At 46.0% G+C, this 57,671-nt stretch carries 53 protein-coding genes, 1 tRNA gene and 1 pseudogene (1 of these 55 running past the window's edge); 16 read left to right on the top strand and 39 right to left on the bottom strand.

All coding sequences use genetic code 11. The features are described from left to right. The first annotated feature begins 75 nt into the window (after positions 1-75). Both QT987_RS08385 and QT987_RS08390 read left to right on the top strand, forming a co-directional pair. Positions 76-369, top strand: coding sequence for a hypothetical protein (locus QT987_RS08385; protein WP_333238939.1), 294 nt, complete (start codon positions 76-78; stop codon positions 367-369). Positions 370-401: 32 nt separating this feature from the next. After that, complete coding sequence (locus QT987_RS08390) at positions 402-680, top strand: flagellar alpha dynein (protein ID WP_333238941.1); 279 nt, start codon at positions 402-404, stop codon at positions 678-680. A 160-nt stretch (positions 681-840) separates the two neighbouring features. Here QT987_RS08390 and QT987_RS08395 read toward each other — a convergent pair. The 16 genes from QT987_RS08395 to QT987_RS08470 form a co-directional block, all read right to left on the bottom strand. Then, a tRNA-Gly gene (locus tag QT987_RS08395) sits at positions 841-911 on the bottom strand. Between the two features lie 151 nt (positions 912-1,062). Beyond that, positions 1,063-3,129: an excinuclease ABC subunit UvrC gene (gene uvrC, locus QT987_RS08400; RefSeq protein ID WP_333238943.1), complete on the bottom strand. Its 2,067-nt coding sequence runs from the start codon at positions 3,127-3,129 to the stop codon at positions 1,063-1,065. Between the two features lie 116 nt (positions 3,130-3,245). Continuing rightward, on the bottom strand, positions 3,246-3,998 hold the full coding sequence (locus tag QT987_RS08405; RefSeq protein WP_333238945.1) for an amino acid ABC transporter ATP-binding protein: 753 nt from the start codon (positions 3,996-3,998) through the stop codon (positions 3,246-3,248). A 162-nt stretch (positions 3,999-4,160) separates the two neighbouring features. Beyond that, positions 4,161-5,393 carry an amino acid ABC transporter permease gene (locus QT987_RS08410; RefSeq protein WP_333238947.1) on the bottom strand — a complete coding sequence of 411 codons (1,233 nt, stop codon included), beginning with the start codon at positions 5,391-5,393 and terminating at the stop codon, positions 4,161-4,163. 52 nt (positions 5,394-5,445) lie between these two features. Then, complete coding sequence (locus tag QT987_RS08415; RefSeq protein WP_333238949.1) at positions 5,446-6,015, bottom strand: hypothetical protein; 570 nt, start codon at positions 6,013-6,015, stop codon at positions 5,446-5,448. Positions 6,016-6,065: 50 nt separating this feature from the next. Then, positions 6,066-7,280: an ABC transporter permease subunit gene (locus tag QT987_RS08420; protein WP_333238951.1), complete on the bottom strand. Its 1,215-nt coding sequence runs from the start codon at positions 7,278-7,280 to the stop codon at positions 6,066-6,068. Positions 7,281-7,579: 299 nt separating this feature from the next. Then, on the bottom strand, positions 7,580-8,665 hold the full coding sequence (locus tag QT987_RS08425; RefSeq protein ID WP_333238953.1) for an amino acid ABC transporter substrate-binding protein: 1,086 nt from the start codon (positions 8,663-8,665) through the stop codon (positions 7,580-7,582). Positions 8,666-8,982: 317 nt separating this feature from the next. Further along, positions 8,983-9,210 (bottom strand): hypothetical protein, encoded by a 228-nt coding sequence (locus tag QT987_RS08430; protein WP_015178453.1) that lies wholly within the window; start codon positions 9,208-9,210, stop codon positions 8,983-8,985. A 558-nt stretch (positions 9,211-9,768) separates the two neighbouring features. Further along, on the bottom strand, positions 9,769-14,871 hold the full coding sequence (locus tag QT987_RS08435) for a PAS domain S-box protein (RefSeq protein ID WP_333239058.1): 5,103 nt from the start codon (positions 14,869-14,871) through the stop codon (positions 9,769-9,771). Between the two features lie 333 nt (positions 14,872-15,204). After that, positions 15,205-15,606: a fasciclin domain-containing protein gene (locus QT987_RS08440; protein ID WP_015178455.1), complete on the bottom strand. Its 402-nt coding sequence runs from the start codon at positions 15,604-15,606 to the stop codon at positions 15,205-15,207. Positions 15,607-15,953: 347 nt separating this feature from the next. After that, positions 15,954-16,349 (bottom strand): hypothetical protein, encoded by a 396-nt coding sequence (locus QT987_RS08445; protein WP_333238955.1) that lies wholly within the window; start codon positions 16,347-16,349, stop codon positions 15,954-15,956. Then, positions 16,342-16,704 carry a hypothetical protein gene (locus tag QT987_RS08450; RefSeq protein ID WP_333205343.1) on the bottom strand — a complete coding sequence of 121 codons (363 nt, stop codon included), beginning with the start codon at positions 16,702-16,704 and terminating at the stop codon, positions 16,342-16,344. The genes QT987_RS08445 and QT987_RS08450 overlap by 8 nt, the downstream gene beginning before the upstream one ends. 128 nt (positions 16,705-16,832) lie before the next feature. Continuing rightward, positions 16,833-17,216: a hypothetical protein gene (locus QT987_RS08455; protein WP_333238957.1), complete on the bottom strand. Its 384-nt coding sequence runs from the start codon at positions 17,214-17,216 to the stop codon at positions 16,833-16,835. Between the two features lies 1 nt (position 17,217). After that, the gene (locus tag QT987_RS08460) at positions 17,218-17,580 is read right to left on the bottom strand and encodes a hypothetical protein (RefSeq protein WP_333238959.1); all 363 of its coding nucleotides are present in this window, start codon (positions 17,578-17,580) and stop codon (positions 17,218-17,220) included. Positions 17,581-17,834: 254 nt separating this feature from the next. Next, on the bottom strand, positions 17,835-18,275 hold the full coding sequence (locus QT987_RS08465) for an Hsp20/alpha crystallin family protein (RefSeq protein ID WP_333058031.1): 441 nt from the start codon (positions 18,273-18,275) through the stop codon (positions 17,835-17,837). A 254-nt stretch (positions 18,276-18,529) separates the two neighbouring features. Then, a complete protein-coding gene (locus QT987_RS08470; RefSeq protein WP_333238961.1) occupies positions 18,530-18,817 on the bottom strand; it encodes a hypothetical protein in 288 nt (95 codons plus the stop codon). A gap of 186 nt (positions 18,818-19,003) precedes the next feature. On the opposite strand from QT987_RS08470, the gene QT987_RS08475 reads away from it, so the two are divergent. From QT987_RS08475 to plsY, 4 genes are all read left to right on the top strand, one after another. Next, positions 19,004-19,798, top strand: a complete 795-nt coding sequence (locus tag QT987_RS08475; protein WP_333238963.1) for an MlaE family lipid ABC transporter permease subunit — start codon at positions 19,004-19,006, stop codon at positions 19,796-19,798. Between the two features lie 63 nt (positions 19,799-19,861). Beyond that, the gene (locus QT987_RS08480) at positions 19,862-20,254 is read left to right on the top strand and encodes a DUF3119 family protein (protein WP_333058028.1); all 393 of its coding nucleotides are present in this window, start codon (positions 19,862-19,864) and stop codon (positions 20,252-20,254) included. 59 nt (positions 20,255-20,313) lie between these two features. After that, positions 20,314-21,645, top strand: coding sequence for a DUF3086 domain-containing protein (locus QT987_RS08485; protein ID WP_333238965.1), 1,332 nt, complete (start codon positions 20,314-20,316; stop codon positions 21,643-21,645). Positions 21,646-21,758: 113 nt separating this feature from the next. Beyond that, on the top strand, positions 21,759-22,439 hold the full coding sequence (plsY, locus tag QT987_RS08490) for a glycerol-3-phosphate 1-O-acyltransferase PlsY (protein ID WP_333238967.1): 681 nt from the start codon (positions 21,759-21,761) through the stop codon (positions 22,437-22,439). A 22-nt stretch (positions 22,440-22,461) separates the two neighbouring features. On the opposite strand, the gene QT987_RS08495 is transcribed toward plsY, so the two are convergent. The 9 genes and pseudogenes from QT987_RS08495 to der form a co-directional block, all read right to left on the bottom strand. Next, complete coding sequence (locus QT987_RS08495; RefSeq protein WP_333238969.1) at positions 22,462-23,049, bottom strand: Uma2 family endonuclease; 588 nt, start codon at positions 23,047-23,049, stop codon at positions 22,462-22,464. An 11-nt stretch (positions 23,050-23,060) separates the two neighbouring features. Continuing rightward, the gene (gene proC, locus QT987_RS08500) at positions 23,061-23,906 is read right to left on the bottom strand and encodes a pyrroline-5-carboxylate reductase (RefSeq protein ID WP_333141028.1); all 846 of its coding nucleotides are present in this window, start codon (positions 23,904-23,906) and stop codon (positions 23,061-23,063) included. Between the two features lie 297 nt (positions 23,907-24,203). Continuing rightward, positions 24,204-24,818, bottom strand: a complete 615-nt coding sequence (locus QT987_RS08505; RefSeq protein ID WP_333058022.1) for a cell division protein SepF — start codon at positions 24,816-24,818, stop codon at positions 24,204-24,206. Positions 24,819-24,935: 117 nt separating this feature from the next. Further along, on the bottom strand, positions 24,936-25,601 hold the full coding sequence (locus QT987_RS08510; protein ID WP_333238971.1) for a YggS family pyridoxal phosphate-dependent enzyme: 666 nt from the start codon (positions 25,599-25,601) through the stop codon (positions 24,936-24,938). A gap of 72 nt (positions 25,602-25,673) precedes the next feature. Then, positions 25,674-25,943, bottom strand: a complete 270-nt coding sequence (gene pipX / locus QT987_RS08515) for a transcriptional coactivator PipX (RefSeq protein WP_006634205.1) — start codon at positions 25,941-25,943, stop codon at positions 25,674-25,676. 42 nt (positions 25,944-25,985) lie between these two features. Then, entirely contained in the window at positions 25,986-26,444 is a 459-nt protein-coding gene (gene acpS / locus QT987_RS08520) for a holo-ACP synthase (RefSeq protein ID WP_333207152.1), read from the bottom strand. A gap of 529 nt (positions 26,445-26,973) precedes the next feature. Further along, on the bottom strand, positions 26,974-27,969 hold the full coding sequence (locus QT987_RS08525) for an energy-coupling factor transporter transmembrane protein EcfT (RefSeq protein ID WP_333238973.1): 996 nt from the start codon (positions 27,967-27,969) through the stop codon (positions 26,974-26,976). Between the two features lie 250 nt (positions 27,970-28,219). Then, positions 28,220-28,591, bottom strand: a pseudogene (locus QT987_RS08530) (four helix bundle protein). 164 nt (positions 28,592-28,755) lie between these two features. Beyond that, positions 28,756-30,117: a ribosome biogenesis GTPase Der gene (der, locus tag QT987_RS08535; RefSeq protein WP_333210999.1), complete on the bottom strand. Its 1,362-nt coding sequence runs from the start codon at positions 30,115-30,117 to the stop codon at positions 28,756-28,758. A 247-nt stretch (positions 30,118-30,364) separates the two neighbouring features. On the opposite strand from der, the gene QT987_RS08540 reads away from it, so the two are divergent. Further along, positions 30,365-31,573, top strand: a complete 1,209-nt coding sequence (locus QT987_RS08540) for a NupC/NupG family nucleoside CNT transporter (RefSeq protein ID WP_333238975.1) — start codon at positions 30,365-30,367, stop codon at positions 31,571-31,573. A gap of 221 nt (positions 31,574-31,794) precedes the next feature. After that, positions 31,795-32,382, top strand: coding sequence for an acireductone dioxygenase (locus QT987_RS08545; RefSeq protein ID WP_333238977.1), 588 nt, complete (start codon positions 31,795-31,797; stop codon positions 32,380-32,382). Positions 32,383-32,474: 92 nt separating this feature from the next. On the opposite strand, the gene QT987_RS08550 is transcribed toward QT987_RS08545, so the two are convergent. From QT987_RS08550 to QT987_RS08570, 5 genes are all read right to left on the bottom strand, one after another. Then, a complete protein-coding gene (locus QT987_RS08550; RefSeq protein WP_333238979.1) occupies positions 32,475-33,293 on the bottom strand; it encodes a hypothetical protein in 819 nt (272 codons plus the stop codon). A gap of 366 nt (positions 33,294-33,659) precedes the next feature. Continuing rightward, the gene (locus tag QT987_RS08555; protein WP_333238981.1) at positions 33,660-34,136 is read right to left on the bottom strand and encodes a DUF732 domain-containing protein; all 477 of its coding nucleotides are present in this window, start codon (positions 34,134-34,136) and stop codon (positions 33,660-33,662) included. A 191-nt stretch (positions 34,137-34,327) separates the two neighbouring features. After that, entirely contained in the window at positions 34,328-34,942 is a 615-nt protein-coding gene (locus tag QT987_RS08560; RefSeq protein WP_333238983.1) for a cupin domain-containing protein, read from the bottom strand. A 150-nt stretch (positions 34,943-35,092) separates the two neighbouring features. Further along, a complete protein-coding gene (locus QT987_RS08565) occupies positions 35,093-35,659 on the bottom strand; it encodes a sigma-70 family RNA polymerase sigma factor (RefSeq protein ID WP_333238985.1) in 567 nt (188 codons plus the stop codon). A gap of 184 nt (positions 35,660-35,843) precedes the next feature. Further along, positions 35,844-36,089, bottom strand: a complete 246-nt coding sequence (locus tag QT987_RS08570) for a hypothetical protein (RefSeq protein WP_333238988.1) — start codon at positions 36,087-36,089, stop codon at positions 35,844-35,846. A gap of 191 nt (positions 36,090-36,280) precedes the next feature. Here QT987_RS08570 and QT987_RS08575 point away from each other — a divergent pair, with 191 nt between their 5' ends. From QT987_RS08575 to QT987_RS08585, 3 genes are all read left to right on the top strand, one after another. Further along, a complete protein-coding gene (locus tag QT987_RS08575; RefSeq protein WP_333238990.1) occupies positions 36,281-37,495 on the top strand; it encodes a DUF4331 domain-containing protein in 1,215 nt (404 codons plus the stop codon). A gap of 88 nt (positions 37,496-37,583) precedes the next feature. Then, on the top strand, positions 37,584-38,990 hold the full coding sequence (locus tag QT987_RS08580) for a hypothetical protein (RefSeq protein ID WP_333238992.1): 1,407 nt from the start codon (positions 37,584-37,586) through the stop codon (positions 38,988-38,990). 273 nt (positions 38,991-39,263) lie between these two features. After that, positions 39,264-40,868, top strand: coding sequence for a HoxN/HupN/NixA family nickel/cobalt transporter (locus QT987_RS08585; protein ID WP_333238994.1), 1,605 nt, complete (start codon positions 39,264-39,266; stop codon positions 40,866-40,868). Between the two features lie 116 nt (positions 40,869-40,984). On the opposite strand, the gene QT987_RS08590 is transcribed toward QT987_RS08585, so the two are convergent. After that, a complete protein-coding gene (locus QT987_RS08590; RefSeq protein ID WP_333238996.1) occupies positions 40,985-41,425 on the bottom strand; it encodes a DUF6918 family protein in 441 nt (146 codons plus the stop codon). A gap of 373 nt (positions 41,426-41,798) precedes the next feature. Then, positions 41,799-41,981 carry a hypothetical protein gene (locus QT987_RS08595; RefSeq protein WP_333238998.1) on the bottom strand — a complete coding sequence of 61 codons (183 nt, stop codon included), beginning with the start codon at positions 41,979-41,981 and terminating at the stop codon, positions 41,799-41,801. Positions 41,982-42,353: 372 nt separating this feature from the next. Here QT987_RS08595 and QT987_RS08600 point away from each other — a divergent pair, with 372 nt between their 5' ends. The 3 genes from QT987_RS08600 (at position 42,354) to QT987_RS08610 (ending at position 45,980) form a co-directional block, all read left to right on the top strand. Beyond that, a complete protein-coding gene (locus QT987_RS08600) occupies positions 42,354-43,973 on the top strand; it encodes a Ycf66 family protein (RefSeq protein WP_333239000.1) in 1,620 nt (539 codons plus the stop codon). Positions 43,974-44,201: 228 nt separating this feature from the next. Beyond that, positions 44,202-45,668 (top strand): cobyric acid synthase CobQ, encoded by a 1,467-nt coding sequence (cobQ, locus tag QT987_RS08605; protein WP_333239002.1) that lies wholly within the window; start codon positions 44,202-44,204, stop codon positions 45,666-45,668. A 75-nt stretch (positions 45,669-45,743) separates the two neighbouring features. Then, a complete protein-coding gene (locus QT987_RS08610; RefSeq protein ID WP_333239004.1) occupies positions 45,744-45,980 on the top strand; it encodes a 2Fe-2S iron-sulfur cluster binding domain-containing protein in 237 nt (78 codons plus the stop codon). 79 nt (positions 45,981-46,059) lie between these two features. Here the strand turns inward: QT987_RS08610 and QT987_RS08615 are convergent, their stop codons facing one another. Genes QT987_RS08615 through QT987_RS08625 form a run of 3 tightly spaced genes read right to left on the bottom strand, consistent with a single transcriptional unit; the run spans position 46,060 to position 47,817 of the window. Further along, positions 46,060-47,400: a hypothetical protein gene (locus QT987_RS08615; protein ID WP_333239006.1), complete on the bottom strand. Its 1,341-nt coding sequence runs from the start codon at positions 47,398-47,400 to the stop codon at positions 46,060-46,062. A gap of 28 nt (positions 47,401-47,428) precedes the next feature. Continuing rightward, positions 47,429-47,644 carry a hypothetical protein gene (locus tag QT987_RS08620; protein WP_333239008.1) on the bottom strand — a complete coding sequence of 72 codons (216 nt, stop codon included), beginning with the start codon at positions 47,642-47,644 and terminating at the stop codon, positions 47,429-47,431. Positions 47,645-47,688: 44 nt separating this feature from the next. Then, positions 47,689-47,817 (bottom strand): hypothetical protein, encoded by a 129-nt coding sequence (locus QT987_RS08625; protein ID WP_333239009.1) that lies wholly within the window; start codon positions 47,815-47,817, stop codon positions 47,689-47,691. A gap of 335 nt (positions 47,818-48,152) precedes the next feature. Here QT987_RS08625 and QT987_RS08630 point away from each other — a divergent pair, with 335 nt between their 5' ends. After that, positions 48,153-51,218 carry a tetratricopeptide repeat protein gene (locus QT987_RS08630; protein WP_333239011.1) on the top strand — a complete coding sequence of 1,022 codons (3,066 nt, stop codon included), beginning with the start codon at positions 48,153-48,155 and terminating at the stop codon, positions 51,216-51,218. 258 nt (positions 51,219-51,476) lie between these two features. Here QT987_RS08630 and tnpA read toward each other — a convergent pair whose 3' ends face one another. Continuing rightward, on the bottom strand, positions 51,477-51,920 hold the full coding sequence (gene tnpA, locus QT987_RS08635; RefSeq protein WP_333239013.1) for an IS200/IS605 family transposase: 444 nt from the start codon (positions 51,918-51,920) through the stop codon (positions 51,477-51,479). A gap of 479 nt (positions 51,921-52,399) precedes the next feature. On the opposite strand from tnpA, the gene QT987_RS08640 reads away from it, so the two are divergent. Next, positions 52,400-53,854 carry a hypothetical protein gene (locus QT987_RS08640; protein WP_333239015.1) on the top strand — a complete coding sequence of 485 codons (1,455 nt, stop codon included), beginning with the start codon at positions 52,400-52,402 and terminating at the stop codon, positions 53,852-53,854. 103 nt (positions 53,855-53,957) lie between these two features. Here the strand turns inward: QT987_RS08640 and QT987_RS08645 are convergent, their stop codons facing one another. The 3 genes from QT987_RS08645 to QT987_RS08655 form a co-directional block, all read right to left on the bottom strand. Further along, complete coding sequence (locus QT987_RS08645; protein ID WP_333239017.1) at positions 53,958-54,737, bottom strand: photosystem II S4 domain protein; 780 nt, start codon at positions 54,735-54,737, stop codon at positions 53,958-53,960. A 238-nt stretch (positions 54,738-54,975) separates the two neighbouring features. Continuing rightward, a complete protein-coding gene (locus QT987_RS08650; RefSeq protein WP_333239019.1) occupies positions 54,976-55,800 on the bottom strand; it encodes an SWIM zinc finger family protein in 825 nt (274 codons plus the stop codon). 15 nt (positions 55,801-55,815) lie between these two features. Beyond that, positions 55,816-57,671, bottom strand: the 3' portion of a protein-coding gene (locus tag QT987_RS08655; RefSeq protein WP_333239021.1) for a DEAD/DEAH box helicase. Its footprint extends 1,423 nt past the window's final position; 1,856 of the gene's 3,279 nt are visible here — the last part of the coding sequence; its start codon lies off the right edge, out of view; it ends in the stop codon at positions 55,816-55,818.

Consider the following 57,671-nt stretch of genomic DNA (forward strand, 5'->3'; position numbering starts at 1 on the left):
AACTAGACAACCACTAGACAAATACTAGACACAGTGCTAGCATCTAACTAGACAACCACTAGACAAATACTAGACATGACAGACAGATGCCAGCTTAACTTGAGACTAGACGGTCGCCGTGACTTACTCGAAACCATTAAAGATGTCGCAGCAGCAGAGGGTTTGAGCGTCAACGCTTGGGTAGTCCGCACTCTGGAAATAGCGGCCAACCAGGCAATATCAGCGCCAAAAATCCAACCTCAAACACAAGTGTCCGAAATTTCGGACATTGAACCAGTGCTAGACAACTTACTAGACAGTAAGCTAGACACACTGCTAGCGGCCAAATTAGCAGGGATTGAGGAACGGCTGGGAAAATTGAGAGCCTGAGTGATGGCAACGATGAATCACTCAGGCAGGAATTGAAAGCGGCCAATAAGCAGCTTACAGAGTGGGATGCAGAACTGAATCAGTTACACGAGCGCAACGGCGATTTGGGACTGAAGGTGCAGATGTTGGAGCAAGAGCTCAAGGAAGCACGGCGCGATCGGGAAGCAAATAAAAACTCAGCTCCGACCGTCGCAGAATTTCCAGAGCCGGCTGACTTGCTCAATCAGGTGAAAGGGCGACGTAAAAAGTCGAGGGCGGAACCGGCTGATATGGAGGCAGTGTTGGACATATTGGCAGAGCTATGGACTTAATTGTCTCCAAAATTGTCTCCAATTTGTCTCCAAACAGCCCGTCTTTGTCTCCAAATTGTCTCCAAATTGTCTCCAAAACGCCTTGTACAACCATAGAGGCTAAGCCCTAGAAACGCCAAAACCCTTGATTTCTCAAGGGTTCTAGGTTCTTATAGACGCAAGCGGGCAGCGGGAATCGAACCCGCATAGTTAGCTTGGAAGGCTAAAGTTTTACCACTAAACTATGCCCGCACACAGAACCTAAACATACCACAAGTCTCTGGGAATTGCAATAGGCCTGTGCAAAATTTTTGAATACCTCCCTCACAGTGGCTGAATCGGGACTTGGGGCCCGATCGCCCCCTCGCCCCAAAAATCCCCGTCTCCCATGCTGCGTAAGACTTTACGGGTGGAAATAATCGTAAATTTGCTGCGCCAGACGCGGGCCAATCCCAGAAACTTCTGCCAACTGTTCGGGAGTCGCTAAACGAAGGTAGTCGATCGACCGAAAATGTGCCAACAATTGTTTTTGTCGGTGGTGTCCCAATCCGGGAATTTCATCAAGGCGCGATCGCTTCATTCTCTCGCTTCTGCGATCCCGGTGAAAACTCACAGCAAACCTGTGCGCCTCATCCCGCACCCGGCGCAATAATTGTACCCCAGGCTGCTCAGAATTAGTTGGCAGCGGCAAAGATTCCCCCGGTAAAAATATCTCCTCTCGCTGCTTTGCCAAACTGACAACGCGCAACTCTTCTAGCAAATTCATCTCCCGCAAAACAGCCACAACTGCTGAAAGTTGACCTTTGCCGCCATCTATCATAATTAAGTCGGGTTTGTCCGAGATAGTACGAGAAACGGAGGATAAATTGCTGATTTTTTTCGATTTTCCTAAATCGCTAAATTCTTCTTCCTTATTCGTTCTATCCGTTAAATCCGTTATAAAATCCGTTGCCGAACTTTCTTCTTCCTTCAATCCTCGGAATCGGCGACCGATAACTTCTGCTAAACTAGCAAAATCATCAGAATGACCCGATTTAATTTCAGGATTTTTAATTTTGTAATGGCGGTAGTGTTGATTAGCCGGCAAACCGTCAATAAATACGACGCGGGAAGCTACGGCGTCAGAACCTTGAATGTGAGAAATATCGTAACCTTCAATGCGGCGAGGAACTTCTGGCAAATCGAGGATTTCTGCTAAATCTTGCATTGCTTGAGAATTGCGATCGCTCAATCTTTGCATTCTCGCTAATTCATACTCAGCGTTGCGTTCAACCATCTCAATCAACTCAGCCTTAGTTTGCCGTTGCGGCGTCAAAATGGTAACTTTTCGCCCCTTACGATTGCTCAACCAATCTGCTAATATTTCCGCTTCTGGCAATTCGTACTGCACTGAAATTTCGCTGGGAATTTCTACAGATTCGACATTTTGATAATGTTCTTCCAACACCCGCTGCAAAATCGCTCCGGCCTCTACCCCCCCTCGTTCCCCCCCTTGCCAAGGGGGGGAGGCAAGAGAAAGTTCAGATAACTCTTCCCCCCCCGATTGTAGGGGCGGTGCCCCCGTGCCCGCCCTGGGTATTTCCGCCATAAATCCCAATCTTCCGACCAATTGACCGGCGCGAATTTGGAACAATTGGACGCAAGCGTGCTGGGTGTCTGCCGCAAGTGCGATCGCATCTCTGGAAACCGTATCATCGGGCAAAGACACTTTTTGACCCGCACTCAAAGACTGCAAACCCTTAATTTGGTCGCGAATACGCGCCGCCGTTTCAAAGTTTAAATCTTCGGCTGCCTCTTCCATTTGGGGTTCTAAAATATCCAGCAATTCCTGAGTCCTTCCCTGGAAAATCATCGCTACTTTTTGAATGATTTTATGATATTCCTCCGGCGAAGTTAACCCTTGACAAACGCCAACGCAGCGCCCGATGTCATAGTTCAAACAAGGACGGTCTTTAAATAGCGGTTGAGGGCGCTGCCGCAGCGGGAAAATCCGCTTAATTAAATGCAGCGTACTCCGCAGGGCCCCTGTATCAACGTAGGGGCCATAGTAGCGGTCTTTTGCACTACCTGCGCGGCGTTTGCGGGTGATAAAAATGCGCGGGTATTCTTCCGACCAAGTTATGCACAAATAAGGATATTTTTTATCATCTTTGAGGAGGACGTTAAAGTAAGGTTGGTGCTGTTTTACGAGGTTTGCTTCTAACGCTAAAGCTTCCGCTTCTGTGTCGGTGGCGATGAATTCAATTTCGCGCACTTGCTGCACCATCATCGCGATGCGGGGACTGAGATTTTGGCTTTCCCGAAAGTAGGAACGGACGCGGTTTCGGAGTTTTTTGGATTTGCCGATGTAAAGGATGCGATCGCTCTCGTCTCGCATTAAATATACACCAGGAACCGCCGGGATTTCTTTGAGGCGACTTTCTAGGCGTTCCGAGTCTTTAACTAACGGCAGAGTTTTTGTGGATGGCATTGCAAGCTATCTCAGCAAAATAGAGACTGATTGTACACTCTTTTATTTTACCTTGATTATGTCTATTTTGACGGCTGCTACCGTCGCCAAACCCACCGACTAAACTTGAAAATCAGTTACAATATCTGAGATAAAAACTTGCGCGTGCGTTCTTCCTTCGGATTCTGAAAAAACTCTTCCGGCTTCGCTTCTTCAACTAAAACGCCGCCATCCATCAATACAATGCGATCGGCAACTTCGCGCGCAAACCCAACTTCGTGAGTCACCACCACCATTGTAATTCCTGTTTGAGCCAAATTTCGCATTACATCTAAAACTTCGCGCACCATCTCCGGGTCTAATGCTGATGTCGGTTCATCAAACAGCATAATTTTAGGCTGCATGGCTAGAGAACGTGCAATAGCTACCCGCTGCTGTTGTCCCCCAGACAACTGTCCGGGATATTTTTTTGCTTGTTCCAAAATTCCCACTCTTTCTAACAGTTGCATCGCCACTTCTTCGGCTTTTTTCTTCGGCCACCGACGCACCCACACCGGCGCTAGCATGACGTTTTGCAAGACTGATAAGTGGGGAAATAGGTTGAATTGCTGAAACACCATTCCTACTTCGCTGCGAATTGTCTCAATGTTGCGTAAGTCGTGGGAAAGTTCGATTCCGTCGATCGTAATTTTACCTTGTTGGTATTCTTCTAATGCGTTGAATGTGCGAATAAACGTCGATTTTCCCGAACCAGATGGCCCCATCACGACCACGACTTCGCCCCGGTTTACGGTCATGCTGACGCCGCGCAGTACGTGAAATTGTCCGTACCATTTGTGGACGTTTTCGGCTACGATTACTTGTTCGGGGATTGTGGGTTTAGTTTGCATAGTTTTGTCCTTTAAATAATGACGGATAATTATTGCCTGATGACTGTTGACTACTTCAGCGGAGGGGGGTTTATATATATTTGGGTTGGGAGGGGGCGGGTTTATATATATTTTGGTTGGGAGTTATATTTTGTTGGTGAACCCGCCCCTACAGACTGCGGACTAATGACTTTTTTCTAAAGTTCGTTCTATTTTGCGGCTGGCTAGGGACATTGAGTAGCAAAATATCCAATAAATGATGCCGACGAATATGTAAACTTCGGCGTATCTACCGATATAGGATGGATTTGCTAAAACGGCGCGGGATATTCCGATTAATTCTAACATTCCGAATAGAGACAGCAGGGATGTATCCATGAATAATCCGATGAATTGACCGCCGATCGCCGGAATGACTATTCGCAGTGCTTGAGGCAGTACAATGAGAATTGTAAGCAGGGGTGTATTGAGTCCGATCGACCTAGCTGCTTCTATTTGTCCTCTGGGTACGGCCTGCAAGCCACCGCGCACGTTTTCCGCCAAGTATGCCGCACTAAATAACGTTAATCCAGCAATCGCTCTAATTACTCTATCCAATTTCGGATATTCGGGTGGCAAGAAGAGTTGCAGCATCACTTGACCTAAAAACAAAATGCCAATTAAGGGTAAACCGCGAATAATTTCAATGTATAATGTTGATAACAGTCTCACAACTGGCAAAGAACTTTGTCGGCCGAGTGCTAGCAATACTCCCAAAGGAAAGGAAAGCACAATACTAATAACTGCTAAAAACAGGGTCAATACTAAACCGCCCCAATCATTTGTTGACACTTCTGTCAAACCCAAGCCGCCTTTAATTAGCCACAAAACTATTGGGAAGGAAAGAACCCAGATTGCAGGCATCCAGCTAACCCCCCCCAACCCCCCCTTAGCAAGGGGGGGCGAGGGGGGGTTGCGGTTAATTTGCCTTCCGATGGCATAGCTGGCGGCGGCTGCGATAATAATTCCTAAGAGGTAGAGGCGAGAGGTTAGGTCGATCGGCGAAATGACCGCACCCACAACCGCAGCACCAAGTATAATTAGTAAAGGCGGATTCCAAAGACGTTCTTGCCGCTGAATGTTTCCCCAAGTTAATCCTCCCAACAAGGCAATTATGGCGGTTACTATCCACAGCCGCCAGTAGGATTCGCGGGGAAATCTTCCTGCTAAAAATAGCGGCAAGTTTGCTTCTAACACGCGCCATTGAGCTTTGGTAGTTGCCCAAACGATAATTCCTTTAATAGTTTGGAAGGCGATAATTAGGCAAACTACTGTCAGAATGCTGTTGTACCAGGTACTAAATAAATTTTTGCGCGCCCAATTCCCAGGGGTAGGCGATTCGGTGGCTGGGGGCGGTAATACAGGTATTGTTTCCATTTTATTTGTTGGTTATTAATTATTAATTATTAATTGCACTGGCTAAAATACCTTAAATTTTATTAACCTCTGTGAGGTAATACTCGGTCAAATCTATTTCAATTACTTGGGTTTTTAATCTGAGAAATTTCCAGATAGTTCCGCTAGTGACAGCGCCATAAATCGCAGGAAGTTCGTTTCCTTCACGTTCATTAAATATTCTGGCTGCCAACATTGCCGCTACGCACTGTCCCAATTCACTATTGAGATTTTCCGGTTTGGCTTCTACAATTATAATGACTGGTGCAACAACTAACAAAAGTCCTGATGAATTGCCAATCAGAAAATCGCAACTACCGTCTAAGCCTCTTTCGGAGTCAACATTAAAGTCAATACCGGAAAATAAGCTAATTCGATTTTGAAATTGTTCTCTAAGTTCAATTAAAATTGGTGCTGTAATCATTTCAGCGCGGGATTTCTGGGTGTTACTTGCCAGACCTAACGGTACACTGCGCTTGAGAGTTTCTGCTAGTAGTTGGCTGCATTCTAAGTTGGGTTCTTTGCCAAACAAATCGGCGACTTCCGAATACTTTAATTCAAATGTTTGGACTGCGCCCTCTAAACTAAAATCACTGTACGCCATTTAACGCGCTCTCCTTTGATTCCAATTAAAATAGATTAAATTTCAACTATTTACCTTTCCTTGATTTGTACAGTTTTATTGTACCAATTCATGAACAGAGAAACTATCAAACTAATTGTTAGATATGTTACCATGATAATTAACATTGCTTCGATCGCCCGACCGGTCTGATTCAACGTCGGAGAGCCCACCACAAAATAAACGTCGGGATAAGCAACCGCAACCGCTAAACTCGAATTCTTAGCTAAATTCAGATACTGACTGGTTAAAGGCGGCACAATCACCCGCAAAGCTTGTGGCAAAATTACCATCCGCATCATTGTTCCCGACTTCAGCCCCAAAGACTTTCCCGCTTCCCACTGGCCTCTCGATACTGACTGAATTCCGGCCCGGACAATTTCTGCAATGTAACTGCCAGTATACAAGCTGAGCCCTGTCACCAAGGCTGCAAATTCTGGAGTGAATTTTAATCCTCCTTCGAGTTGCAATGCTGGTGTCAAGCGCGGAACATCTAGACGAAAAGGCAGATTTTTGGTAATAATCAAAGCTAAGATTGCACTCAGCCCGATCGCACCTAGAGCCCAAAACAACTGTCTTCCCGGCTTAGCTTCTTCCAACATCACCCGCGCCCGCCACATCCACAGCGCCACGGCCGCCAAAACTCCGACAGTTAGCAAAATCAACCAAATCTCAAAACCCGGCAAAGCCACCGCTGTTGGTACAGCAATGCCGCGATTTGTCAAGTAAATCGGCCCCCTCATCTGCTGATTGTCTTCCAGTTTTGGCAGGGAAATGAAAACGGCAAAATACCAGAAAAATAATTGCAGCAATAACGGCGTATTTCGCAAAATTTCTACGTACAAACCAGCCAAACTCCGCAGCAGCCAATTGTCGGAAAGGCGCGCAATTCCTACAGTCAAACCCGCAACTGTTGCGAAAATAATGCCGAGACCCATCACCCGCAGCGAGTTGATTAAACCGACAAAATAAGCTTGTCTGTAAGTGTTTTCGGGACTGTAGGGAATCACGCTTTCGCCGATGTCAAAGGATGCTTGGGAATTGAGAAAGTCAAATCCAAATGCAATCCCCAGTTGCGAGTAATTGGCGCCCAGATTGTCCGCGAGAATCGCGATCACAACTATTACTAAAATTAGGGCGATCGCCTGTACGGCAATTTTCCAGAAGCGATCGTCCCGCAGCAGTTTTGATATATCTTTAAAATTGGGAAATCTCTGGGCTTTGCCCGGTGGAGGTTCTGGGTTCATAACTTAAATTATATTTGATAAATCTGCTGGCAAATCCAGGCGAGATTGAGCTTTGGTGCGTGATATCGTTTCCGGTTGCATCGGAATGATTTAACCACAGAGGGCGCTCCAGAACGCAGAGGGAGAGAATACAGAGATGAATACAGGACGATGCTACCGGATTTGATATGACTTGATAGTTACTCGATTGGCGATCGGGATTTTTCAAGTCACGCACTCTACATAGCTTTGGTGCGTGACTTGATAGTTACTTGATTGGCGATGGGGATTTTTACCGTCACGCACCCTACATAGCTTTACTAGCGGAATGGCGGCGAGTAAAGCAAACCGCCATCTTTCCAGAGTCTGTTTTGACCCCGTTCTAACTTGAGTGTACTTTTGGGGCCGAGGTTGCGATCGTACATTTCCCCGTAATTCCCCACTTTCTTCACAACGCGGACGGCGTAGTCGTTCGGGAGTCCGAAACCTTTACCTAAATCTCCTTCTGTTCCTAGCAAACGTTTGACGTTTGGGTCTGTAGTGCTTGCCACAATTTGGTCTACATTTCCTGAATTAATTCCCAAATCTTCAGCTTCAATCGCCGCGAAAACGATCCATCTCACCGCATCAGCCCATTTAGGATCGCCGCTTTTCACCGCTGGGGCTAATGGTTCTTTTGACATCACGATCGGCAAAACAACATTATTCTCGGAATTCGGCAGAGTTGTCCGCTTCGAGACTAGCTGCGATCGATCGGCAGTAACACCTTGACAGCGACCTTCTTGATAGGTAGCAAAGGTAGCATTCACATCTTCAAACACCACAGGAGTGTATTTAATTCCTAATTTTCGCATTTGGTCGGACAAATTTTGTTCGGTGCTCGTACCTGTCTGCACGCAGATAGATTTGCCCGCAAAATCTTTTAAACTTTTGATGCCGCTGTCTTTTTTGACCATGATGCTTTGAGAGTCATAAAAGATTACCGGGGCAAATTCCAGTCCGGTAGTGCTGTCGCGACTCGCGGTGTAGGTGGTATTTCGGCTGAGAATGTCGATTTCTCCTGCCTGCAAAACTGTAAATCTATCTTTAGCGTTGAGTTTTCGGTACTCGACTTTTTCGGGATCGTCAAATATTGCTGCCGCCACAGCCCTGCACACATCCACATCCAGTCCCGAATATTTGCCTGTTTCGTCTACAAAGCTAAAACCCGGCAGTTCGCCGCTGATGCCACAAATCAGTTTGCCCCGGCTGACAATTGTATCTATCCGGCTGGAACCTTGTTGCGAGTTGCCGCCTGCTGCAGTTGTTGCTGTTGTTTGTCCGGTTTGTGCCGATCGATCCCTACAAGATGCCAACGGTGCCACAAACAACACACTTGCTAGTAGCAGAAATCCCCATTTACGCATAGATTTTAATAGAACGCTTTCCTGACAATCCTACCTTGTAGCTGTCAGAACTGTGGCGATCGGCTATCTACACAGCTTCCGGTTTCAAATTAGCCGTTCTGCATCCATTGCTGCAGTGCGGCAACTGCCCTGACTACCCGCCTGTTTTTTTTGAGCAAGCTGGGAGCCCAAAGTTAGAAACCCGGTTTCTGGCTGGAGGTATGGTCGTCAAACCTCAGATTTATCCCTGAAACCCGGTTTCTTTTCTGCTATTTCTGCCCAGCGCGAGCGATCGTCGCCCTTCCCTGGAATATTTATCCGATTTTGATTGAATCCGCTCACAGTAGCTCTGGTGCCAGCCGCTGCTCAGCTAAATCGCGGATTAGGGAAAGCCGAGACTGGATGTATTCGTCCAACAAATCTGCTTCTTTGCCATTGAGCGCAGAGTTTGTCTTTAACTGCTTCAGCAGCCACTGTACCAGGGTGGCATCGTCTAAATTGACTAACAGAGTAGCTTGGGTGGTCTCAATTAATGACCAGAGTTGGCGTAACATGACTGGAGTCATAAAACCTCGTTGAGCGTAAATACGCACTTAATGGGCGGGCATAGCGAAAAGCTGGTCTTGGTGTCTCAAGCCGATAGACGAAAAGCACCCTCATAACCATCGGCTTAATGATTATTTTATATTTGACCACAATAACTTAATAAAGTAGTGTCACAAGTTACAACACACAAGATGTTATAAGAGTTCCCAATTCCTTCACATTGAGATAAATATCTTGATAAAAGATTAAAAATCTTTACACGCGATTTGAGGACTGATATCAATTCGGGTTGTATCGGAAGGATTAAACCGCTCTTGATGCAGAGGAAGAGATGAAGGATTCCGATGTCACCGGATCAGATATCACCAACCCCGGCGTTTGAAACCCGGCGGTTGAAACCGCGTCTACACAAACAAAACCCGCCTCCGCGGGTTGAAGAGTCGTAGCGTAGCGGGGCGTAAGCCATCGCACATTTCTCTAAAATTCCATATTTCTTAGTCCGCAGAGGCGGACATCGTTTGTGTAGACGCGGTTTCCAACCGCCGAGGATTTCTTTAGCCCTTAAGAAAATTGATTGATTACTCGGTAGCCACCAACTTTTGAACCCTCGCCAGAATTATTTCTAATTCAGCAATGATTTTTGTAGCCCCCTCCAAATCATTGGATTCGGCCAAACTTTGAAGCCGATCTGCCAGATCGGGCATTAACCGCACCGCCGCCGTAGCGCTGACACCTTTAATTTGATGAGCGTGGCGGGCGAGTGTCTCCATATCTCCCAAGGCGATCGCCTCCTTAGCAGCTTCTAAATAACTAGCAGTATCCACCACAAAAGCTTGCAGTATTTCCCGCTCAAACTCTAAATCAGCGCCCGAAATTTCGTGCAAACGTGCCATATCGACTACCGATTCGATATCGGGATCAGAATTTTGAAGTTCCTCACCATTAAACTTGGGAGTTCCAATTTTTAGCTTGGCCGACCAATTTGCTAGTACCGATTTTAACTTTTCGATCGCAATAGGTTTGCTAATATAATCGTCCATGCCCGCCGCCAGACACTTTTCCCGATCGCCCTTCAAAGCATTCGCCGTCATCGCAATCACCACCGTCTTTTGATGTGGCTCCATCTTGCCAGCAGCATCTGCCGCTTCCCGGCGGCGCAATTCCAGCGTTGCTTCATAACCGTCCAAAACCGGCATCTGACAGTCCATCAACACAATGTCATACTTTTTCTGAGCAACCATAGATAGCGCCTCTGCGCCGTTATTGGCGACATCCGCAGTGCATCCCAAAACTCTGAGTTGATTGAGACCAACTTTTTGATTGATGGGAGTATCTTCAACTAACAAAATCTTTAAACTTGCTAACTCCCGGTTGTCAATAGCTGAGGCTCGATTGGACGTTGAATTTGCCTGCGGCTCATCAATCAGCGTCATCGGGGCGATCGCATTCGCCAAGCAATCAAATAGTCGGTGAGCCTTAACAGGTTTAGTTAAATACCCGCTAAAGCCGCTATCTACCAAGCGTTTCGCCTCTGCAAGCTGAGTCATTGAAGTCAGCACCACCCAATGCGTCTGCTGCATTGCCGGCTCAGAAATCCTCAAGCGTTCGAGACTTCCGGCCACCATTTCCGGCAACTGAATATCAACCAAAACGATATCGTAAGGGGAATTAAGGCTAACAGCTTTGTACAGAGATGCGATCGTCATCCAACCGTTTTCCACCTCCTCAACTTCCATTCCCCACAAAACAGCCATTCTCACTAGCACTTTCCGCACAGTCGGCTTGTCGCTGGCAACTAACATTTTTCGCCCCGCCAGCACCGTTTCAAAATTCACTTCGCACGCTGTCCCGACAGCAGTTAAATTTTCCGTAACTGTCGGCACAGTAAACCAAAAAGTCGAGCCTTTGCCAGGGGTACTTTCCACACCGATTTGCCCACCCATTAACTCCACCAACTGCTTAGAAATAGCCAGCCCCAAACCTGTGCCACCGTATTTTCTTGTCGTAGAGGCATCAACTTGAGTAAAAGATTGAAACAGCTTTTTTTTGTCTTCGGGAGCAATCCCAATTCCTGTATCTGTCACTTTAAACAGCAGGAGCATCGAGTCATTGTTTTCTATTTTTAACTGTTCGATATTCTCTAAAATTTTCTGATTATCGGTGGCTGCCAATAACTCAGGATTACTAGCATTAGCAACCTCCATTACCACTTCTCCTGCTTCTGTAAACTTAATAGCATTGTTGATCAAATTAGTGAGTATTTGCCGCAACCGCGCTGCATCACCTTTAATTTGCAGCGGCACGTCGTTGTCAATCAGTGCCACCACTTCTATACCTTTTTCTTGTGCGGGAGTTGCCAACAAATCCAGCACTTCATTCACACAGATACTGAGGTTAAATTCGATTGTTTCTAAGCGCATTTCTCCTGCTTCCAGTTTGGAGAGATCCAGAATATCGTTAATGATGGAGAGTAAATTTTGGCCGCTGAGTTTCAGCGTCTGTACAAAGTCAAGTTGTTCGGGAGTAAGATTCGTTTTCAGCAGCAAATCTGTCATCCCCATCACTCCATTCATCGGAGTACGGATTTCGTGACTCATATTTGCTAAAAATAGCGACTTCATTCGAGACGCTTCTAGGGCTGCTTCTCGGGCCTGCTGCGCTTGTTCAAAAAGAGTAGATTGCTGAATGGCGATCGCCAACTGCACGCTCAACCTTCCCAGCAAATCCATCTCAGAATCAGTCCAAACACGCGGAGCGCTACACTGATGGGCAATCAGCAATCCCCACAACCGATTTTGACTCGTTTCCAAACTCCTTCCCGGCGGGTTCATTTGAGTTTCTGGCGAATATTCTGCTGCCAACCCCTGACTTTCATCGCCTATAAAAATTGGTACAACTAAATTAGCCCTTACCTGCAAACTAGCAAGTAAATCTCGGTGTTCCTCGCTCAAATTGGCCGTATAAATATCTGCCATTGCTTGAATTGTTCCTGGACTGTACAGCCATACAAAATTTTCCCCAAAGGATGTTCTTTGAACTTTTCTGCCCAGCAGGGGCATCCAATCATCCCCTACAGATTCCACAACCACAATCGCTGTTTCCTCGGAATCAAAATGATAAATTATCGTGCGGTCAGTTGCCAGCAACTGCCGCACTTCTTGTACAGCAGTGCTCAGAGTTTGAGTGAGGTTGAGAGACTGGCGGACTCGCTGGGCGATCGCCGAAACCAGCCGTTCTTGTTCTGCTTGTTCCCGCAGCATTCTCTCAGCTTGCTTGCGTTCGGTGACATCGCGAATTACCGCAGCAAAGCACAGCGGTTCGGTGGTTTGAGGGTGCTTGACCAGAAAAGCATTCATCGCAACATCAATGGGTTGTCCGGTTCCCAAGTGCTGCATTTGACCTTCGCCTTGCCACTGGCCATGACTGATAATTGTTGGTAAAATCTCTTGACTGAATTTCTGTTGAAAATAGGGCCCAATATAATCCCAAATCTCCGTATAAAGCACTGGCGAAAGATTCTCTACACCGACCAGTTTTCGTCCGGCTTCGTTGACAAACAGCGTTTGGCCTTTCAGGGTAGCCATACCGATAAAATCGCTGCTGTTTTCAATCAGCGACACAAATTTTTGCCGTTCTTCTTCTCCTTTTTTGCGTTCGGTAATGTCGCGCTTGACGCAGACATGACAAATTACATCGTCGGCGTTGTTAATCACAGAGTATGCCGCAACGTCGATCGCCAGCGTCTGGCCTTTTTTAGTGGAGTTAATAATTTCGCCCCGAAAACTTCCTGTTTTTGCTAAACTTTGGGCAATTGCCAAAAAGCGATCCCCCGCAACCAGCGGCGAAGCTTCTGCTTCTAATTCCGCGTCTGTGTATCCTAGAAGCGTTTGGTGAGCAAGATTTTGTTCGACGAAAAACCCGTCAGCATCGATAATGACGATCGCATCGTTGGAATTTAAAAATATTTCTCGGTAAAGTTTTAGTTTTTCCTCAGCTCGCTTGCGTTCGGTGATGTCTCTTTTGACATTTACGTAACAAACTACATCCCCAGCATCATTGAGAACCGCAAAAGCCGAAAGCTCCACCTCAACTGTTCCTTCTGGCAAAGCCTTAATAAAGGTCATTTCGCCTCGGTAACTCCCAGTTTCTGCCAAGGTTTGCATTACCGAGGCAAATGCCTGTTCTCCCATGTGAGTTACCGGCGTTTTCCCCCACAATTTAGACGAACTGTAGCCCAGCAAAGCCGTGTGAGCTTGATTTGTTTCTAAGTAATAGCCTTGGGGGTCTAAGATCGCGATCGCATCGTTGGATTTCAAAAATATTTGTTGATAAAGTTGCAGCTTCCGTTCAGCTTGTTTCCGGGCGCTAATATCTGTGAACAAGCCGTAGTAAACTATCTCCCCCGATGCTTGAAATTCGGGCTGGGAAGCTCCTTGCACCCATTTAAGTTTTCCCGACGGAGTGACAATTCTTCCTTCCCAGCGCCAAGGCTGCAAGTTTTCAGCAGAAAGCGTCACCGAGTTGAGAAAATCATTTCGATCTTCGGAATGAATCATGTCAACAATTACATTAAAATTCTGCTGAGCAGCCTCTGGTTCTATTTCATACAATTCTCGGCAGCCCGCGCTCACAAACGAGAAGGCCATCGAGCCGTCTGGATGCAAGTCAATTTGATATACCGTACCGGGTACGCTAGCAGTAATTTTTTGCAGTTGGGCTTGGCTTTGATTCCTGGCTTCATCTGTGGCCTGCAATTGACCAATCTCTCTAGAAAAACCTAAAACCCCAAATATATTACCCTCTGCATCGCACAGTGGCACTTTTTGCGTATCAAAGACGTGCTGTTTGCCACTTTCAAAGACGATCGCCTGGTAGGGATTGCGAACCCTCTCCCCAGCCAGCACAGCTCGATCTTCCTCGCGGATGCCCCTAATTTGGCCGTTGCGATCGCCAAATACTAATTCGGCTGACAACCCTAATTCAATATCATCTTTGCCGATAATTTCCTCAACATTTTTCCCCAAATATTCAGCAAAACTTTGATTGACAAAAATGTATCTAAAATTTCTATCTTTCGCAAAAACTCTGTCCGGGGCATCGTCCATTACAGCCCGCACCAATAGTTCTTGAATTACCGAATCCAGAACCCAATTATTTTTAACTTTATCCTTGACACAGGTCGTTTTAGCTGCTAAGATAGTTAACTTTTTTGTACAAATTTGAGCGACTGTGTGGAGCAAACAAAGGTGTTCCAAATTAAAAGCAGTTGCCTGCTCTGCACCAATGAAAAATACTCCCAACAATTCTTCACTTTCATCGAGGTTGGCTGGTGCCATCAATACCGACTGAAACTCAGCAATTGGTGGCAGAGCGATGTTGTGCGCCCAGTCCCGATTGCCGGCGAGCCATTCAGCGCGAGCAGCTTGCAAGCGCCCTTCAATTTCGGCTTTGGTGCTAGCACTTAACGGCTGTAAGTGTTCCAGGTATATTCGATCGTCCGGTGGCGTCAAAATGGCGATCGCCGCGCCAGGAATGAGGCGATCGAGATGTGTCAGACACGCAGACCAAATTTCATCAGCGCCAGCCGCGAGTTGTATTTTCTCCGTAAGTTCGTTGAGAACTTGCAGTTCCAAGGTACGCTGGCGGACTTTTGCTTTGAGGCTGGCGGCTAGGATTTGCATAGTGCTCACCACGCTGGTTTGCTTATATTATAATAATTATTGATTTTCAAATTTTTGTAAACAATCATCTTAAAATATATCCGCCGAAAAGACAACTTTTTGATATTGAAATTACCTTCAACCGATAAAAAAAAAGCGTGCGATCGGGAGCAAAGAGACACTGCTCAATGCAAGCTCTCGCTCCCGCTGCGACTTAACATCACACCTAAAGATAGATGCAATATCCAGACTTCCGTGGATTAAACCAAAAAAATTTAGACCAAAGTTCAAACCCTCAAATTCATCTGTAGAGTCAATCAAAAATCGAAAATCGAAAATCAATGGACGGTGAAACTAGCCCATTAAAATCACATTATCGATCACATGGATGACGCCGTTGTCTGCTTCGATATCCGCAGCAACAACTGTAGCATTTTTAACCTCAAAACCGTCAGAACAATCAATTTTAATCGGCGAACCTTCCAAGGAAGTAACAAAACCGAGTTTTGCCAAATCAGCTTTCATAAACTTACCGGAGACGACATGAAACATCAAAATCCTAGTCAGTTGGGGAACGTTCTGCACTAGGGTTGTGATAGTTCCCGGCGGCAATTTCGCAAAAGCATCGTCATTGGGTGCAAAGACAGTGAAAGGGCCCGGACTTTTGAGCGCATCTACTAAATTAGCTACTTGCACGGCTGTTACGAGGGTTTGGAACGAACCCGCACCTACGGCAATATCAACAATATCAGGCATTGTGTTTTACCTCATCTGGGAAAAAAGTTCTATTAAGTATCGTAAACTGAGGCGGGCAACAATACCTACTGTCTTTTTTGAAAAATTGGTAATTCTTTTGTAGTGAGGACTTCCATCCTTAGATTTTTGATGAGGACTTCAGTCCTCACTACAAACCTAATAATATAGGACTTACGCATGGGGGCCCAGAAACCGGGTTTTTTACGAAAATACTTCGTTAAAACCCGCAAATTCGGTAAAAAAAACAGTTTTGAGGAGTCGGAGTGCGTAAGTCCTGTAATAGTTATTTTACCCGATATAATATTACTAACGCCTTGGCAATTTAACGGCGCGGTGCTTTTCAAGTGCTACAAGACTGCTGGCGCTTGTGATACCAAAACCTCTGTTTCTAAATCTGCTACTTCAGAATTTAGGTTTTCTCCCTTGTGAATGCTAAAACTGCCGTACAAAATTGAAATTTCAAAAATGTCTGTAGTAATCACCGCAGGCTTGCGGTGTTCGGACTCACCCAAAGAAATTCCGAAGAATTCAGCTTCCAATTCGCCCACAGCCTCTTCATCGTGTACAGTCCAACTGATATCGCGACAGTCTTTGAATTCCAGCATATAAGGCAATCTTTCTTCTGGATTGTAGACGCATTCAATTAATACTTCGTTTCCCCATAAAGATACGTTGACTTTTGTGATTAAAGATGTAAAACCACCCAATCCAAGCAAGTTATAGTCATCCTTCCAATCACTCATTTAATTTCTCTCCCGTATTGTGAGTCCCTGGAATTAAATTACCAAATTCGTCTCTCGTTCGCAATAAATTACCATCTCTATCGAGACGCAAACCTTTGTTGATATTTCTTCCATCTGAGCCATATTTCGGTGCAGGCGTTCTAATTACTTCACCGTTAGGACGGATCATTAGTGTTGACTTATCAAAAAATTTATATGCAACATAACCATCTCTAGTAGTTCTGATTTCTGCACCCAGTCCGCGCAAAAAGTCATCGACTTCTTGGCGAGTCATCCCGGTTAAGTCTCCAAACTCAGATGCAATTCCATTTCCTCCAACTCCCTGACTCGGCACGCAAGTCTCCTCACCAACCATTGCCTTTTCGAGTTTAGCACATTACCTTTTGCAAGTAGCTACGCAATACGCTTGTGATACCAAAACCTCTGTTTATCAACTCATTCCCAATTCTTTTATCTAAAATCTCACAGCTCAAATCGAAATTACTAAACGACTGCTTGCGCTTGTGATACCAAAACCTCTGTCTCTAAATCTTCAGCATTTAGGTTTTCTCCCTTTTGAATGCTAAAACGGCCGTACAAAATTGAAATTTCAAAAATGTCAGTATGAATTAAAGCTGCTTTCCGGTGCGCGTCCTCACCTAAATGAAAACCAATCAAATCAGCTAATGGTTCTTTTACTTCCTCTTCATCATGCACATCCCACATAATTTCTCGGCAGTCTTGAAAAACTAAAGAGTAAGGCAATCGATCGCCTGTAGGATCGTAGATACATTCCAGTAATACTTCATTCCCCCACAAAGACACATTGACATTTTTCACGAGGGATGTAAGTCCACCTAAATTAAGCAAGTTGTAGTCATCAGGCATATTAATTACTCACTTTTTCTCCAGTAATGTGCGTATCAGGAATCTGATTGCCAAATTCATCGCGTGTTTGGAGTACGCTACCATCTTTGTCAAGACGCAAACCCCAGTTTATTCTTCTACCATCTGAGCCATATCGCGGTGCTGGCAGGCGAACAACTTCACTATTAGTGCGGATGATGACTTTTGACCTGTCAGAAAATTTGTATTCAACATAATTTCCTGAAGAAATTTTTACCTTAGCACCCAGTCCGCGCAAAAAATCATCGACTTCTTGGCGAGTCATCTCGGTTAAGTCTCCAAACTCAGATGCAATTCCATTTCCTCCCACTCCCTGACTCGGCACGCAAGTCTCCTCACCAACCATTGCTTATTGGAGTTTAGCACGGTTGAAGAATCGGAACAAGGAAGTTCGGCAACGGATTCGCTTTCTGAGGATGTAACGGATGGATGGAAGAATGAAGAAGGAAAAAGGAAGAATCATTCCTCAAACTCGCAATGGCCAATTACCAATGCCCAATGCTTTTCGACCCAATTACCAATTACCAATTACCAATTCCCAAAACAAATAGGGCGCGCACCGCACGCCCTATCTATCAGCAATTAGCCAACAATTATTTCTTAGCCGATTTGCACTTTAACCACGCGGTTCTTTTCCGCTTCCGCTTTGGGCAAATTCAGGTGCAAAACTCCATTTTTGTACTCAGCTTCTACGCTGTCATTTTGAACCCGTGCGGGTAGGGGAATCACCCGGCGGAACGAACCGTAGCGGAACTCAGAGCGAGTCATGCCTTTATCTTCACTCTTAGTTTCCAGACGGCGTTCGCCGCTAATAGCAACAGCTTCTGCGGTTACTTGTACGTCCAAATCCTTAGCTTCCATGCCCGGAACTTCTAATTTAAGGTGGATGGCTTCGGGAGTTTCATCGAGTTCGGCGGGAGGTACAAAAGCAACACCGTTAGATGCGCGATCGGTTGCCGGTGTCAAGCTATCAAACAACCGATTCATTTCTCGCTGCAAGGAGTCCATTTCCCGCAAAGGTTCCCAACGAATAAGTGCCATAACTGATACCTCGAATTTCTTAACTTTTTAGAAGTTGAGAAATACTTGACTCAACTTGTATTTAATATATTCCAGCTCCCGAAACAGGGGGATTCGGTTTTCCGCAAAAAGGCCGATCGCATTTCCGAACATTCGCGATCGGTATTGTAAAATCATCAAAAGGGGCGGGTATCCGATCCAACCCGAACCCAGCAATTTTAGATTTTAGATTCGATCGAGGAATTCCCATCTAAAATCTAAAATCGAAGGTTCGATTAACTCCACCGCGAATGCTGATAAGAAGCGTAGGTATCAAACAAAGCACCCACCAAACCAAAAGTTAGACCGATGACGAAAAAACCCTGGAGGGGACAGCCGCTGCCGAAAGTAGCTAAGAACTGCAAAATCAGGTCTTCTCCAGAACGACCAACTCCTTGGAGAGCAGGCACGAAGCCAATCAGCGAAAAGCTAGTCAATCCCCCGCCGATTAACAATAAGGGGGCGACAAAGCTCAACAGGCTGGTCAACAGTACAGAGCGAAGAAAATTGGGAAAAATGCTCATAAGAGTCAGTAAATTCAGCTAAACTGCCGAAAGGTGCAAGCAAACAAAACTTGTCCTTTTCTACGATAGGCAGCGATCGCCCTCCGTGGCCAGTTCTGTCAGAAATCTTAAATGTTATAGAAAAAACTTGTTTAAGATTTGTAGATAGATTTCATTTTTGGCAGTTGTTCTATACTCGAAATCCCCTTGAGCACCACTACATCTTCCAGCCTCAGTTTGTGGAGTCGGCGGTTGCTGGCAGCAGCTTTATTGGGCGGCCAAGTTATGCTGCACTTGCTGAAGGGCAAAATTCACCGTCGCAACACCATCGACCAAATGGCAGCAGTCGGCCCGGAATCTCTGCTGATTGCTTTGCTGACTGCGGGTTTTGTCGGCATGGTATTTACTATTCAGGTAGCGAGGGAGTTTATTAACCTCGGTGCCGGCAATGTCGTAGGTGGCGTTTTGGCTTTGTCTTTGACTCGCGAGCTCGGCCCCGTCTTAACAGCGGTAATCGTGACGGGACGGGTAGGTTCGGCTTTTGCGGCGGAAATCGGCACGATGCAGGTAACAGAACAGATAGATGCCCTGCTGATGCTCAAAACAGACCCGATCGACTATTTAGTAATTCCCCGCGTCATTGCTTGCTGCTTGATGCTGCCAATTTTAACCATCATGTGTCTCGTCACCGGCATCCTCGGCGGACTGCTGATTGCTACGACGATGTACGGCATCTCTCAAAGCGTGTTTTTAGAATCAGTCCGCAATTTCCTGAGTTTGTGGGATATTTGCAGCGCGGCAATTAAGGCTTTTGTATTCGGTGGTTTGATTGCTGTAATCGGCACTAGCTGGGGCTTGACCACCACCGGCGGGGCAAAAGGCGTCGGCCAATCGACTACCACAGCGGTGGTGACGGCTTTACTGGCTATTTTTATCTTTAACTTTTTGATGACATGGCTGATGTTTCAGGGCACGGGCTCTAGCGTACTCAAAGGCTTGTAAGCTAAGAAACGGATAAAATATGAATAATTGGCAACATTAGTTTACTACCCTTGATTTAAACCCGTGACTACAACAGCCTCTTCGACTGCGCCGACAAGTACGATCGAACTCGCCCCGAGTTATGCGATTCCCCTAGTCCTGGTACTGGCGGCCGTACCGCTGCTGTTCGTGCAGAAGTGGGTGAGTTTGCCACTTTCTGTGTTCGGCTTGTTTTTGATGTACCAAGCCGCCACCATCCGGCTACAATTTACCCCAACAGATTTGGACATTTATCGATCGTCCAACTTAATCCGTCGCTTTCCTTACCGAGAATGGCAAAATTGGCGGATATTTTGGCCCGCGGTGCCGATTTTGTTCTATTTCAAAGAAATTAACAGCATTCACTTTCTGCCGGTTCTGTTCGATCGTAAAATGCTACAGACCTGCTTAGAACAGCGCTGTCCCCGTCAAGACTAAAAAAGTTGTTAATTTTAAATTTTTAACTTTTCTGTGCCCCACGCCGAACAAAATTTCCCATGAATTCAGACGAATCTCCAACCCAAGAACCGCAACCACAACCACCCGCCCCAAGCGGTGACGGCGAACCAAATTTACCCGTGAATGAGACGGAGTACCAACTTCTATCTCAAACACGAGATTTGTGGATCGACGAAAATGAGCTGCCAGCCCAACTCCCGGCAGAAACAGACCCGCCGCTGGGCGAGGAAGATGCCGAAATTGCCCAATTCGTGGACGAAGCAGGCGCACTAGCCCAAATTGCGCCCAACACCGACGAGGCCGAATCAGAAAGTCCGATCGCTCAAATCGAGATTCCCACAGACTCCCAGCCAACAGCAACCGCAGAAATGGTAACGCCCATCCCAGAAAATGTTACCGAACAGTTGACAGAGAGAATCAAAGAATTGCAGCAGCAAGAACAAGCTTTGACTGAAAAAATTGCCGCCTTGGAAGCCGACAAAGCCAATGCTATAGAAGCGTTGGGCGCGGCTCAAACATCGATCGGGCGTTTGGTACAAGACGGCTTGATTCAACTAGATCAGCGCAAACAAGCGCTACAAATCGAAGTAGAAAAACTAGAACGCCGGCGCGATCGAATTCAGAAGGAAATGCGAACCACTTTTGCCGGCGTTTCCCAAGATTTAGCAATTCGAGTCCAGGGTTTCAAAGACTATTTAGTAGGCAGTTTGCAGGATTTGGCCGCTACCGCCGAACTCTTAGATTTGACACCGCCGACGCAAGAGACACCACAGCGAACTGCTGCTGAGGAGTCTCTTGCGTCGGCACCGGTAAATCCCAAATTTGCCGAACAGGGATTTCAAGAACAAGCCAAACAAATTCGCCGCACCCTCGATCAATATCGCACTGTCCCCGACTACTACGGCCCGCCTTGGCAACTCCGCCGCACTTTTGAACCCATCCACGCGGAACGAGTTTCTAACTGGTTTTTCACCCAAGGAGGAAGGGGCGCTTTGCGGACTATGGGTTCGCGCTTGCAAAATATCTTGATTACTTCGACAATTATTTCTGTACTCAGAAGCGTCTACGGCGGACGGGTGCGGACTTTGGTGCTCGCCAACAGTCCCGAACGTTTGGGAGAGTGGCGCCGGGGTTTGCAGGACTGTTTGGGCATTACTCGCAGCGATTTTGGCCCGGAAAGGGGGATTATTATGTTTGAGTCTGCGGAAGCTTTGGCTCAAAAAGCCGATCGACTGGTGAAAGATGGCAAATTGCCACTAATTGTCATTGATGAAACTGAGGATTTAATTAGTTTGTCAATCCTGCAATTTCCGCTATGGCTGGCATTTGCGGCAGATCCGCAAACTTTGATGGCTGCTAAGGATTTTTGATGAGGTAATTGGTAATTGGTAATTGGTAATTGCTACTTAGTAATTGCTAATTGCTAATTATGCTAGGGGAAAGGTTGCAAATTTTAAAAGTACACGAAATCTCAAATTAAAAAATGGCTAGCTGGATAATTTTAAATGGCGCATTGCTAATAGCAGCTTATCTGCTGGGTTCGATTCCTACTGGGTACGCCTTGGGGAAATGGATGCTAGGAATTGATATTCGAGAGGTTGGTTCGGGCTCGACTGGTGCGACTAACGTACTGAGGACTTTGGGGAAGTGGCCGGGGTTGGGGGTGTTGCTGGTTGATGTGTTGAAGGGGGTAAGTGCGATCGTCCTAATCCGCTACATTTACTCTCTCACTTTTACCAGCCAGCTAGCAACCGCCGCCGGTATAGAAAATACTGCAACTGTCATCCCTTGGATGGCAACTTTGGCGGGTTTCTCTGCTATTTTGGGCCACAGCAAATCAATCTGGCTGGGGTTTACGGGGGGTAAATCTGTGGCTACGAGTTTGGGAGTTTTGCTTGGTTTGTACTGGCCAGTTGGTTTGGGAACTTTCGGAATTTTCGGGATAGTATTTGCGGTGTCGCGAATTGTTTCTTTAAGTTCGATTATCGGGGCAATTAGCGTGGCTGGATTGATGTTTGCTTTACATCAGCCCCTGGCTTATGTATTGTTTGGCATTGCGGGCGGTGTGTTTGTAATTGTGCGGCACCGCAGCAATATTCAGCGGCTTTTGAATGGTACGGAACCAAGGATTGGGCAGAAATTGGAAACAGCAGCTAGCGATTGATCTGAAACAGCCTGACACCTTTTCAATTATTTCCCATAACGGGCCCTAGTTCCAACACAAATCCGGGCAAAATATCTTCCCCTGACAGCGTAACAGGGGACTGCAATATTTCTATTTCTCGATCGATCCTATAAATCTCCACACTCCGCGTTTGCGGGTCAATCAACCACCCCAAAAAAACGCCATTTTCCCGATATTCCTGCATTTTCTCTCGCGTTTCTCGGATAGAATCAGTGGGCGAGCGCAATTCCACTACAAAATCAGGACACAGTGGCGGAAATTTTCTTTTTTGTTCGGGAGTTAAAGCTTCCCATCTTTCGCGTTTTATCCAAGAAGCATCGGGAGAACGAGTTGCACCGTTTGGGAGTCTAAAACAGGTGGAAGAGTCAAAAGCAATTCCTAGATTCGGATTTTGGCGACTCCAAGCTTGCAATTGATAGGATAAATCCATATTACGGTTTCCCGTTTCTCCTCCCGTTGGTGGAACCATCAGCAGTTCTCCTTTTGCATTCCGTTCAAATTTATAATCGGGGTGATGTTGGCACAGTTCGTAAAACTGATCGTCTGTCAACTTGATCCACGGACTTAAATCTAATTTTAAAGTCAGCATGGCACTAACACCTATTTACCCAATTCTTGAGAACGCAAACAAGCTGCTTTCACTGCTTCGATTAGGGCAGAACGAAAGCCGTTACTCTCTAATTTAGCAATTCCCGCAATAGTTGTGCCGCCGGGACTCGTAACTTGATCTTTCAATTGTGCCGGGTGCATTCCCGTTTCTTGCATTAGCTTCGCTGTACCGAATACTGTTTGTAAAGCTAATTGAGAGGCGATCGCCCGTGGCAGTCCAGCACAAACTCCGCCATCTGTCAAGGCCTCTATCAAAATTGCTACATAACCAGGGCCGGAACCCGAAAGTCCAGTCACCGCATCGAGCATACTCTCAGGTACTTCTACCACTTCTCCCACGGCTTGAAAGATGCGCTTTACCAATTCTAAATCAGCCGGTTGCACGAGTTTTCCCGGAGCGATCGCGCTCATTCCCGCTCCTACCGTGGCTGGAGTATTCGGCATCACCCGCAGCACTCCCCGCCCCGGAAAGGCTGGTTCCAGCTTGCTCAGTGGCACTCCGGCCAAAATCGACACTACTAGCGCTTCTGGCTGGGAATTAGCCGTTTCTCCATTATTTCCTTGTTTGCGATCGGCCGCCACCGCCAACTCCAAAGCTACCGTATCAAAAACTTGCGGTTTAATCGCCAAAAACAGCACTTCTGTAGCTGCAGCAACTTCTAGATTGCTGGCTGTTGTTCCAATCCCGTATTTGTTAGCCAAAAACTCGCGGCGCTTTACCCCAGGCTCGCTCACCAATATTTCTGAAGGCAAATAAACTTTTTGTGCTATTAAGCGGGATAAGAGAGCTTCTCCCATTACCCCACCGCCGATCGTACCAAATTTTATGTTAGTCATTAGTCATTAGTCATTAGTCATTAGTCATTAGTCTACAGTGCTACCTTGTAGGGTGCGTCGCCCGCAACAATTTACAAGTTCGATCGAAAATTAGAAAGCGACGCACCTTACTATTTTATGCTAGTCATTAGTCATTAATTATTAGTTGCCATTAATTATCAGTTCTCCGCCTTAGCTAAGAGTTAAGCGCCCAGAACTAAGGATACAAAATTCAGGATCTCGCTAGTTAAAAGCTTACTGGCTAATAACTAAAGACTAAAGACAGATGACTAATGACTAATAACTACTAACTAATAACTACTGAGCGATGGTAGCTTGTTCTGCCGGCCAGACTGTCGGTGCAGGAGCAGCAGCACGAGGGCGTCCCTGAGCAGGAGGCACTTCGTGAACCACACCAGACTGAGTTCTCACCTGCACGCAGCTAGGCGTAAACAAGAAAATACTTTCGCCAATTCGCTCTTGATGACCGTCAAGGGCATAAGTACCGCCCGCCACAAAGTCCACAGCTCTTTGCGCTTGGTCTGGGTCCATCACCGTCAGGTTCAAAACCACAGACTTCCGTTCCTTAAGGGCTCGAATTGCTGCCGGCATCTCTTCAAAAGTGCGCGGCTCCATTACGACTACTTCCGAAATCCCGTTCATAGCTCCAGGCATTCCAATCACGTTATTCATTACTGACCCTACTCCCCCGGTTGGTGCAACTACATCCATACCTGTCGATCCTACTACTGACCGCTCTCGCATTCTACGATTTTGACGACGTTCTTCTTCTGCTGCGACTGCAGCGGGGTTGGGTTCAGGCGCTTGGTAGAAGTTCTGATAGCGCTCCCCTTCCGTTTCGTCGTACACGTCATCGTACTCAGGCTCATTGTTGATCCCTACAAAATCTCGCAGTTTAGAAAAAATATTCATGATTCACGCTCCTTTACGACTTTGCTGCCCCGACTATACTCGCGTTGCGCGTTAGTCGCGGGTGGCTGACTATTCTATATTTAACCCAAATTGTCTTTATCAGAAGATTTCAATTATTTATCCCCTCCTAGAGCCAAATAAGGTTTGTCCTAGCCGTACCATAGTAGCACCTGCTTGAATTGCCAAATGATAATCTCCCGACATCCCCATCGAGAGCTGCTGCATTTGAATGTAGGGCAAATTTTGCTGCTGGATTTTGTCAGCAAGTTCGCGGGTGCTGTTAAATAATTCTAGGATTTGCGAGTCATCTAATCCCAGCGGAGGAATTGTCATCAAACCTTGAATTTTGATATGCTGACATTTGTTGAGTTCTGGAAGGTCAGCCAGCAGTTCTGGAACGCTCCAGCCGTATTTGTCCGGGTCGGGCAACATTTTGACCTGCAGGCAGACTTGGGGAGAGCAGGACATTTCCCCCGCCAAGCGCGAAAGTCGCTGAGCGAGTTTTAAATTGTCGAGAGAGTGAATCCACTGGAAATGCTCTAGGGCCTTGGCGGATTTGTTGGCTTGCAAGTGCCCGATCAAGTGCCAGTTGATATCCGGCAAATCTTGCAGTTGGCTTTGTTTTTCGACAGTCTCTTGAACCTTACTCTCGCCAAAATCCCGGATACCGCCGTCGTATGCTTCGCGGATAGCATCAGTCGATACCTGTTTGGTAACGGCAATTAACCGCACTGATTCCGGCAAGTGTTGGCGAATGCTGTTAATTCGAGAGGCTATGGTCATGGGTGCTCAACGCTCTTGACGGGAGGGAAGGAAAATTTAGACAGTTACCAATTACAAAATTATTGATTTTCGTTATTGAAATGTGCGCTGGTGAATGGTCTGCAATTGGTCGTACTCCTGATATTGACCGCTGCGACGCAGGGTTCGCAGGCGAATTTCGACCATGAGGCGAGCGTCGGAGCGACTGATTGGTTCAAATCTCAGCCCGCCAGGGCCGTTTGTCACCAAAAAAAACAGGCGTTGGGCGTATAGGGTGGTAAATAATTCTTGGCTGTCTTCAACCTGGGATACCCTGAAGAGGAGGCCAAAGTTTGGATGATTCAGGTAAGTTTCGGTAGTCATTCACACTCACAATCTATCAATTTTAGATTAAAGATTTAGATTTTAGATTTTAGTTTCGCTCGATCGCCCGACGGCGTTGTTTGAGAGCGGGGTACAAAGGGCGATCGCCGTAGCGGTGCAATAGTCTCCGTCGTGGCTGAGGCTCAATTGCCACTGGCAATTTCCCCAAACAGAGGCTTGTGCTGCTGCGGTTCCGTGCAGTTGCACGTTTGGAGCACCGTTTTCGGAGCGCCGAATTTCCACATCTGCATACCGTATTCCCCGCCATCCCGTGCCTAGAGCTTTGACAACGGCTTCTTTTGCTGCCCAGCGGCCCGCTAGCTGGTTGCAGGAAACTCGATTCATTTTACCTTTAATGCTGCTGTGTTGAGAATTTTGTTGTCCGCAATCCCTTTGTTCGGCGGGCGTGTAAACTTTTTCGAGAAAGCGATCGCCAAACCGGTCTAATGCAGCTTGAATGCGGGGAACATATACGATATCTGTCCCAAGATAGATGTTCAAGGTCTTGGTTCTCTAAATATTTGTCTCCATTACTTTAGCAGGACTGTCGCGCACCAGACAAAACTTACTCAAATGTCAATACGGTTCAGTTAAGGAAAATTGTAGCGAAAATGTTGGGCGGAGTGAAACGGAGGGTTCGTTCCTCAACCCAACCTACGCACGATCGGTTTTTTTAGCACTAACCCAAGCGTATTGACTCAAATGTATGCCCGTGCTTCAAAGCCCGCTCGAATCTTTCCTTCCCAATTCTTCAATCTCAAATCTAATCAATCTAAAATCTAAAATCTAAAATCTAAAATCGCAACATCTGTCCCAAGATAGATGTTCAAGGTCTTGGTTCTCTAAATATTTGTCTCCATTACTTTAGCAGGACTGTCGCGCACCAGACAAAACTTACTCAAATGTTGGCCTGTACTCCAAACGACGAGCTTCATCAGTCATTCCCAATTCTTCAATCTCAAATCTAATCAATCAATCAATCAATCAATCAATCAATCAATCTAAAATCTAAAATCTAAAATCTAAAATCTCAACTGTCCCACCCCCAAACAAAACGGGCGCTCCAGAGGACGAGCAAGCAGCCGAGGGCGATCCAGTCTCGGATTTTCAATTGCAACTGGTGCCATTCTACACGGTGTCGATCGGGACTGGTGAAGCCGCGAACTTTCATGGCGCTGGCAATTTGTTCAGCTCGCAGGAGCAAGTTTTCTAACAGCCTCTCGGCTATCATCAACCACACTTGAGCGGCGCTGCGAAATCCTAGTTTTTTCCAGTTTATCGCTCTGGTTCTGACCGATCGCACTAAATTTTGTATTTCTTCCAATACTAGGGGAATAAATCGCAAAGATAAAGTTAATGTTAAGGCTATTTCGGTAATAGGCCAGTTCAAGCGGCGCAGGGGCTGCATTAAGTTTTCAAGGGCGGCGGTAATTTCTTCGCTGGCTGTGGTGAGAAGGTAGAGGTTGGTGCTGTAAATTACTGTGAAAAATAGGGTGCTGACGTTGATAGCTAAATCTAGGGATTTGCGAGTGATTTTAATCGGGCCTTGTTTTAATAAAACGTAACGGTAGTTTGTGGGTTGGGGGAGTTGATTTGGGCTTTGGGCTTTGGGATTGGGGATTGGGGAGTTTGAGCCTAAGTTAAAAGATTGGTACCAGGGTTTGGGCTTTTGAGGGGGTGGAAGGGTTGCCGACTGTTGGGAAAAGGTTAATTCGTCGGCGGGGATGCGGGGCTGGTGTTCTGCGGGGAGTCCGTCGGGGGCGATCGCGCTGAGGCAAAATACTAATAGGCAAAATAGCAGCAGCAGTCCCATTTGCTGTTTCCACACGCGCAATGGAATTGCTGCAGTTAGTGTCAGTACGATTAACATTCCTACTAGCATCAACCGCCAGATGGGATTGGCGAGTATTGGTGCAATCAGAAATGTCATCAACCAAGCTAATTTGACGCGGGAGTCTAGCCGGTGAAGCCAGGTTACGGGTTGTTCTAGGTAAAGTCCTATGGGGAGCGATCGAAGTAAGTCCATCTTGTCGATTTTAGATTTTAGATTTTAGATTTTAGATTGAGGGATTGATTGATTGAGGGATTGATTGATTGAGGGATTGAGGGATTGATTGAGGGATTGAGGGATTGAGGGATTGAGGGATTGATTGATTGAGGGATTGAGGGATTGATTTTTGAATGGGATTATTTGATTGAGCAATTGATTTTTTGATTGGGGATTATTTAATTTTTTGATTTTTGATAGGAAATTTTTGTTGAATTTTGACATTTTTTTATTTGCGATTTGCTGTTGGGTTTTTAGCAATTAAAGTTTTGATGGACGCAACTGTCATCGCTAAAATCTCATTTGTTTCTGACATGATACTTTTCAATTTAGTGGCATCTACCAATTCAGCTTCAACTATTAACTCCATCCAGTAAAGACTTTCATCCGCTTCTTCTTCCACTATCCTGAGTTTAGAAATTAAGTCTGCTGTTGACTTCGCACGACAAGCCGCTCAATAATTGGCTCCTACAGAAGTTGCTGAACGAATTAACTGCTTGCCAATTACCTGAGAAGCGGAGCCTTTGGGCAGCGCATCTACTAGCTTAATAACTCTCAATGCTAGCTGCTTTGTTCTTCTTTTAAACTCTTGTTCGTCCACCTTGCGATTTGAGATTTTAGATTGTTTGATTTGGAATTGTTTCAAATACCAAGTAATTGAATTGCCAAGAGGCGAAGGAAGACAAAAGAAAAAAATCGCAACTTAATTATACCATTAAACTGCGTTTTCTCTTTAATCTAAAATCCAAAATCTAAAATCTAAAATCACTTCACGCGCAGTGCTCTGTTTGTTGTGCTCATTTCGGTGGCACGAACTTTTTTGCCTCTCCAAAGTAGCCGCATTGGTGTACCGGTAAAGCCGAGGTGTTTGCGGAATTGGCTTTCCATGTAGCGGCGGTAATTTTCGGTGAAGCGTTTGGGATCGTTGACAAATAGGGCGATTGTCGGTGGCTGCGATCGCACTTGAGTACCGTAATAGATTTTGCCTTGTTTTCCTTGGCGGGTAACTGGGGCTGAGTGCCAGGTTGTGGCTTCTTCTATGACTTCGTTAATGACTGCGGTAGGGACGCGGCGTTTGTGTTCGTCGGAGGCTTTGTCTACTAATTCAATGATTTTTTCAACTCGCTGTCCACTCATGGCGCTAACAAAAATCATTTCTGCCCAGTCGAGGAAATAAAGTCGGGTTCTGACTTCTCTTTCGTACTCGTATATTGTGTCGGACTCTTTTTCTATGGCATCCCATTTGTTGACGACTATGATGCAGGCGCGACCTTCTTGGCTGATGCGATCGGCTAATTTTTGGTCTTGATCGGTAACGCCGTCGATTGCGTCAATTACTAATAGTATGACGTTGGCGCGACGGATGGCTTTGAAAGCGCGGTTGATGCCGAAAAATTCTGCGCCGTATTCGACGTTTTTCTTTTTGCGAATTCCGGCTGTGTCGATCAGGCGGTAGGTTTTACCGTTGCGTTCTACTAAGGTGTCGATCGCGTCGCGGGTTGTGCCGGAAATTGGGCTGACTATGGCGCGATTTTCTCCGAGAAATGCGTTTAACAAACTCGATTTGCCGACGTTGGGACGACCGATAATTGCTACTTTAATTTCCTCAACTTCGGGTAATACTTCTGTGGGAAGGTAAGTAATTAATTTGTCAAGCAATTCGCCGGTGCCGTTACCGTGAATGCCGGAAACTGGGTAAGGTTCTCCGAGTCCCAATTGCCAAAAGTCGGCTGCTTGGGTAAGCCCTGTATTTTCGGATTCGCATTTGTTGACGGCGAGAATGACTGGGACTTTTTGCAGTCTCAGCCAAGATGCGATCGATTCGTCGCCGCCGGTGAGCCCGGTTTTTCCGTCTACTACGAAAATGGCTGCGCTGGCTTCTGCGAGGGCCGCCATTGCTTGTTCGCGAATTAAAGGCAAAAATTCTGTTTCGTCGTCGAATACTAGCCCGCCGGTGTCTACGACTTGATATTCCCGATCGCCCCAGTATGCTGGTCTGTAAGTGCGATCGCGCGTGATTCCTGGTTCGTCGTGGACGATCGCGTCTTGGGTGTTGGCTAAACGGTTGACGAGCGTCGATTTGCCTACATTGGGGCGTCCAATAATAGCAACTATAGGTAGAGACATAAAAGTAGCAGCAATTAGGCTGCGCCGTGATTTTGAGGTTTAGCCTTTTATTGTAAGCGAAACTGGCCCAGATTGTATGCGATCGGGCGGCATCGTGTATTACACGCCTTCCGGGGCTGTGCCGCCCGCGCCGCGAACTCATGGCAACCTCTGGAAACGAGATAAAGTACGATCGGACTGTTAATCTGGATTACCAGAGCCTGGTAACGATAAAAGCTTGCTGTAGATTCTCTAAAAATTGCTATACATGGAACGACTTATTTCTGTATTCGGGTTAGCTGTTTTTGTCGGTTTGTCCTACGTCTTTTCAGTCGATCGGCGCGCTGTCAAGTGGCCGCCCGTATTGTGGGGAATTGCTTTACAGCTAATTTTTGCTATTTTAATTCTCAAAACTGCTCCTGGTTTGGCTGTCTTTAAATTTTTGGGAGATTTGGTGACGCAGTTTCTCAATTTTTCTGATGCCGGGGCAAAGTTTATATTTGGAGATAATTTTGCTGAACACTTTATCGCTTTTAAAGTGCTGCCGACTATCATTTTTTTCTCTTCGTTTATCACCATACTTTATCACTACGGCATTTTGCAGCGAGTTGTGCAAGCAGTGGCATGGTTGATGATTAAAACCATGAAAACTTCCGGCGCAGAAACGCTTTCTTGTGCTGGGAATATCTTTATCGGGCAAACCGAAGCTCCTTTGTTAATTAAACCTTATTTGGGGGCGATGACGCTCTCGGAACTTCATGCTGTCATGACGGGAGGATTTGCCACAATTGCCGGCGGAGTCATGGCAGCTTATATTTCTTTTGGAGTACCGGCTCAACATTTAATTTCGGCGTCGGTGATGTCTGCACCAGCAGCTTTGGCTATTTCTAAATTGCTGTACCCGGAAACTGAAAAGTCGCTGACTGCTGGGGAGGTGGAGGTGAAGGTGGATCAGGTTTATGCTAATGCGGTGGATGCGGCGGCTTCGGGTGCTAGCGACGGGTTGAAGTTGGGGGCGAATGTGGCCGCTATGCTGATTGCTTTTTTGGGTTTGTTAGCTTTTTTTAATGCGCTTTTGGGGTGGTTTGGAGGGCTAATTAGCTTGCCTCAGTTGTCGCTAGAATTAATTTTTGCTTATTTGATGGCTCCGGTTGCTTGGCTGATGGGGGTGCCTTGGGCTGATTGTGCAGAGGTGGGGATTGTTTTGGGAAAAAAAACGATTTTGAATGAGTTTATTGCTTATTTAGATTTGATGGAATTGGTGAAACAACAGGCGATTTCTGAACGATCGCAAATTATCTCGACTTATGCTTTGTGCGGGTTTTCTAACATTGGTTCGATCGGGATTCAGATTGGGGGAATTGGCGCGATGGCTCCGCAGCGGCAAGGCGATTTGGCGAGGTTGGGCGTGAGGGCGATGATTGCTGGCTCTGTGGCTTGTTTTATGACTGCTTGTATCGCGGGGATGCTGATTTGAAAGTTTTGAGTTTTTAGTTAAGCTGTGCGGTGCTTATGGTGCACCTTACATTAACTCCAGTAAATCTTATTAAATAAAAGTTAAAAAAACCACCAAATTATTTGATGGGTGCTATTGGTTTGATAATTGGCGAGGCAGGACATGGAATTTTAGCGATCGGCTATTATTGAAAACAAGCAGGAGTTTAGTTTTTGACGAAAGCTTAAAACAGCAGCTTAAAAATGGAAACTAAATTTCCCTCAAAGCTCAAAACATTAGGTGGTAATATGGCTGTTCTGCAACTAGAAGACGGTAGAACATATACGGATATCCGGGCGATCGCGAGTCAACTGGCAGTTTTAAATATTGAGATCGATTCCCTGCCAGCCAACGAAAATCCGGCGTTTCAAGAACTGCTAGTTCAAGACATTCTCAATGTAACAGAAAAACAGCAGATTCTCGCAGCATATAATAGCGAGTTTGAACAGTTTAAGCGCGCCAGCGGATATAAGTGGTGCGACTTAAAAGTGCTGCATCCAGGTTCGCAGCAGATTTACGCGCTGATGACTCAAAGCGATCGCACTCACACCCACACAGATGCAGAAGTTCTTCACATTTTAGCTGGGGAATGCGTTTTTGGGTTTGTGTATTCTAACGGCTCTCAGGTACAATTAATGCTGGAAGCTGAAGAATACATTAAAGTGCCGGCTAATACTGAACATTGGTTTTATCTCACTCCGTCGCTGTACTTGAAAGCCTTGCAGTATTACACCAGTGCTCAAGGCTGGGTTCCTAAGTATACCAACAGGAAACTAAAAATTAAAAACTAAATCTAGGGTGCGCTTCGGCGCACCTTCCTCTATCAAAATAGGCGATGGAAATGGCGACACTACAAACAAAGTCTCTCTATAAAAGACGAGGATTAAATGCTTTCTACTTCATTAGGTGCGGCCATTTCAATTTCTTCGCAACGCTGCAAAAGCGCTTCTATTTCCTGAGCTAAAAAAATTACTTCCGGCCAAGAAGAACCGTTGATTAAATCTTGAGCGTGAGCTAATTTGTTTCTCAATGCTTCTGCTGACTTTAAAAAACGCTCCCCGTAGCGTTTGGATTTGAGCCCCAGCCGATCGACTATTTCAGCAGAAGTCAGGATTAAATCTCGCTTGTCGCAGAATTGCAGGTAATCGATTAAGTCAATTGCTTCATTTCGCGATCGCCCCAATTGCCAAAGGTGTTTTGCTGCTAAAATACGATCGCCCTTAAGCAATTTTTGCCAAGAATCTTGGGGAAAGTAAATCCGCACGATCCGCAATAAATTCATTTCCAAAAGCGTCACCAATCCAAACAGCAGCATCCGCACCGGTGCTTTTTGTAAATCGCCACAGGTAACAATCCCGTCGATCCTGTTGCTTTCCAATACAAATAATCTGGGTTTTTCTCGCAGCAGCGGCAGCAATTCCATCAAAGGAGTCGAGGCGGCAATTAATTGGGAGGGGTGAAAAATTTGCTGGTAGTCGCTGCACTTACCTGCGATTAAGTGCGATCTTTCTACATAGCCGCAAACCGTGCCGTTTTCTTCGATCCCGATTACGTCAAAATCGCGGGCCTCCATCCACGATCGCAATTTGGCTGCGTCTTCGCAAGCGGGGACAGCTTTCAGCGGTTCCGCGAGGTATTTAACTGTAATGCTGTCTTTGAATAAATCCCGCAAGTCGGCGGAACTTGATTTTAAATGTTTCATCTCATGTCCGGTAATTTCATCGATCATTGCGCGACAAGAGGACAATTCATATTGTAGCTGCAAGTGAAGACGCCGTATTACCGTGGGAGAATCTCAGTTTTGTAAAAAGCGTTTTTTAGAAGTGCGATCGTTCCCCCTTGCACTCCTGTAAAATCAAAACTGAAATAATGCCTTACCCAAGGCGTGTCAACTTAACGTTAAACCCTCAGTCCGGCTATTGTTGAAACCCCTGGCTCAAAGCGAAATTCCTCGCTACGAGGACTAATGAGTTCTTCAGTCCTCTTTGAGAGGACTTTACCTATGAGACAGGGAATTCATTCCCTGGCGGACTGCCGGTGAGCGGGAGGACTGACAGATTTCATGATATTACTTACTGGCTAATTCCGGGCAATAATGATTGGCGGCAAGGGTGGTAATAATATCCGCATCGGCGAGAAAACTTTCTTTGAGACTTGGATTTTCGATACTGACAGCTTGCCCGATCGCTCTTAATTTAACTTCCGGCAGAGAAACTCCCGATTTTGCTTCCGCACACATTCTTTTAGCGGCCGCAATTTTTTGACCAGGGGCCCTTCGGATTGCTTGCAGTAAATTATCCGTTGCTTCGGGAGAGTAGCTTTTTGCTAAGCGTTGATAGTCTTCGAGAAATTTCCCATCGTTTCCTGTCAGCTTAATGTCGGATTCTTGAGGCGAACACAACAAATTTAAGTTAATTACTTCTCCCACTGAATTAACAAGAAAACATCCTTCGCGTTCTTGGGCGATCGCGCTTTTGTCGCTGGGAACCAATTGTATAATAATAAGGGCGGACAAAACAGCAGTTATATGCGAGTATTTTAGCATTGTAATTACGTGATAGAGTTGGCATTTCTAACCGCCGAATGGCGAGCAATGCGGGTGTTTTTGAGTTAGATCGCGTCCGGTAAATTAACCAAAATAATTGTAGGGGCGGGTTTCACCAACAATCTGTAATTCTAACTAAAAATCTACATAAACCCGCCCTCCAAGCTGTCGGCAATTCAACAAAAATAATATCAGACAAACATTTCGTTGTCTAGGGAAGTTTTCATTAACAGCAAACATCCCCCTTGTGTCAGGGGCGAATGTGTGGAACCGGGAACCGATCGAATGTAGTCGCCTTGATGGCAAATTTCCCCTTCTACAATTAAGTCTCCTTCTAATACAAGCACTTCCTCCGAGCCAGCGTGTCGGTGCATGGGAAATGTTACTCCCGGTTCTAGTCGCATCAAGCAGGTAATTTCGCGCTTTTGTTTGTCAATATAAAGCTTGCCAAACGAAAGTCCCGGAACTCCATAAGATTTCCATTTGACATCGTGCGATCGCACTATTAAAGATGGAGTATTGTTCTCGGTTGGAGAGGTAACAATTGGCTTTATATTGACTGATTCTGCCGGGATTGGCGGCAGTTCGGCTATGCGCTGTAACAGGCGGTTTTTCAGGTCGGGTGCGACGGGAACTGGGGGGGCTGTGTAGGCGATCGCGGCAATTGTTGATTCCAAAGCAGCTAATTCACTTGTAAGTTCTGCGGACTCTTTCAATTTCTCTGCAAATGCGCCGCGTTCTGACTCGTCGAGGAGATCGAGAGCTTGAAGGGCTGCAAGGATTTTATATTCCTCGTCTGGCATCATTTCCATCTGTTTTCCGCCATTAATTGTAATTCAGCCTAGGTTAATTTTAAACTTGAAATTGGTCTGCTGCCCTCGCACTCAAGATGGATGATGGGAGATGCCAGAATTTTAGATTGATGTTAAACAACTTAAATTTAATTTTTTGACAATCTAAAATTCTTCGCTCAAAGCTTGACGCAATTTGGAAATACCCAATCGAATTCTGGTTTTGATTGTACCTGTGGGGATACCAGTTTTAGCTGATATCGCCGCGCAAGTCAGCCCTTGGTAGTAAGCGAGTTCGATCGCCTGTTGCTGTTCCTTTGGCAGTTTTTCTAAGGCTGCTTGGACTTGTTCGCGGCGTTCTTTAAACATTGCATCTTCCATCGGTTCTGCAACGCTAGAGATGGGTATTTTAGCCTCTTCCAGACAAGCTTCAGCAGCCCGGACTGTTCGCTGCATCGCTCGCAGCCGATCGAGGGAACGACTGCGGGTCAGCATGAACAACCACGTATCTGCTCGACTGCGAGAAGGATCGTAAGTTGCTGCTTTTTGCCAAATTTGGGAAAAAACATCGATTACCACTTCTTCAGCTTCTTCTACCGAACCCAGGATTTTGTAAGCGAGAGCGTAACTTGGGCGACCGTAGCGATCGTAAAGTTTAGCTAATGCCGTTTGGTCTTTCTGGGCAATCTGCACTAAAAGCAGCGATTCATCGCCTGACTTCTGGCCTGTCATCTCAGTGTACCTAAAATTTTTGTTTTGACTGCACAGATCCAAAATTAAAAATTCGGCGTATATCACTACAGAACATAATTGTAAGTTTGAAGTTGGGGTACAAACTGGAGTATGCCTTTTTAGGCTAACTTTGTCGTGCTTTGAATTGTAAAAATCCCAAGTCATCTGGAATTTTACCACCTAATTAATGATTTGGTTGAGACTTAGCAATCCGCTTTATGCAGAACGAAGAAATGCCCGGAGCCTGAACACTCAAAACAGCGCCATTCACTCGTTCCCAAGCTTTGTTCGATCGCTCCCAAGAAGAGCCTGGGAACCCGTATAAGCGAGGCTGTGGCTCCACTCGATCGAGGGAAGCCTTGTCTGGGAGCAGGCATTCCCAAGCATAGTCCGGGAACGAGTAAATCCTCAATAACACACTTTTTTCCATAAATTTATCTTGAAGCACAGATCCAAAATTGCCAAACCTTCGTATACCACCAATAGGAGAAGGCTCAGCAATAGCGCAAAAGCCCGACAGGTTGACAGATTTCAACCTGTTGCTACAAAAGTAAAACCCGCGAATGCGGGTTATTTACCATTGATTTGTGCAAAAAATTCATTGAAATAAAGGTGCTAACTGTGAAGCTCACACAAAAAATTCGCCGAACCATACTAGCTATTGAAGTAGCTCTAATTGCTCTATTAACTCCAGGGATAATTGTCGCTTCTGACCACGACGACGGCGAAGTAGATATCAAAGGTCGCGCGGTCAATTTAACTGACCTATATGTATATCGCGAAAAAGACCAAAACTCCGGTGCTGCGGACGGGGATTTAGTATTTACCATGAATTCAAATCCCAGGTCTGTCGCCCGTTATCAATATTATTTCAGCACTACAGCCCTCTACCAATTTCACATCACGCAAGTAAGTGACGTGAATTCTACACCTACTGGACGTTCGGATATTATCTTGCGGTTTGCCTTCAGTCCGCCTAACAATAGAGGTATGCAAGCGGTAGCTGTAACTGTTGTTCGCAACGGCTCGGAGACTGTTGCTAAGACTACAGTTAACGGCGGGCTAATTGCCACAACTCCGCTGAATTCTAATGCTGTTGTGAATACAGTACCTGTGGGCGGTTCTAACTTGACTGTATTTGCGGGTTTACGCGAAGACCCGTTTTTCTTTGATGTGGAACAATTTTTCCGAGTTCGCGCCGCAGCTTTGGGAACGGGGCCGCGCACTGCTTTTAAAGAACCGAGTCAAGCGATCGACTTTACTAAAGGTTACAACGTCAATACAATTGCTGTCCGCGTTCCGAAAGCGTTTTTGCAAGCAGGAACAGGGGCCAATACTTTTGATGTTTGGTCAACAGTTTCGATCCGGGATGGAGCTGGCGGTTTTAAACAATTCGAGCGTTTGGCAAGACCTGCAATTAATGAGGGTTTGATAGTTACTCCCGCTTATCTGGAAGCATTCAATAATATTCCTCCGAGATTGGATTTGAGCGCTGCTGCTGCTCCGGTGCGTCAGGAAGCTGTTGCTACTTTGAATGCTGTCGATCTTTTGGACGGTCGGGATAATGTCGATCCAAATGCGATCGCCGGAGCTTTCTTACCCGATGTCATGCGGATCGATACCACAAAAACCAGCGGCTACGCTAGCGCTACAAATGCTCAAGGAAGCTTGATCGGAGGTCGTATGCTGATGGACGACGTTATTGATATCACTCTGGGAGCTTTGGTGGGTTCTCCGGTTGGGGATAACGTTTCATATAACGGAACTCCGGGAAATCCGGCTCAGGGACACAAACCTTTAGAACCGACTTTTCCTTATTTGGCTTTGCCTAATTAGTCATTAGTCATTAGTCATTGCTTATTGGCTAATGACATATTGAAAATACTTTTTTGAACCGCAGATGAACGCTGATTAACGCGGATGTATGAAAACTAAAATTCAACACAAAATAAAATCGGATATTGTCTCGTATTGGCTGCTGATAGTGGTTCCTTTAGTTGGGATGGTAGTAGTGAATTTACCTCCTAATTGGCGTTTTATTTCAGATATTTTTTTAAACCAAAGTCCCGAAAATCTCGATACTAATTACCGCTATCATTTTTCGGAAAGTTTGAGAAATAATCCCAATCAAAAAGAAGCAATTCAGCAAGAGATTGCTTTTTACCAGCAGCGGTTGGCAGTTGATTCCCGCAGCGGTTTGAACCGGGCGGCACTGGCAGGATCTTATTTAAAAATGGCTCGCGCTACTGGGGAGGGAGGTTGGTTTTTATTGGCGGAACAGGCGGCTCAAAGGTCGATCGCCGATTTGCCTTTTGACAACCAAGGTGCGCTGTTAGTTTTAGCTCGAATTGCTGAGGCAAGACACGATTTTGCTACTGCTTTGCGCTTTGCTAAACAGGCGGGTTCTGACAATGAAGATGCGATCGCCCTTTCAGTTACATCTCACTTAGCGATGGGAAAAGTGAGCGAGGCAAATGTAGCCGCAGAAGCCTTAGTTAACCGGATTCCGAACTTGGGTTCTCTCACTTTGAGAGCTTTAGTGAGAGAGTCTCAGGGCCGAGATGCTGAGGTTTTGCAGGATTACCGCCAAGCAATGGCGGCGGAGGAACCGGGAGAGGTTGCTGGTTCGGCGCGGGCCCGATCGCTCTTGGGTCGATTTTACGCGCGTCGCGGGCAGTTTGTGCAGGCGAAAGCGCTGTTTTTGGAGGCGCTGCGGTTGGTGCCACGATACCCGCTGGCGCTGATTTATTTGGCGGATTTGGAGACGCGGCAGGGCAATTATCGGGAGGCGGAAGGCTATTACAGCAAGGTTTCTGCGTATTCTGGCGGGGTTGAGACTGTGTTCGATCGCATTGTCGATCGCGGTATGGCGAGGGTGAAGGATTTGCAGGGAGATGCGATCGAATCCCGGCGACTTCGCGACAAAGCAGAAGCGGGGCTGCGACAGGAACAGGTTTCTGGATCTGGCGGTTTTGGCCACCGCAGGGATTTGGCAAGTTTGCTGCTGGAAAAAGGTCGATCGCAGGATGTCGCGGAAGCGCTGGCGTTAATGCAGGAGGAGGTGAAAATTCGCCGGGATACTGTCACGCTGGATACTTTAGCCTGGGCGCTTTCCGCTGCTGGGGAATCGCAAAAGGCCGATCGAGTGATGGCCGAAATAGTGCGATCGGGGATTCGGGATGCGGGGATGTTTTACCGGGCTGGTGCGATCGCCCGGACTTTAGGTAAGGATGCTGAATCTCGCGCTTATTTTCAAAAGTCAAAGGAAATTGACCCGAATTTTGACGATCGAGCTCGCCAAGCATTGGGTTTGGGAAGTTATGAATTTTGAGATTAGCTAATAGCAGCCATTCGGCCAAATTCGCCATTCCGTCAATCCGCCAGGGGTTGAAACCCCTGGCTAAAAGCTTAAGTCCTCTTGCATAGGAATGAAATCCGCAATTGTTGAATTTGATTAGCTATTCAGTCGGTTTCAACCGACTTTCGCTATGAGACGGGGATTTCAATCCCCGGCGGACTGTGAGACTCACGAAAAGAGCGATCGCCTAAAAAATCCCAACACACACAAACTACTTACCAAAAAACTTACAAAAAAAAGGAATTTATGCTGTACAAAATGAACCGACTTTCCCAATTATTTATCCTATTTTTTCTGACACTTTCCTTGTTACTAACAACCTCAACCCGACCAGTTTACTCACACTGGGCAGACTTATCCGTAGCAGAAATAGTAGTCAACGATTTGCAAACCGAAATAACATTAACTTTCCCAACCGGCTTAACAAACTTCGCCGACGACAATCGAGACAGCCAGCTACAACCTGCTGAAGTTCGCAGCCACCAAACACAGCTAGAAAAGTTTTTTAGCCAACAAATCCGCCTCACAAACAGTAGCAACATTCAAGGCTCCGTAGCAGTAAAACCGCTAGAAATAGCAGCTAAAACCCCCAGCTTACTACAGCAGCCCAATACCCACAGCACCTTAATTTTAGACTACACCTGGCCCGCACCTTCTCAAGATAAAACGCCCGGTTTACCTCATGCAATTTCCATCTCCAAACCTAATTTTCGGATTAATTACAATCTGTTTTTGCCCGGAGTTCCGACAGCTAGCTGTCAAGCTACGATTGTGCAAGCAGGGGCTGTAAAAAGCTTTGTGTTTACGCCGCAAAACCGGGATTTTTTGTTAGGTGAAAATGAATCAATCTGGGATTCAGGTTGGAGTTTGCTGCTAGCAATAGCGGGAGCATTTGCTTGGGGATGCGTGCACGCGATGTCGCCCGGACACGGAAAAACCATAGTCGGCGCTTATTTAGTGGGTTCGCGGGCTACTCCGATACACGCTTTATTTCTAGCTGCGACGACTACAATTACTCACACTGCAGGCGTGTTTGCTGTGGGCGGAATTACTTTGTTTGCTTCTAACTTAATTGACCCAGAAAAATTAGATCCTTGGCTGAGTTTAATCTCAGGTTTATTAGTAGCTTTCATCGGGCTAAATTTACTCTTAGAAAAAATCAAGACTAGGTTATACCATTTATCTAAAATCGTGCAACACTCTTCGACCCCCCCTAGCCCCCCCTTGCAAAGGGGGGGAACAAGAATACTGTTGCATTCTTTTTTAAAATTGGTATTAGTTGTGAAAACTGAATTCATCAAAAAAATTAAGACTAAAAGTTTTAATAAAAACTGGTTTTTAAGGACGGAACTCCTTAATATAAACCGTGAGGAACCAGTAAACCTTTTAAATAGAGGAAGTTGGGAGAGAGAATTTACACCTGTAAAACCCGATATATCTCACCACTACCACCATCACGGAGACGGCCGGATTCATTCGCATTTGCCTCCCGGTGCTGACGGTGATCCTATTACTTGGAAAAGCTTATTGGCGTTGGGAATTTCCGGCGGTTTGTTGCCTTGTCCTTCCGCTTTGGTGATGCTGTTGAGTGCGTCGGCTTTGGGCAATGTTGGTTTGGGAATGACGCTAGTGGTAGCGTTTAGTTTGGGATTGGCTTTAGTGCTGAGTGCGATCGGATTAATCTTAGTTTATGCCAAACGGAATTTTGATAAACTGCCCAAACAGATAACAGCAGTCAAATTTCTGCCTGCGATTAGTGCGATGTTTGTAATGTTTTTGGGGTTGGGAATTACCGGACAGGCGATGTTGAAAATATTGGCTGCAAATCAATGGGTAATTGGCAATGGATAAGCATAAAATTATGACTCTCCCTCCTAACTACAAACTTACGAATAAGTCGGATTTTAGATACCCGATTTCTTGAAGAAGCCGGGTATCTGGGTATTTTGTTTTTAGCCGTTGCTCACTTATCCGGCCGCACTATGTTTATTAATAATTTCGGCTAAATCGGGTACTCCCTTTTCCACGTAATTCTTGGCTGAGGGGCGGAGTTTGGCATAGGCGCCTTTAACCATCGATCTTGTGCTTTTCTCGACCCTTTTGTCGCTGATTTGGAGCAATTCGTCTGCTACTTCACCTTTTCTTTGGGCTAGATATTCTACTGGGTTGCCATTGTTTACCCCTTCAGCCCACATCGGATCGAGTGCGATCGAGATTTCTGGCAGAAGTTGATCGACGACTTGGGCGCAATAGTCAGCCCGTATCCCCTTGACAGTAGAGTAGGCAGCTTTCAGAGCCAAACCACCCAATCCGGAGGCTGCTGCAACTTGTTGGTCTATCAACTTTACACAGTCATCAACAAAAGTTTCTCTGTGGTTTTCATTCAAGAGAATATCGCTAAGTCCCATTTTCGCTTTCCTTGATTTAATAGTCAATGTGCTTATTAGCTTTAAGCTCAATCTGACATCATATATCTATTTTGAGCCTTTACTCAAGGTTTCCCAAGTTTTTTAAGGTTTGAATGTCTCTATAAGACAGCCTGATGTTGAGATTTGTTTAGTATTTTAGGGGAATTAATGTTTTATCTACTACTAATTATTGGCCTACGGTTTGTAGTAAGGGCTTTAGTCCTTATTAGGTGATATTAATGAGGACTAAAGCCCTGACTACAAACTGATGAGTTGTGAACAGTCACATAGAAAAGAGGACAGCTCGAAAAAAATATTAGAAAGGCTCTGCCTAAGTCCGATCGCACTTGCACGTATGATCTGGCACGTATCATTAGGATTGGACATTCGGCTTGATGCCTGCAGGTACTGAAACGATGGGAAGTTTCAGGGTTTGAGCCGGACGATCGCTCGATCGCAATACCAAATTTTTCGGTAATTTCGCGGAAGTGCTTAGTCCGGGAAATATTTGAAGCGATAAGGTTAAGCCGGCCGCTAATAATAATTTTTCTAACATGGCACTTTCTCCCATACATATGCCCTAGGGCATAATTCCTCTTACACCTACAACATATAAACATCCTCAGTCGCTTGGTGCGATCGCATGGGCATAGTCTAAGTGACATATATCACCACGGAGAAGGGGGTGATGGGGATAGGGGGTGTGAGCCTAGGGGGTAATGGGCATTAGGGATGTGGGGGAGAGTGGGAAATCTTGACTCGCACTTCTGGCGTCAACATCCGTTGAACGTGTTAAATCCCTTACACTGCTTCCCTGCCAAACTTCCCTAAAAATCAAGAATTGTCCTAGAGAAAGAAGCCGTTGAGTCTCTCTCAAAGGTAGAATTAGCGCGTAGAAGTTATTTGACACAGCGGAGGTACCGACAAGATGCTTGCATACATTCTGGCGTTAGCGGTCGGTCTAGGCAGCTTCAGTATTTACATGGCGGCCTTCTTTTTTCCAGAAGTGCACCGCAAAAGTGATTTTACCTGGAGCGGGGTAGGGCTTTTTTATGCGTTAATTTTATGGGCTTGTGCGGGACGAATTACTGGTGCTCTCCTGCTTGGTCAAATGGCGGGCGTGGCGATGTTGGGCTGGTTTGCCTGGGAAACTCTGACTTTGCGCCGGCAGGTGACGCCGATTGCTGAGCAAACGCCGATTCCTCAGTCGGCGAAGTTGGCTGCAGCAGGCGTGCCGTTTACTGGCTTGTTTGCCAAGAAAAAAGAACCCGCAGCAGCGGCGAAAAAACCTAAGTTTGTTCGATCGCCCAAACCGAAAACTGATGTGGTTCCAGCACCCACTGTGGATAAGGGCGAGGTAAAGCTAGAGGAACAGCCGGCGATTTCCCCCATAGCTGAAAGTATTGCTGAAAATGCGATCGCACTTTCGGCCGAAAGTGCGATCGCCCCTGACTTGAAAATTCCCGACTCAAAACCACCTGCAATTGCAGAAATACCAGTGTTTTCAGTCGAAACTCCTGCTGCTGAGACTTCACCAACCCCAGCAGAATTAGCCAGCAGTTTCACTCCTCTACCTCTACCTCTAGAAATTTCAGAAATTGCCGTTGCGCCAAGTGTGGAGCCAGCAGAGGCTCAGCCAGAGCCTCCACAGCAGCCAGAAGTCGATGATTTTGACGAGGAAACAGAATGGAGGACAGCCGTTAAAGAGTCGCAGGCGGCAGCGGCAGCGGCGGCCCCAACGGCGGCCCCAACTCCTCCTACTCCTCCTAAACCAGCTAAAAAATCCGGCGGTTTCGGTAGTCTGTTTGACAACATCAAAAATAGTCTCGGCGGTATGTTGGGACGGGGTGCGGGTAAAAACAAATCTGATGCAACTCCGCAGACGCCAAAACCTTCAGTGACTCCAGAATCGATCGCACCTGAATCTCAAATAACGGCAACTCCAGCATCGGGTATTGACCAAATTCTCGAATCCGAATTAGCCCAGGCGGCTGCGGAAGTGGCAGCCGAAACCAGCAACACTGCTGTGGAAACAAGCCTTGGAGTGCCGTTTCCCAACGATGTTGAAGCAATGGCCGAGTTGATGGCTACAGAAACCGCGAGTTCTGACAAAATAGGGGACGGGACGATCGAAGATCGATCGTCCGCTGACACCCAGACACCTCTGGCTGCGGTTGGTGAACCGGAAGCAGCAGCCCCTGCTTTATCTCTGGAAACCCAGACACCGCTGGCTGCTGTTGGTGAACCGGAAGCAGCAGGCGTACCGGAAGCAGAAGCCCCTGCTGTATCTCTGGAAATGACTGTGGTGGAAATGGCAGCGCCTGTAGAGATAGAAATACCGGGAGAACCTGGGTTGAGCGTGCAGGTGGAAACGGTTTCAGTATCAGTGATCTCGATCGAATCCACAGATAAAACACCATCTTCTGAGGGAGAACAAACTGAATTGATTCGCCCGAATCCCCCCGATCCGAATCTAGTCGAAACTGCTAAACCGACTACTGAATCCAAGTCTGAGAATGTATCCGGCGAAGATAAGCCATCATCTTGAGCCAAAAAGCAAAAGGTAGAAACCAGAATTTTTTTTGATTCTGCCTTCTGCCTTCTGCCTTCTGCCTTCTGCCTTCTTACTTTTTACTTTTTACTTTTTACTTTTTACTTTTTACTTCTTCCTTCTTCCTTCTTCCTGACATCCGTTACATCCGTTATATCCGTTACATCCGTTACATCCGTTACAGAATCCGTTGCCGAACTTCCTTCTTCCTTCTCTTTTAATATTATGAAAGCAATTATGGTCGTGGGAACAACATCTCACGCAGGGAAATCTTTACTGGTTGCAGCTTTGTGTCGAATCTTTTCTCGGCGAGGCTGGCGGGTAACTCCGTTTAAAGGTCAGAATATGGCACTGAATTCCTATGTCACAGCGGCCGGCGGAGAGATTGGTTACGCTCAAGCAGTGCAAGCTTGGGCTGCGGGCGTCGCACCTTGGGTAGAAATGAATCCGATTTTGCTCAAGCCACAAGGAGACATGACTTCTCAATTGATTGTCAAGGGCAGGGCGATCGCCAATGTGCGAGCATCTCAATATTACGAGCAGTATTTCGATATCGGCTGGCAAGCTATTCGGGACTCTTTAGAATTTCTCAAGCAAGAATTTGACATGATTGTGTGTGAGGGAGCAGGCAGCCCTGCTGAGATTAATCTCAAACACCGCGATTTAACAAATATGCGGGTAGCTAAATATTTAAAGGCTCGGACTTTGCTAGTAGTTGATATCGATCGCGGCGGTGCTTTTGCTCACATCATCGGTACTTTGGAATTGCTCGATCCCGACGAACGAGCTTTAATTAAAGGATTCATTATTAATAAGTTCCGAGGGCAAAAATCGATCTTAGATCCGGGCCTGACTTGGCTAGAAGAAAGGACGGGAATCCCGGTAGTTGGGGTGATTCCTTGGATAGACGAAGTGTTTCCCTCAGAAGATTCTCTCGATTTGCTCGATCGACGTTCTCCCAATTCTCAAACCGACATAAATATTTCCGTCATCCGCCTGCCCCGAATTTCCAATTTTACCGACTTTGACCCCCTAGAGTCGGAAACTTCCGTCACCGTTAAATATGTCAGCCCAAAAGACCAGTTAGGCCATCCAGACGCCGTAATTTTACCAGGCTCTAAAACTACAATTTCCGATTTGCACGTGCTGCGCCAAACAGGTATGGCAAAAGCTATTCAAAATTATTTAGTAGCTGGCGGTACAGTCATGGGAGTTTGTGGCGGCTTTCAGATGTTGGGAGAAAGTATCACAGATAAAGAAGGCGTTGAGGGAGAAAAGGGAGAATTTCCAGGATTGGGATTGCTGCCTTTGAAAACTACGATGGCACCGAACAAAATTGCCCGCCAACGAATCGTAACATCTAACTATCCTCAACCGGGTTTACCAGTTTCCGGTTACGAAATTCATCAAGGAAAAACGCAAATCCTAGAGTCAGATTTGACTCAAGCGCTATTTGACGATGCTAGTTTAGGAATTGTCAACACTTCTCAATCAATTTGGGGTACATACTTGCACGGCATCTTTGACAACGGAGCTTGGCGGCGAGCTTGGTTAAATCACTTGCGGCAGCAGCGGGGACTCCGCGCATTGCCTACTGGTATTCCTAATTACAGAGAACACCGAGAAACTCTGTTAGACTCTCTAGCAGATACCGTGGAAAAGCATTTAGATATCAAGCATATTTTAGGTTAATTAGTTGACTGTTGACTGTTGACTGTTGACTGTTGACTGTTGATTATTGTTTATTAGAGTTGAGGTTCAAATTCAATGACAAAAGTTTGTTTTTTACCAGATAACGTGACAGTTGAAGCTGAACCGGGAGAGCTTTTATTAGATGTAGCCAAACGTGCAGGGGTTTCTATTCCTACTGGCTGTCTCATGGGTTCTTGTCACGCTTGCGAAGTAGAAATTGATGGCGGAGATACGATTTGTGCTTGTATTTCCGGCATCCCTTCGGGGAAAAAGCAAGTGACAATTAATCTGTATGTTGACCCGAATTGGTAATTTGTTAGTTGACGGTTGACGGTTGACGGTTGACGGTTGACGGTTGACTGACAACTGACAACTGACAACTGACAACTGACTAATTCTTTTGCCATTCTTGCTGTTTCTTGCGAGCAGATTGCAGCCATTTTTGGGATTCGGGATAAACCGTTGTGCCTGGTTTGACGGATTCTAATTGATTGATAATTTCTTGCAAGTGGCCGAGGGCGTAACCGGGATTTTGACGGGGAGAATTTACATTATTTTGCAAGGAAGCAAACAAGCTCTTAGCCTGGTTCAAAGCTTCCACTGACTCTCTCTCTGCTGTCAGTCGAATCTTTGTAGTGCCTAAATTATTTTGATATTCAGCTAGTTTTGTTTGAGCATCAAGATAGCCCGGATTATCAAATGTAATTTGGCTGAGTCTCTCAATGGCAGCTTGCCACAAATCTGCTATTTTTTGCCAACTTTCTGCTGAATGAGGCGGTTTCTGGGATGCTACAGCGGCAGTTAAGGCAAATTCTTTTGCTGCTTCGATTAAGTTGTCCGCACGCACCGATCCGGTGGCTACACCGCCCATTGCTTTAAAATCTCTCTCTGCTGCTTGGAGTTTCTGCTGAGCCGTTTCTCCCGCGAGGGTGTCGGCGGGAATTTGATTGAGTTGGTCGATCGCACTTTGCCAATTTACCGTTGCTTTTTGTCTATCCGCAGCCGTTTTTGCTTCCTGATACTGCTGTTTCGCCGCCTTTAGCGTTTGTTCGACTTGATTTAACTGAGTAAAAGCATTTTTTTGCTGGAAAATCTGAGCCTCCATTCGCCCGACATTTTTGCGGGCGGCTTGAAATTCATCGACTGTAAACCGCCAACGGCAGCCGAAAAAATTGCAGTAAGTTTGTGGATAGTAACCTAAAAACCAAACCGGCAAGGCGTCGAGGTGTTTTTGAGCCTCTTTTGCTTTTATTTCGCCCAAGTCAAAATCAGCGACAGCCGTGGCTTTATTGATTAGTTGATCGGATTGTTCCACAAGGGCGATCGCCTGCCGGTAATTGTGATCCATACTCATAAAACTCGGCAGCAATAATATCGGCATTGTTTTCGCCACGGGCAAGCGAATCATCGGAAAAGGCAGGTTAATCAGCCAAACTATCCCTGCTGCACTTCCCAGCAAACTCCCAGCAAAGATGATTTTACCGAACAATCCGGGCGGGCGGTTGGCTTTGACGGCAGCTTTGAGAGCTTGTTCGCTGAAGTTGGGAAATTCGTCTTTGAAGGTATCGCGGATTTCTTCTTTTGAGGCGAAAGTGCCGTTTTGCGATCGTAACTTCTCCAACCGCTTGATTACCATCCGTCGGTAGACATCACCGCCTAGACTATCAGCCGCCGCGCACTTGTCAACTTCGGCCCGCAAAATTTCAAAAGCTCGATCGGTAAGACGCGCCATAAAAATCACCTATAGCCTTTTTATTATTTTACAGGTGGTCGGTTACGATTTGATAATGCTTTTCCTCAAAATCTTCAATGAGTTTGACTAAGAGTTCTAGCAGATTATCTTCTTCTGGAGTGAGATTTTTGCGGGAGAGCAAGCTTTCAACGATTTCTAAAAATCTCTCGTTTTCATGTTCGTTTTTGATAATCCGAGGTTGATATTGAGATAGCAAGCTGCTGTACTTGTCTGAGTCAAACATTTAGCATCGTTCAGATGTTTTCCAGATATCTAATTTTATCAAATTTAAGCTCGATCGCCCCTCACCCAAATTTTACCAAAAGGTCGATCGTACATTCGGGCCGCCAAAATCCCCGCCGCCACAATCCCCACGCTATCCCACAAGTCCGCCGGGGGTTGAAACCCCCGTCTCATAGCGAAAGTCCTCTAAAAGAGGACTGAAAAGCAAATTAAATAAACAATCGAGTATTTGTCACCATAATCGATTATTTATCACCATTCTTCAGTCGGTTTCAACCGACTTTAGCTATGAGACAGGGGTTTCAACCCCTGGCGGAATCGCGGACAAACAAACTAGCCCAAAGAAACCGGGTTTCTCGCAGTTTTTAGGCGGTGTATCGATATTCTCGAAAAAAACCCGGTTTCTAGCCACCCCTGCGTAGAAAAAAACTGGGCATGGCCAGCCACAAACGGATGTGTTTAACCGATAATAAATTAATGGATCGAGCAATCCCAAATCCTAAATCGCCATGAACTCAGAAAGCCAAGCAGACAGACTATTAGAACAAGGAAATCAGCAGTTTAATATCAGTCAATTGCGAGAAGCTTTGCAGTCTTGGGAACAGGCATTAACTATCTATCGGCAAATCGGATCTCGCAAAGGAGAATCTGCTTCCCTCGGCAATTTGGGCTTAGCTTACAAATCCCTAGGGCAATACCACAGGGCGATCGCATTTTACCAACAGTCTTTAGTGATTGAACGGGAAATCGGAGATCGTCAAGGAGAAGCTGGTTCCCTCGGCCGTTTGGGCAACGCTTACCTTTTCCTAGGGCAATATCAGCAGGCGATCGCATTTCACCAACAGTCTTTAGTGATTAGACGGGAAATCGGATATCGGCAAGGACAAGCAGCTTCCCTTGGCGATTTGGGCGTAGTTTACTATTCCCTAGGGCAATACCAAAGCGCGATCGCATTTCACGAACAGCATTTAGAGATTTCACGGGAAATCGGAGATCGTCAAGGAGAAGCTAATTCCCTGGGCAATTTGGGCAATGCTTACGATTCCCTAGGGCAATACCAGAAGGCGATCGCATTTCACGAACAGCATTTAGAGATTTCACGGGAAATCGGATCTCGGCAAGGAGAAGCTAATTCCCTGGGCAATTTGGGTTTAGCTTACTATTCACTAGGACAATTCCACAGGGCGATCAAATTTAACCAACAGTCTTTAGTGATTGAACGGGAAATCGGATCTCGCCAAGGAGAAGCTAATTCCCTTTGCAATTTGGGCAATGCTTACCTTTCACTAGGACAATACCACCGCGCGATCGAGTTTTACCAGCACTATTTGGAGATTTCACGGGAAATCGAATCTCGGCAAGGAGAAGCTTCTTCCCTCTGCTGTTTGGGTTTAGCTTACTATTCCCTAGGGCAATACCGCCAGGCGATCAACTTTCACGAACAGTCTTTAGTGATCGATCAGGAAATCGGAAATCGAACAGGAGAAGGTGGTTCCCTTTGCAATTTGGGCAATGCTTACCTTTCTCTAGGAGAATATCACAGGGCGATCGAGTTTTACCAACAGTCTTTAGTGATTGTACGGGAAATAAAACACCGTCGATGGGAAGCCAATTCCCTCGGCAATTTGGGTTCAGCTTACAATTCACTAGGACAATACTACAGGGCGATTGAGTTTCACGAACTGTCTTTAGTGATTAAACGGGAAATAGGCGATCTCATAGGAGAGTCTATTGCTCTGAAAAATTTAGGCGTAACTTTCCTCAACACAAACCAACTCGCCGAAGCAGAAGCAAAACTCCGTGCCTCGATCCAAATTAGCGAAAATATACGCTCTGAATTAGTCAATGATGACCATAAATTATCAATTTTTGAAACTCAGATAAAAACCTATCGCTTGCTGCAAAAAGTCCTAGTTGCCCAAACTAGATTTGATGAAGCCTTAGAAATATCTGAAATGTCCCGCACCCGTGCCTTCGTCGAGTTATTGCAACAAACCCTATTAACAAATTATGTCCCAGCCAATGACCAAACAAATAGATTATCAATTACCAAAATCCAACAAATCGCCCGCGAGCGAAACTCCACAATAGTTGAATATTCGATTATTGGCTCAAAGACCATTTACATCTGGGTAATCCAACCAAACGGCAACATCACCCATCGCCCCGCCAACCTCGAACCCCTCAACCAACAAAACCAAACCCTCAAACAAATCATCCTCAAAGCCCGCGTCTCCATCGGCACCGTAGAAACCGACGACGAAGGCAACAAAATTCAGCTAGAATCCCAGTACAATCGAGACGAAACAGGCCGCTTTCCCCTACTGCAACTCCTCCATCAAATCCTGATCGAACCCATCATCGACTTGCTGCCCGTTGATGCCAATTCCCCCATCATCTTCGTCCCCCACTACGACTTATTTTTAGTTCCCTTCGCCGCCTTGCAAGATAGCAACAACCGCTACCTAATCGAAAATCATACCATCCTCACCAGCCCATCTATCCAAGTATTAGAAATTACCCGCGAACATCAAAACCGAGTGCGAGGATTGAGACAAGCCTCCCTAATTGTCGGCGATCCAACTATCGCCGCCAAATTCAAAGAAAAGCCCTACGAACTCAAACAAATCCCCAGGGCCAAAGAAGCCGGCGAAGCCATCGCCGCAACTTTAGGAACCCAAGCAATTAGCGGAGACAATGCCACAAAAGTCGCCATTTTAGACAGGATGCTAAACACGCGCATCGTCCATTTATCCGCCCACGGACTCCTCGACGATTTCCAAGGTTCCGGCATCCCCGGCGCGATTATTTTAGCACCATCAGGAGACAGCGACGACGGCTCACTTAACGCCGCAGAAATCCTGCAATTAAAACTCGATTCCGAACTCGTAGTATTAAGCGCGTGCAGCACCGGGCGCGGTAGAATCACCGGAGATGGAGTCATCGGATTGTCGCGCTGCTTCATCCTCGCCGGAGTCCCCAGCATCATCGTTTCCCTGTGGAATATGGGAGTGATTTCCGCTAAATTACTAATGACTGAATTCTACGAAAATTTAGCACATGGCGACAATCGAGCAGCGGCCTTGCGGTGTGCTATGCTAACCACAAAAGCTCGATTTCCGAGTCCCATAGCTTGGGCTGCATTCACCTTAATTGGCGAAACCGAAACTTTACCGCTATCAACTAAAAAAACAGATTTAAGGAGATTAGTCATGTCACTTCCCGATGATGCGAAACCCGAAGAAATTGTGGCTGCTTTCAGTAAGTTATTGAAAATATCGGAACCGCAATTTGTCGCAGAATTATCCGCGATTGATGTTGGTGCGATGGATAATGTGAATGTTATCGCTCAAAGAATCAAGGAATGGTGTGACACTAGACCTCAAATTGAGGAGAATTTAGAAAACGAAATTTATCATTCGGGTGCGGGCGGGACTGATAGCGATGCGCCGGAGGAAGTCGTCAGGGAGTTTTGCGAAACGCTGAAGGAAAATCAGATTCGACTGGGTTTGTCTGTGTCATCTGTGGATGTGGTTGAAACTGATACTTTGGGCACAGAATCGACCGCTGAGTGATTGATTTATTTCGCGATTTTTGAGATTCCCGGCGATTGTTTAGACCCCGGCGATTGGAAATCGCGGCTACACAAACGATGTCCGCCTCCGCGGACGAAGAGGGTATTGGGAGATGAAAAATCATTGTGTAGAATCTTCAACCCGCGAAGGCGGGTTTTGTTTGTGTAGACGCGGTTTCAACCGCCGGGTGGATGGGGGGAAATCATCGATTGGAATCTTCAACCCGCGTCGGCGGGTTTTGTTTGTGTAGCCGCGGTTTCAACCGCCGGGTGGATGGGAAATCATCGGGTGATTGGAAACCCATTCCCATTCAGGAATCATTGATTTTTGACGGTGGTGAACAGCTTGATTTCTGATATAGTTAGCTACAGTGTCGATCGCATCACGGCTAACCGTAAAGGCCCCATAGCTACCTTGCCATTTAAAAAAAACACCAGGTTTAAGTTCGTGAGTTACCAAATGAGAAGAACTGCCCTTAACTTCCTTAATAATTTCAGCTATTGTCAAAGTTGACGGAAAACCAAGTAGCAAGTGTACATGATCTTCTATACCACCAACAGCAATCACAGTACATTTTAAGTTGTTACATTTTCCAATAATAGCTGCATAGATCCCTTCCTGAATATCGGGAGTAATCAAAGGCAATCTATCCCAGGTTGCCCAAACATAGTGTACATACAACTGCGTGAAATTATCTCTCATTTTTCATACAATATATGAAATTTATCTTCAACCCGCATACCCCATGAAAAATTACCGATTGAAATCTTCAACCCGCGGAGGCGGGTTTTGTCTGTGTAGCCGCGGTTTCAACCGCCGGGTGATTGAAAATTACTTCAACCCGCGGAGGCGGGTTTTGTCTGTGTAGCCGCGGTTTCAACCGCCGGGTGATTGAAAACCGCCGGGATTGATTTATCCAGCGATGATATCCCAATAATTATATCCCCAATTGAGGAATCGGGCGATTGTCATAGCGGCAATTAGACCCCAGCGATTAGGCCCCCGGCGATTGGAAATCGCGGCTACACAAACGATGTCCGCCTCCGCGGACGAAGAGGGTATTGGGAGATTAGGAATCCGGCGATTAGGCCCCTGGCGATTGGAAATCGCGTCTACACAAACAATGTCCGCCTCCGCGGACTAAGATTGAATTAAGATCATGTCTCATCCCGGATTCGATTATGCAGGAACCACCACAAATTAAAAATCCCAGCATTACCCTCTTTCCTTTCCACCTGCGGGATGATAGCGACGAAGGCTACGGGAAAGTAGCCAGAAATGCTCAATCCCTGTGGGAAAATCTAGCAGATAATGTCGGCAAAGAATTTAACATCAACAAACTAAAATCCCTCAGAGACAAGCTAATTTGCTACAAAAACGGGCTGTATTATCCCGACGGCGAACGGGAAAAACTGACTAACGGCAAATTGCTGATTCCCGATGGAAAAACTCTGAAATTTGAGCAAATTACTCAGCCCGATGGCCATAAACTTGATGGTTCTATCTATGCCCTGCGAATTCACGACACTTACACCGCAGACTTGACATTTTACTATCAAAATGACACAATAAAAGTAGCGCACTTAACTCGATTAAATCCCCAAGGTTGCTTGTTGCCAAATGCAATTCAACCGTCTCTGGGACAAACGTTATTATTATACGCCGAACCAGCAGTTTATGATACTTACCGGAAATTAGCTGACGAATCGGTTAAAGCTTTTGTACAAGATAAACAGCCAGCATCAGTAGAGTTTCGCGCGGAAGGAAAGTTATTCGGTAGTCCGATTTTTGAGTATGACAGCCGCGAAGATGATGCGCGTCAGCGGTGTCACTTTCTAGTATGGTTGCAAGAGAATTCCCAAACTTTGAAATTCGCAACCCCGACGTTTAACTCTTACTTGATGAATCTGCTGTGTTCTCGCGCTAAAATCGTATTTGTGTATCGCGAAGCTAGGAAAAAGTATCGCCAAGCACAGCAAATAGTCAGCGAGTTAGAAAAGAAGCTGCCCGAATTCAGTGTAATAGAAAGCGAACAAGATAGACAAGTTAAGTTGCTGAAGTTAAAGCAATTGCTGGCTGAAGTCCGAACCAAAATGTTTGATTGTGCTCAGCAAGTGCGGTATTTGCAAGAAGACAGAAATACCATTGATACTAATGCTGAAAATTATAGTGAAACCTTGACCAAAATTACAAGTTTGTGCATCCCTGGCGACAATCTGGATTTCTTGCAGAAGTTTCTAGATTTGGCTGAGAATAAATATCAGCGGCAAATTGAAATCGATTTAAACTACCTGATTGCCAGTCAAGATTTGTTCCAGCAGTCGATATCCACTGTGCGCGGGATGGTAGAAATCGAACAGGTGGAATTGGACAGGGAACAGGAAGACGGGGAGAAAAAGCGCGATCGCCAACTTGAGAATATCATCTTTTTTGTCGGAACTGCGATCGGCGGCGGACAAATCTTTTCCGCCGCCTATCCTCTAATCAAGGATCAACCGATTCAATGGCAACCCGATTTTTCTCTACCGCTGCATCCCTTTTTTGCGACAATTATCTGGAGTCTGCTGTTTGGCTTACTATTTGGCTTGTTAATGCTGGGCATCGCCGTGTGGGTAAGGAAAACTTTTCCCCGATAATTTGGGTTTAGGACTTAGGCATAAAACCAAAGAAACCGGGTTTTTCGGAGTTTTTGGGCTGTGTAACAATATTATCGAAAAAAACCCGGTTTCTGGCCCTAAATTACAAATACCGAGTTAACTGGACTCGATAGCGTTCCTTCTTAGTAACAGCAACTTCCCCAATTTCCAATCTTCCCTTGCCCGTAACAGCAATTAAATCTCCAGACTTGACATTATAACTAGCTTGAGTAACGTCTTTCCAGTTAACTCGCACGTCACCGCTGCCAATTAAATCGGCCATTTTGCTGCGAGACATTGCGAATCCAGCCGAGGCTACAGCATCCAATCTCATGGATGCTTCAACGGTTGTCATTTCTTTCTTTTTGGGTTCTCTAATTTTGAGTTCGCTCAACTCAATGCGCGTAGTTTTCACAGGAACCGATCGCACTTGCTGCAAACTCATCTCCAAATACTCTACCATCTCCGGCATGACAATGGCTTGCGCGCCGCGTTCTCCCAAAACAATCACATCGCCAGTTTTCTCGCGGACAATTCCCGTACCCAACATCGCCCCCAAAAAGTCGCGGTGAGAAGCTGTATCGAACAAGAAATTGCCAGCAATCTCCACCGCAGCAACGTTAACGCTAGCAGAGTCGATCGGGATATCCGATCGCGCGATCGCAATTCTTTGTCTTTCAGCTTGCGGGTAGCCGCCCCAAGCCACTAATTCCACGTCTGTTAAGCGCTTAAATACCGTCAGAGTGTCCGCCAATTCTGGAGGCGACAGAAAATCAGTCAGAGTAACTTCCCAAGTTTTAATTGCTTGTTCCGCTTGGTCGATCGCCCGCGCCACACAGTCGCGGTTTTCGATGCCTTTTAACAGTTCTTCTCTTTGTAACATCAGTCAATTTTAGATTCTAATTTGAAATTGCCAAACCTTGCTGTAACTAAAAAGTCTACTTTTTTAACAGTCGCACTAATTTAATTATAGTCTAAAATCATCAAATAACGAGCGTATGATTTTGGTTGCTGGTAAAGCTGATATGATGAGCACGATTATTGTACCAAATCTATGAAGTCTTCGAGTTAAAGTTTTTGCAAGAGCTCGATCGAGTATGGCAGCAAAATTGTCCACCCAACTACTTATTCTTCTTCACCCGCAAATACAGTTCTTCCATCGCCTCAATAAACGAACCATCCTTGTGCCAAAACTGTGGAAAATCTCCCTGTTTCTTAACCACGATCGCACTTACACCACTCTGCGCTGCCACCTCAATTGTCTGCGGTAATCGCTTTGCACCATGCCAAAACTCTTTCAGGCTGACCGTTTGCGCCTCACTGGCGATCGCCTGCGTGTAATAGGAATCCACCGCCACAGGGGCCGCTGCATCCGCCGTTAACTCGGCAGAAAGCGCCAAGCCCAAAGGCGTTTTTGCTAATTCCCGGTGCAGCACTTCCTTAGAAAGCCCCCGTAATTCAAACAGTAAAAATGGATCTTTGTCCAATTCTGCCGCCACCAAATAATAAACTCCGGCAATATGTTTGCAGGGATTGCTATAGTCTGGGCAAGAGCAAGTAGTCTTAAAGTCCTCGCGGCTGCTGGGTAAAAGGTGCAATCCGAGGGGTGAGAAAGCCTTTTCAATATTGTCGGGCATTTCGTTGAGCAGCAGCCGGGAAATGAAGCTGGCTTTTGATGCCATTTGGGCGATCGCCATTTGCCACTTTGCCTGACTAATCGGCTCAAACTCAATTTGAGTTGTGTACAGAGGCTCCTTATAAACCCCAAAATAAGGATTAACCGAGCCTCTCACCTTTGCCATCACTAAGCCATCATTAATCTTAAAGCTTTTTACCTTGTCATTCCGCGCATAGGAACGTCCCCGTCCGAGTCGCCCAGAATCTGTAAATCTTTCTAACGCATCGATAAATTTATTGCCCCACCAAGTCCGAGTAAATTGTGACATATTTTTTGGTTTCTCCTAATCTAAAACTGCATTTTTATTGAGCCTAATTAACTTCTTAAATGCCTCATTATCCAACTCAGTCAACCACGATTCATCAGCACCAATAATTGACCCTGCCAATTTCTTTTTGTCCTCAATCATTTGGTCAATCTTTTCTTCCAAAGTGCCAATAGCCACAAACTTATGCACAAACACATTTTTTTCCTGTCCGATCCGAAACGCCCGATCCGTTGCCTGATCTTCCACCGCCGGATTCCACCAGCGATCGAAATGGAACACGTGATTGGCTTTTGTCAGCGTAATTCCCACGCCGCCCGCCTTCAGTGACAGAATAAATACCGAAGGTTCAGACTCTGGATCTTGAAATTCTGAAATCATCCGTTCCCGTTTTTCGCGACTGGTTCCCCCGTGGATGTAGTAAGTGTTGTAATGTAGCGTTTGTTTAATGTATTTTTCCAACGCGCTTCCCAGTTCTGTAAACTGCGTAAATACCAATAAACTTTCGCCTTCTGCTTTGACTTCCTCAATCATCTCGATCAGCCGTTCCAGTTTGTGCGATCGCTCTGGTGTAAACTCACTTTCATCTTGCAAAAACTGGCGCGGATGGTTACAAATTTGCTTCAGCTTCAGCAGTGTCGCCAAAATCATCCCCTTGCGCTTCATCCCTTCCGTCTCGTCAATTTCTTGTTCTACCTCTTTCACAATCGCTTCATAAAGCGAAGCTTGCTCGCGGGTGAGATTGCAGTATAGCTTTTGCTCAACTTTATCGGGGAGATCCTGAATAATCGACTTATCGGTTTTCAGACGCCGGAGAATAAAGGGTTCCACTAATTTTTTGAGCGCTGCCGATTGCGTGCGACTCCCATTTTTTTGAATCGGGATTTCAAACAACTTCCGAAACTGCGCCTCTTTGCCCAGATAGCCCGGATTGAGGAAATTAAAAATTGACCATAGATCCAGCAATCGATTTTCCACGGGTGTTCCAGTCAATGCTAGTCGATGGGTAGCGGGTAACTTTAAAATCGCCTTGGTTTGCGCCGCTTTCGGATTTTTAATATTCTGCGCTTCATCAATTACCACGCGATGCCACGCTACGCTGCTCAACAGTTTCTCGTCTTTTCGCACCAAGGTAAAGGAAGTAATTAACATATCACAATCTTGGACGGCGGCTTTGAATGCTTTGGCATCTTGCAAACGTTGAGGGCCGTGGTGAATCAGCGATCGCAATTCTGGAGCAAATTTTTCCATTTCCTTTTGCCAGTTACCAACTACGGAAGTGGGCGCAATTAGCAGCGTGGGTAGAACCGAAGGTGCGATCGCTTTTTCCGTCTCTTTTGTAGTAGATAAAACTTCCCGCTCTTGCAATAATCGAGCAATTACCTGCGCCGATTTACCCAAACCCATATCATCGGCAAGACAGCCATTTAATCCCAAACTTTCCAAATAACTCAACCAAGAAACGCCGCGCTTTTGGTAATCCCGTAACTTGCCCTGAAACATTACTGGATCTGTAATTAATTCGAGCCGACTCTTATCGTGCAGCTTCTCCAACATATCCGATAACGCCCGATCGCGCTCCACCTCTAACTCTTCACTAGCTTCTCCTTCTGCCGTCAACTTCATAAAGTCAATCAGGCTTAAATCGGGGTTTTCTTCGCGATGTTTTTGCCAAAAACTCAGCATCTCCTGCATTTTATCTTTGTCCAGTTCCATCCATTGTCCTCGGAACTGTACCAGCGGTGTTTTACTATTAACTAACGCCTGCCATTCTTGTTCGCTAACTCGTTCACCCCCGATCGCCAATTCATACTGATATTCCACCAAAGAATCCGCCGAAAACAATCCTTTGCCCTTGATTGCAGCACTCTTGC

This window comes from Microcoleus sp. SVA1B4, assembly GCF_036700545.1.
Classification (GTDB): domain Bacteria; phylum Cyanobacteriota; class Cyanobacteriia; order Cyanobacteriales; family Microcoleaceae; genus Microcoleus.

Excerpts from the sequence above, each read along its gene's own strand:
- QT987_RS08465 (WP_333058031.1), bottom strand. The coding sequence starts at position 18,275 with ATGGCACTTATTCGTTGGGAACCTTTGCGGGAAATGGACTCCTTGCAG.
- QT987_RS08645 (WP_333239017.1), bottom strand. The coding sequence starts at position 54,737 with ATGTTACAAAGAGAAGAACTGTTAAAAGGCATCGAAAACCGCGACTGT.
- QT987_RS08595 (WP_333238998.1), bottom strand. The coding sequence starts at position 41,981 with ATGTTAGAAAAATTATTATTAGCGGCCGGCTTAACCTTATCGCTTCAA.
- QT987_RS08650 (WP_333239019.1), bottom strand. The coding sequence starts at position 55,800 with ATGTCACAATTTACTCGGACTTGGTGGGGCAATAAATTTATCGATGCG.
- der (WP_333210999.1), bottom strand. The coding sequence starts at position 30,117 with ATGTCTCTACCTATAGTTGCTATTATTGGACGCCCCAATGTAGGCAAA.
- QT987_RS08470 (WP_333238961.1), bottom strand. The coding sequence starts at position 18,817 with ATGAGCATTTTTCCCAATTTTCTTCGCTCTGTACTGTTGACCAGCCTG.
- QT987_RS08435 (WP_333239058.1), bottom strand. The coding sequence starts at position 14,871 with ATGCAAATCCTAGCCGCCAGCCTCAAAGCAAAAGTCCGCCAGCGTACC.
- QT987_RS08505 (WP_333058022.1), bottom strand. The coding sequence starts at position 24,818 with ATGAATATTTTTTCTAAACTGCGAGATTTTGTAGGGATCAACAATGAG.
- QT987_RS08485 (WP_333238965.1), top strand. The coding sequence starts at position 20,314 with ATGAATTCAGACGAATCTCCAACCCAAGAACCGCAACCACAACCACCC.
- QT987_RS08600 (WP_333239000.1), top strand. The coding sequence starts at position 42,354 with ATGCTTGCATACATTCTGGCGTTAGCGGTCGGTCTAGGCAGCTTCAGT.
- QT987_RS08560 (WP_333238983.1), bottom strand. The coding sequence starts at position 34,942 with ATGATGCCAGACGAGGAATATAAAATCCTTGCAGCCCTTCAAGCTCTC.
- QT987_RS08450 (WP_333205343.1), bottom strand. The coding sequence starts at position 16,704 with ATGGTTGGTGAGGAGACTTGCGTGCCGAGTCAGGGAGTTGGAGGAAAT.
- QT987_RS08570 (WP_333238988.1), bottom strand. The coding sequence starts at position 36,089 with ATGGAAAAAAGTGTGTTATTGAGGATTTACTCGTTCCCGGACTATGCT.
- QT987_RS08440 (WP_015178455.1), bottom strand. The coding sequence starts at position 15,606 with ATGCCTGATATTGTTGATATTGCCGTAGGTGCGGGTTCGTTCCAAACC.
- QT987_RS08545 (WP_333238977.1), top strand. The coding sequence starts at position 31,795 with ATGGAAACTAAATTTCCCTCAAAGCTCAAAACATTAGGTGGTAATATG.
- cobQ (WP_333239002.1), top strand. The coding sequence starts at position 44,202 with ATGAAAGCAATTATGGTCGTGGGAACAACATCTCACGCAGGGAAATCT.
- QT987_RS08415 (WP_333238949.1), bottom strand. The coding sequence starts at position 6,015 with ATGGCGTACAGTGATTTTAGTTTAGAGGGCGCAGTCCAAACATTTGAA.
- QT987_RS08460 (WP_333238959.1), bottom strand. The coding sequence starts at position 17,580 with ATGGTTGGTGAGGAGACTTGCGTGCCGAGTCAGGGAGTGGGAGGAAAT.
- plsY (WP_333238967.1), top strand. The coding sequence starts at position 21,759 with ATGGCTAGCTGGATAATTTTAAATGGCGCATTGCTAATAGCAGCTTAT.
- QT987_RS08610 (WP_333239004.1), top strand. The coding sequence starts at position 45,744 with ATGACAAAAGTTTGTTTTTTACCAGATAACGTGACAGTTGAAGCTGAA.
- QT987_RS08425 (WP_333238953.1), bottom strand. The coding sequence starts at position 8,665 with ATGCGTAAATGGGGATTTCTGCTACTAGCAAGTGTGTTGTTTGTGGCA.
- tnpA (WP_333239013.1), bottom strand. The coding sequence starts at position 51,920 with ATGAGAGATAATTTCACGCAGTTGTATGTACACTATGTTTGGGCAACC.
- uvrC (WP_333238943.1), bottom strand. The coding sequence starts at position 3,129 with ATGCCATCCACAAAAACTCTGCCGTTAGTTAAAGACTCGGAACGCCTA.
- QT987_RS08565 (WP_333238985.1), bottom strand. The coding sequence starts at position 35,659 with ATGACAGGCCAGAAGTCAGGCGATGAATCGCTGCTTTTAGTGCAGATT.
- pipX (WP_006634205.1), bottom strand. The coding sequence starts at position 25,943 with ATGACTACCGAAACTTACCTGAATCATCCAAACTTTGGCCTCCTCTTC.
- QT987_RS08630 (WP_333239011.1), top strand. The coding sequence starts at position 48,153 with ATGAACTCAGAAAGCCAAGCAGACAGACTATTAGAACAAGGAAATCAG.
- QT987_RS08410 (WP_333238947.1), bottom strand. The coding sequence starts at position 5,393 with ATGGAAACAATACCTGTATTACCGCCCCCAGCCACCGAATCGCCTACC.
- QT987_RS08430 (WP_015178453.1), bottom strand. The coding sequence starts at position 9,210 with ATGACTCCAGTCATGTTACGCCAACTCTGGTCATTAATTGAGACCACC.
- QT987_RS08550 (WP_333238979.1), bottom strand. The coding sequence starts at position 33,293 with ATGAAACATTTAAAATCAAGTTCCGCCGACTTGCGGGATTTATTCAAA.
- QT987_RS08580 (WP_333238992.1), top strand. The coding sequence starts at position 37,584 with ATGAAAACTAAAATTCAACACAAAATAAAATCGGATATTGTCTCGTAT.
- QT987_RS08625 (WP_333239009.1), bottom strand. The coding sequence starts at position 47,817 with ATGAGACGGGGGTTTCAACCCCCGGCGGACTTGTGGGATAGCGTGGGG.
- QT987_RS08455 (WP_333238957.1), bottom strand. The coding sequence starts at position 17,216 with ATGCCTGATGACTACAACTTGCTTAATTTAGGTGGACTTACATCCCTC.
- QT987_RS08510 (WP_333238971.1), bottom strand. The coding sequence starts at position 25,601 with ATGACCATAGCCTCTCGAATTAACAGCATTCGCCAACACTTGCCGGAA.
- QT987_RS08540 (WP_333238975.1), top strand. The coding sequence starts at position 30,365 with ATGGAACGACTTATTTCTGTATTCGGGTTAGCTGTTTTTGTCGGTTTG.
- QT987_RS08555 (WP_333238981.1), bottom strand. The coding sequence starts at position 34,136 with ATGCTAAAATACTCGCATATAACTGCTGTTTTGTCCGCCCTTATTATT.
- QT987_RS08385 (WP_333238939.1), top strand. The coding sequence starts at position 76 with ATGACAGACAGATGCCAGCTTAACTTGAGACTAGACGGTCGCCGTGAC.
- proC (WP_333141028.1), bottom strand. The coding sequence starts at position 23,906 with ATGACTAACATAAAATTTGGTACGATCGGCGGTGGGGTAATGGGAGAA.
- QT987_RS08405 (WP_333238945.1), bottom strand. The coding sequence starts at position 3,998 with ATGCAAACTAAACCCACAATCCCCGAACAAGTAATCGTAGCCGAAAAC.
- QT987_RS08420 (WP_333238951.1), bottom strand. The coding sequence starts at position 7,280 with ATGAACCCAGAACCTCCACCGGGCAAAGCCCAGAGATTTCCCAATTTT.
- QT987_RS08640 (WP_333239015.1), top strand. The coding sequence starts at position 52,400 with ATGCAGGAACCACCACAAATTAAAAATCCCAGCATTACCCTCTTTCCT.
- QT987_RS08615 (WP_333239006.1), bottom strand. The coding sequence starts at position 47,400 with ATGGCGCGTCTTACCGATCGAGCTTTTGAAATTTTGCGGGCCGAAGTT.
- QT987_RS08495 (WP_333238969.1), bottom strand. The coding sequence starts at position 23,049 with ATGCTGACTTTAAAATTAGATTTAAGTCCGTGGATCAAGTTGACAGAC.
- QT987_RS08525 (WP_333238973.1), bottom strand. The coding sequence starts at position 27,969 with ATGGACTTACTTCGATCGCTCCCCATAGGACTTTACCTAGAACAACCC.
- QT987_RS08445 (WP_333238955.1), bottom strand. The coding sequence starts at position 16,349 with ATGAGTGATTGGAAGGATGACTATAACTTGCTTGGATTGGGTGGTTTT.
- QT987_RS08585 (WP_333238994.1), top strand. The coding sequence starts at position 39,264 with ATGCTGTACAAAATGAACCGACTTTCCCAATTATTTATCCTATTTTTT.
- QT987_RS08590 (WP_333238996.1), bottom strand. The coding sequence starts at position 41,425 with ATGGGACTTAGCGATATTCTCTTGAATGAAAACCACAGAGAAACTTTT.
- QT987_RS08620 (WP_333239008.1), bottom strand. The coding sequence starts at position 47,644 with ATGTTTGACTCAGACAAGTACAGCAGCTTGCTATCTCAATATCAACCT.